Genomic DNA, 57,671 nt, shown 5'->3' on the forward strand with positions numbered 1-57,671 from the left:
CCGCGGGTGGGCGGGTGGCGCTTCGCGCCACCGGCCCACCGGTTTCTTCGTGCCGTCGGGAATCGGCGTTCTTGCAGCTTCTAGAAGGAGCCCAGGTCGTAGGAGTCCTCGAGGCTCACCGCGGGGCCGCCGCCGTAGGCGAAGGCGTTCGCGGTGGTGTCCTCGTACCCGCCCAGCGAGTACACGGCCGCCTTCGCGTCCTCGGTCGGCTCGACCGAGACGTTGCGGTACTTGGCGATACCGGTACCGGCCGGGATCAGCTTGCCGAGGATCACGTTCTCCTTCAGACCGACGAGGCTGTCGGACTTCCCGGAGATCGCCGCCTCGGTCAGCACCCGGGTGGTCTCCTGGAACGAGGCCGCGGACAGCCACGACTCGGTCGCCAGGGACGCCTTGGTGATGCCCATCAGCTGCGGGCGGCCGGAGGCCGGCTCGCCGCCGTCGGCGATGATCTTGCGGTTCTGCTCCTCGAACTCCAGGCGGTCGACCAGGGAGCCCGGCAGGAACTCCGAGGTGCCCGAGTCGATGATCGTGATCCGCTTGAGCATCTGGCGCACGATGATCTCGATGTGCTTGTCGTGGATCATCACGCCCTGCGAGCGGTACACGTCCTGGACCTGCTCCACCAGGTGGCGCTGGACCTTCCGCGGACCGAGCACGCGCAGCAGCTCGTGCGGGTCGATGGTGCCCTCGACGAGCTTCTCGCCGACCTCGACGTGCTCGCCCTCGCCCACGCGCAGGCGCAGACGCCTCGGGACCTTGTCGACCACGATCTCCTCGGACCCGTCGTCCGGGGTGATGATGATCTTCCGGCTCTTCTCGGCGTCCTCGATGCGCACGGTGCCGCTCGCCTCGGCGATCGGCGCCTTGCCCTTCGGGATGCGCGCCTCGAAGACCTCCTGCACACGCGGCAGGCCCTGCGTGATGTCGTCGCCCGCCACACCGCCGGTGTGGAAGGTCCGCATCGTCAGCTGGGTGCCCGGCTCACCGATGGACTGGGCCGCGATGATGCCGACGGCCTCGCCCAGGTCGACCTTCTCGCCCGTGGGCATCGAACGGCCGTAGCAGGCCGCGCACACGCCCTGGCGGGACTCGCAGGTCAGGACCGAGCGGACCTTCACGTTGGTGACGCCCGCGGCGACGAGCTCGGCGATGTGGTCCGAGTTCAGCGCCGTGTTGCGCTCCAGGAGGACCTTGCCGTCGACCTCGACGTCGTCGGCGAGGTTGCGCGCGTCGATCGAGGTCTCGACCAGGTCGGACTCGATGAAGCGGCCGTCGATCTCGACGGCGACCTGGAAGTCCAGGGCGCGGTCGGTCCCGCAGTCGTCCTCGCGGATGATCACGTCCTGCGACACGTCCACCAGGCGGCGGGTCAGGTAACCCGAGTCGGCGGTCCGCAGCGCGGTGTCGGCGAGGCCCTTGCGGGAGCCGTGGGTCGAGATGAAGTACTCCAGCACCGTCAGGCCCTCGCGCAGCGAGGACTTGATCGGACGCGGGATGATCTCGCCCTTCGGGTTCGCCACCAGGCCGCGCATGCCGGCGATCTGGCGCAGCTGGAGCATGTTGCCTCGCGCGCCCGAGTTGATCATCTGCCACAGCGGGTTCTCCGGCTGGAGCGTCTCGTTCAGGTCGTCCAGCACCTCGGCCGTGGCCTTGGTCCAGATCTCCGTCAGCTCGCCGCGCCGCTCCTCCGCGGTCATCAGGCCGCGGACGTACTGCTTGTCGATCTTGGCGGAGTCGCCCTCGTACTTCTCGAGGATCTCGGCCTTGTGCGCCGGCTCCACGACGTCCTCGATGCCGATGGTGACACCGGACCAGCCGGCCCACTTGAAGCCCGCGGACTTCAAGGCGTCCAGGCAGGCGCCCAGCTGCACCTTCGAGTAGTGCTCGGACAGGTCGTGGATGATGCTCGAGAGCTGGCCCTTGCGGACCTCGTAGTTGACGTACTCGAAGTCCGGCGGCAGGCAGTCGTTGAAGAACACCCGGCCCAGGGTCGTCTCGACCAGCAGCGGCTCGCCGGGGGTCCAGCCCTCGGGGGCCGTCCACGGCTCGGCGCCGGGACCGTTGTTGATCGACTCGATGCCGTCCAGGCGGATCCGGATGGTCGCCTGGAGGTCCAGCTCGCCGCGGTCCTTCGCCATCTGCGCCTCGCCGACGTCCGAGAACGCCCGGCCCTCGCCGACGCGCCCTTCCGAGCGGTGCGTCAGGTAGTACAGGCCGATGATCTGGTCCTGCGTGGGCAGGGCCACCGGCTTGCCGTCCGAGGGCTTGAGGATGTTGTTCGACGCCAGCATCAGGATGCGGGCCTCGGCCTGGGCCTCGGCCGACAGCGGCACGTGGACCGCCATCTGGTCGCCGTCGAAGTCGGCGTTGAAGGCGGTGCACACCAGCGGGTGGAGCTGGATGGCCTTGCCCTCGACCAGCTGCGGCTCGAAGGCCTGGATGCCGAGGCGGTGCAGCGTGGGCGCGCGGTTGAGCAGGACGGGGTGCTCGGAGATGACCTCTTCGAGCACGTCCCACACGACCGGGCGCGCGCGCTCGACCATGCGCTTGGCCGACTTGATGTTCTGCGCGTGGTTCAGGTCCACCAGGCGCTTCATCACGAACGGCTTGAACAGCTCCAGCGCCATCTGCTTGGGCAGGCCGCACTGGTGCAGCTTCAGGCGCGGACCGACCACGATGACCGAGCGGCCCGAGTAGTCGACGCGCTTGCCGAGCAGGTTCTGGCGGAACCGGCCCTGCTTGCCCTTGAGCATGTCGGACAGCGACTTGAGCGGGCGGTTGCCGGGGCCCGTGACCGGGCGGCCGCGGCGGCCGTTGTCGAACAGCGCGTCCACCGACTCCTGGAGCATCCGCTTCTCGTTGGCGACGATGATCTCGGGCGCGCCGAGGTCCATCAGCCGCTTGAGGCGGTTGTTGCGGTTGATGACCCGGCGGTACAGGTCGTTGAGGTCGGAGGTCGCGAACCGGCCGCCGTCGAGCTGCACCATCGGGCGCAGCTCCGGCGGGATCACCGGCACGCAGTCGAGGACCATGCCCAGCGGCGAGTTGCCGGTGGCCTGGAACGCGGCCACGACCTTCAGGCGCTTGAGGGCGCGCAGCTTCTTCTGGCCCTTGCCGGTCGCGATGGTCTCGCGCAGGCTGATCGCCTCGGCGTCCAGGTCCAGGTTCTGGAGCAGGTTCTTGATGGACTCCGCGCCCATGCCGCCCGAGTAGTACTCGCCGAAGCGCTGCTGGAGCTCCCGGTAGAGCATCTCGTCGCCGATGAGCTGGCGCACGTCGAGCTTGCGGAAGGTGTCCATGACCTCGTCGAGGCGGTCGATCTCCCGCTGGGCCTTGTCGCGGATCTGGCGCATCTCGCGCTCGCCGCCGTCCTTGACCTTGCGGCGGACGTCGGCGCGGGCGCCCTCGGCCTCCAGCTCGGCCAGGTCGGCCTCGAGCTTCGAGGCGCGCTCCTCGATCGCGGCGTCGCGCTGCTGCTCCAGGTGGCGCTTCTCGGCGACGATCTCGTTCTCCAGGGTCGGCAGGTCGCGCTGGCGCGCCTCCTCGTCGACCGCGGTGACGACGTACGCCGCGAAGTAGATGACCTTCTCCAGGTCCTTCGGCGCCAGGTCCAGCAGGTAGCCCAGGCGCGAGGGCACGCCCTTGAAGTACCAGATGTGCGTGACCGGGGCGGCGAGCTCGATGTGGCCCATCCGCTCGCGGCGGACCTTCGAGCGGGTCACCTCGACGCCGCAGCGCTCACAGATGATGCCCTTGAAGCGGATGCGCTTGTACTTGCCGCAGTAGCACTCCCAGTCCCGGGTCGGGCCGAAGATCTTCTCGCAGAAGAGTCCGTCCTTCTCGGGCTTGAGGGTCCGGTAGTTGATGGTCTCGGGCTTCTTCACCTCGCCGTGAGACCACTGCCGGATGTCCTCCGCGGTGGCGAGGCCGATCTTCAACTTGTCGAAGAAGTTGACGTCGAGCACTGAACTCTTCTTCCCCTTGTGTTTCGTTAAGGATTGGATGAGACGTTGGCGGGGGCGGCGCGGCGGCCCGGCGGGTGCGCGGGCTCCGCCGCGGCCGCCCCCACTCGACGTCAGGCGCTCTCGAAGTCCACGCTCGAGGGCTCTTCGTGGGACAGGTCGATCCCGAGCTCCTCGGCGGCGCGGAAGACCTCGTCGTCGCTCTCGGTCATCTGGATGGCCTGCCCGTCGGCGGACAGCACCTCCACGTTGAGGCAGAGCGACTGGAGCTCTTTGAGCAGCACCTTGAACGATTCCGGAATGCCCGGCTCGGGCACGTTCTCGCCCTTGACGATGGCCTCGTAGACCTTCACGCGGCCCACCACGTCGTCGGACTTGATCGTCAGCAGCTCCTGGAGCGCGTACGCGGCGCCGTAGGCCTGCATGGCCCAGCACTCCATCTCACCGAAGCGCTGGCCGCCGAACTGGGCCTTGCCGCCGAGCGGCTGCTGGGTGATCATCGAGTACGGACCGGTCGAACGGGCGTGGATCTTGTCGTCGACCATGTGGTTCAGCTTCAGGATGTACATGTAGCCGACCGAGATCGGGTCCGGGAACGGCTCGCCCGTGCGCCCGTCGAACAGCTGCGCCTTGCCCGTGGGGGCGACCATGCGCTGGCCGTCGCGGTTGGGCAGCGTGCTCGCCAGGACGCCCTGGACCTCCTCGGGGTGGGCGCCGTCGAACACCGGCGTGCCGACCTTCGAGTCCGCCGGGGCCTCGTCGGCCCCGATGGCCTGGAGGGCCTGCTGCCAGGCCTCGTCGAAGCCCTCGAGCTTCCAGCCGGCCTTCGCCGCCCAGCCCAGGTGGACTTCGAGCACCTGGCCGATGTTCATACGGCCCGGTACGCCCAGCGGGTTGAGCAGGATGTCGATCGGGGTCCCGTCGGGGAGGAACGGCATGTCCTCCTGCGGCACGACCTTCGAGATGACGCCCTTGTTGCCGTGGCGGCCCGCGAGCTTGTCGCCCACGCCGATCTTGCGCTTCTGCGCGATGTAGACGCGGACCAGCTCGTTGACGCCGGGGCTCAGCTCGTCGCCGTCCTCGCGCGCGAACGTGCGGACGCCGATGACCGTGCCGGCCTCGCCGTGCGGGACCTTCAGGGAGGTGTCGCGGACCTCGCGGGCCTTCTCGCCGAAGATCGCGCGCAGCAGGCGCTCCTCCGGGGTCAGCTCGGTCTCGCCCTTGGGCGTGACCTTCCCGACGAGGATGTCGCCGTCCTCGACCTCGGCGCCGATGCGGATGATGCCGCGGTCGTCCAGGTCGGAGAGCATCTCCTCGCCGACGTTCGGGATGTCGCGGGTGATCTCCTCGGGGCCCAGCTTGGTGTCGCGGGCGTCGACCTCGTGCTCGTCGATGTGGATCGAGGTGAGCACGTCCTCTTCGACCAGGCGCGAGGAGAGCACGATGGCGTCCTCGAAGTTCTGGCCCTCCCAGGTCGTGAACGCGACCAGCAGGTTCTTGCCGAGGGCCATCTCGCCCTTGTCGGTCGAGGGGCCGTCGGCGATCGGCTGGCCGGCCTCGACGCGCTCGCCCTCGGTGACGAGGGGCACCTGGTTGATGCACGAGCCCGCGTTGGAGCGGCGGAACTTGTGCAGCAGGTAGGTGCGGCGCATGCCGTTGTCCTGCGCGATGGTGATGTAGTCCGCGCTGGAGTCCTCGACGGTGCCGTCGGCCTCGGCGACGACCACGTCGCCGGCGTCGACCGCCGCGCGGTACTCCATGCCCGTGCCCACCAGCGGCGAGTCGGTCTTGATGAGCGGCACGGCCTGGCGCTGCATGTTCGCGCCCATGAGGGCGCGGTTGGCGTCGTCGTGCTCGAGGAACGGCACCAGCGCGGTCGCGACCGAGGTCATCTGGCGCGGCGAGACGTCCATGAAGTCGATCTCGTCGGCGGTGAGCAGCTCGGCCTCGCCGCCGCGCCCGCGGGCCAGGACCTGCGCGTCGACGAACGAGCCGTCGTCGTTCAGCAGCTGGTTCGCCTGCGCGATGGTGAAGCGGTCCTCTTCATCGGCCGTCAGGTACTGGATGTCGTCGGTGACCTTCGAGTCGACGACCTTGCGGTACGGCGTCTCGATGAAGCCGAACGGGTTGACGCGCGCGAAGGTCGACATGGCGCCGATGAGGCCGATGTTCGGGCCTTCCGGCGTCTCGATCGGGCACATGCGGCCGTAGTGCGACGGGTGCACGTCGCGGACGTCCATGGCGGCGCGGTCGCGGGAGAGACCGCCCGGGCCCAGCGCCGACAGGCGGCGGCGGTGGGTCAGACCCGCGATCGGGTTGACCTGGTCCATGAACTGCGACAGCTGCGAGGTCCCGAAGAACTCCTTGATCGCGGCCACGACGGGGCGGATGTTGATCAGGGTCTGCGGCGTGATCGCCTCGACGTCCTGGGTCGTCATCCGCTCGCGCACGACGCGCTCCATGCGGGAGAGGCCCACCCGGATCTGGTTCTGGATGAGCTCGCCGACGGTGCGCAGGCGGCGGTTGCCGAAGTGGTCGATGTCGTCGGGGCCGTAGCCCGGCTCGGCCGAGTGCAGGCGCAGCATGAACTCGATCGTGGCGGCCAGGTCGTCCTCGGTGAGCACGCCGGTGGAGATCGGCGAGTCGAGGCCGAACTTCTTGTTGACCTTGTACCGGCCGACCTTGGCGAGGTCGTAGCGCTTCTTGTTGAAGAACAGGTTCTCCAGCAGCGACTGCGCGTTGTCCTTCGTGGGCGGCTCGCCCGGGCGGAGCTTGCGGTAGATGTCGAGCAGCGCCTCGTCCTGCGAGTTGATGGTGTCCTTCTCGAGGGTCGCCATCATGAGCTCGGACCAGCCGAAGCGCTCGCGGATGCGGTCGTTGTCCCAGCCGATGGCCTTCAGCAGGACGGTCACGGCCTGGCGGCGCTTGCGGTCGACGCGCACGCCGACGGTCTCGCGCTTGTCGACGTCGAACTCGAGCCAGGCGCCGCGGCCGGGGATGACCTTGGCGCTGGTGAGGTCGCGGTCGGAGGTCTTGTCGGGCTGCTTGTCGAAGTACACGCCGGGCGAGCGGACGAGCTGCGAGACGACGACGCGCTCGGTGCCGTTGATGATGAAGGTGCCCTTCGGGGTCATCATGGGGAAGTCGCCCATGAAGACCGTCTGGCTCTTGATCTCGCCGGTGGTGTGGTTGATGAACTCCGCCGTGACGAACAGCGGGGCGCAGTAGGTGAGGTCCTTCTCGCGGCACTCCTCGATGGGGGCCTTGACCTCGTCGAAGCGAGGGTTGGAGAAGGACAGGCTCATGGTGCCCGAGAAGTCCTCGATCGGGCTGATCTCCTCGAGGATCTCGTCGAGGCCGCTCACCGCGTCGTCGCCCACGCGGCCGCGGTAGGCCTCGTTGCCGACGAGCCAGTCGAACGAGTCGGTCTGGAGCGCCAGAAGGTTCGGGACTTCGAGTTTCTCTTCGATCCTGCCGAACGAGATACGGCGAGGTGCGTGCTTGCTCTTGCTGGAGCTGGTCTTGCCAGTGCGGGAAGCTGCCAAGATTCGTCCTTCCGAGGACCTGATTGTTACGACGGCCGGCGCATGCCACAGTCACCGCACCTATGCGGGATCGACGGGGGCGGCCGGAGACGGGCATCGGACCGGACGTGCAACCCGAGCATGGCGTTGAACGTCGATCGAAAGCCTGGAATCCCCACCGTCCACGACCCTCACCGCGTCAAGAAGGCGTGAAGGAGGCAGCGCAAATTAAGAGCTTAGCGTAGACTCCGGCAGACTGTCAACTTCCCCACGGGGTCGTGGGGTGAGTGGTGACGACAATCTCTCCCGCTGCCGAAGTTCCTCCTCGTACTCACTGCTCCCGGCCCCGGCGTCGCCGGGCCCGTCCTGCCTCGGGCCGCCGGTGGGAGGCCCTGGCGCCGCGTTCCGGAGCGGCGGGGCCGTGCCCGGCGCCTCACGAACGTAGCGCGCGCCACGGAGTGGCGCTTGAGGAACTAGTTTGCAGGATCAAGTCACACTTCGTCAAGTCAGGCGTCTCATTCGCCCGGATGCGCCCCTTCGGCCCGGGCGCCTGATCCGGGGCCCGCGGCGGGGCGGGGCGCGGGCCCGGCGGAAGGCGAGCCGCAGCGCAGCGGGGCTGCGCGAGGGGGCGGAGCGGCGGCGGGAGGGCCGCGCGGGCGCGGCCCGGAGGCGTTCGAACGGACGCCGGCCCGGGCGTGTCGCGGCAGCGGGCGCGGGGCGCCGCCGCGTCGCCCGCGGCGGCGGCCGGAGCCGGCGCCGCAGTGCGGCGCCCCGCCCTCGCTTGCCGGGCGGCCCGGTCCCTCGGGCGAGGGAGGGGCCGCTTCGCATGTACAACGACCGGCGGCCGGGAAGGTGACGGGGGCTCGGGCCGCCGCGGTCCCGCGAGGCGGCGTCCCGCCGAATCGGCGCCGTCCCCGGCGAGGCGCCGTGCCGTCTCACGGTCCCCGGGGCCGGGAGGCGCCTGCGAGCCGCGTCCTCGTCGGCGTCGCCGCGCCGGGGCAGCGCGGCGCCGGACACGGGGCGGCCCGGGCCGCGCCCCATCTGCGCGACCCGGGCCTCTTTCTTCCCCGATCAAGGGTGGCTTGCGATTACTTGTCGAGCAGCTCCTGGGCCTTGGAGACGGCGTCGTTCATCTCCTCCTGCCAGGCGTAGACGTCCTCTTCGACGGCGGAGTAGGCCTCGACGTGGACCTCGTCGTAGGCCTTCTCGGAGGCCGCGGCGTAGTCGGTCTCCTCGCCGCACTCGGCGAAGTCGACGGCCGTCTGGATCTCGTACGCCTTCCAGTCCTCATAGGAGTTTCCGGCGGCCTCGGGGACCGGCGGGACCTCGATGTCGGAGTCGCCGACCATCATGGCGCGCTCCTCCGCATCGGAGTCCTGGTAGTAGAGCTCGGCGAAGAACTCCCAGATCGGCATCGAGTTGTACTCGGTGAACTCCCAGCCCTCGTAGCCGCGGGCGGTGATGCAGTCGAGAAATGCGTACTGCAGGTCCGACATCTGCTCGGCGTACTTCGCCTCGATGTCCTCCCAGAGGGTCTGGTCGGTCCAGGCGGGGTTCTCGGGGCGGTAGGACCAGTAGGTCCAGGTCTCGGTCTCGCCGTCGAACTCCTCGGTCTCCTCGATGAGCTCGGGCTCGCCGTAGAGGGCCTCGATCATCTCGAGCTGGCAGCCGCCGGGCTTGGGCTCGACCCACTCCTCGTCGTCCTCGACGACGATCTCGCCGTCCTCGCCGGCGGCCTCCTCCTCGGCGGCCTCCTCCTCGGCCCACTCGCCCTCGCCGGACATCATGTCGGCGTACTCCTGGGCGGTGCCGTAGTACTCGGTGGCGTACTCCTGGCCCTGGTAGGCGACGTACCAGGCGTACTGGTCCTCGTAGTCGAGGGCGTCCCAGTCGGCGGTGTCGGGCTCCTCCCAGGAGCCCTCGTCCTCGTACTTCTCCTCCTGCGCCGCGAAGTAGTCCTCGTTGTCGGGGTCGTCCATGCCCTCGGGGCCGTTGGCCCACTGGCCGAAGCCCCACTCGGCGGCCTCCTCGGCGGGGAGCAGGAACTCCTCGTGCGGGTACCCGTAGGTGAGGGAGTCCTGCGGCTCCTCCTCGTACGGCATCATCGTCCACGGGTCGTGGACGGTGAAGCCCTGCTCCTCCAGGCAGTTCTGGACGATGCGAAGCTCGGCGGCCATGAGCTCGGCGTCGATGCGGCTGCTCTCGTTGAGCATCTCGACGAGGCGGTCCTCATCGGACTGCTCCTCCTCGCCCCCGATGCCGAGCATCCCGCAGCCGGCGGTCAGTGCGAGCACGGCCCCCGCGCCGATCCCGACCGCGCCTCTCTTTGCGGACATCGTCCATCTCCTCGCATGTTCGGTACGTCTATCCGCAAAGACGTGGCGATGGCTCGTTTTCGTTGCAGCGGGACCGGAATCTTCTGAGAAATCTCCCGGGGACGACAGAACCGGGGCCGCACCGCCGCAGCGGTGCGACCCCGGTCGCAGTACAGGGGCTGGGAGGCCCCGGAAGAGCGGGAGGCTCTTACTTCAGGGAGACGGTGGCGCCGGCGCCCTCGAGGGCCTCCTTGGCCTTGTCGGCGTCTTCCTTCTTCGCGCCTTCGAGGACGGCCTTGGGGGCGCTCTCGACGAGCTCCTTGGCTTCCTTCAGGCCGAGGCCGGTCAGGCCGCGAACTTCCTTGATGACCTTGATCTTGGACTCGCCCGCGGACTCGAGGACGACGTCGAAGGTGTCCTTCTCGACAGCGGCCTCGGCGCCACCGGCGGCGGGGCCGGCGGCGGCGACGGCGACCGGGGCGGCCGCGGTGACGTCGAACTCTTCCTCGAACGCCTTGACGAACTCGGAGACCTCGAGGAGGGTCATCTCCTTGAACGCGTCGAGCAGCTCGGTGGTGGACAGCTTGGCCATGGTGTTTCCTTTCTAAAGTCTCGGGCCGGCGGCGCTACTCGCCACTGGCCGCTTTCTTGTCCTGCAGCGCCGCGCCGAGCCGGGCCACCTGCGAGGCAGGGGCGGCGAGCACGGAGGCGGTCTTCTGCGCGGTGGCCTTCATCGCGCCGGCCAGCTTGGCCAGCAGCACCTCGCGGGACTCGAGGTCGGCGAGCCTGGTGATCTCATCGACGGAGAGGGGCTTGCCCTCCATGTACCCGCCCTTGATGACCAAGGCTTCGTGCGACTTCGCGAAGGCGCGGAGACCCTTCGCGGCCTCCACCGGGTCGCCTTCGATGAAGGTGATCGCGGTGGGACCGGTGAACAGGTCGTCCAGGCCGGTCACGCCGGCCTGGTTGGCGGCGCGCTTGGCGAGGGTGTTCTTGGCGACGCGGTAACGCGTGCCCTCGCCGAGGGAGCGTCGGAGCTCGCGCAGTTCCGCAACCGTGAGGCCGCGGTACTCGGTGAGCACCGTGGCGTTCGCGTTGGAGAACTCTTCCACGAGTTCGACGACGGCGGCCTGCTTGCCCGCCGGGTATTCCCTGTCAGCCATGTTTCCCTCCTTTCTCGGCTGATCAATCCTCAACCGTCGCGGAGGCGACAAAAAAGGCGCCCCTGCGGGACGCCTCATCACTGGGACCTGAGACCGGCGGAACCGGTCAACACCATGGTCGCTTCGAGTAGTCGCCCTGCGTCGGTCCCGGGTGGTTTACAACCGCACGAGGCGGTGACCGAACGGTCTCTGGGTTGTTGTCGCAACGCTAGCACGAGGCGACGACGAAGCCCCAGCGCAGGAGCCTGCACTGGGGCTTCGTCACACTTCGGCGCTACTTGATCTTGACCGCCTGCGGGTCGACGGGGATGCCCGGACCCATGGTGGTCGTGATGGTGGCCTTCTTGATGTACACGCCCTTGGAGCTGGAGGGCTTCAGGCGCTGCACCTCTTCGAGGGCCGCGGCGTAGTTCTCGGCCAGCTGCTCGGAGGAGAAGCTGGTCTTGCCGATCGGCAGGTGCAGGTTGGCGTGCTTGTCGACGCGGAAGGCGATCTTGCCGGCCTTGATCTCCGTGACGGCCTTGGCGACGTCCGGCGTGACGGTGCCGGTCTTCGGGTTCGGCATGAGACCGCGCGGGCCCAGGATGCGCGCGATCCGGCCGATCTTGGCCATCTGGTCGGGGGTCGCGACGGCGGCGTCGAAGTCGAGCCAGCCCTCGGAGATCCGCTTGACGAGCTCGTCGGAGCCGACCTCGTCGGCGCCGGCGGCGACGGCGGCCTCGGCCTTGTCGCCCTCGGCGAAGACGATCACGCGGACGGTCTTACCCGTGCCGTGGGGCAGGGAGACGGTGCCGCGGACCAGCTGGTCGGCCTGGCGCGGGTCGACGCCGAGGCGCAGGGCGACCTCGACGGTGGCGTCGAACGACGTCGGGGAGGTCTCCTTGGCGAGGCCGGTGGCCTCGGCGGGAGCGTAGAGCTGCGTCCTGTCGACCTTCTTGGCGAGGTCGGTGTACTTCTTGCTGCGCTTCATGTTCCATCCTTCGGATGTCGTGGTGAGGGCGGGCGCGCGCCCTGCCACTGGGTTGGTGCCGGACGGGCCGGCGGTGACGGGCCTGAGCCCTACTCGACCGTGATGCCCATGGAGCGGGCGGTGCCGGCGACGATGAGCGACGCGGCGTCGAGGTCGTTGGCGTTGAGGTCGGGGAGCTTCTTCTCCGCGATCTCGCGCACCTGGGCCTGGGTCACCTTGCCGACCTTGACGCGGTGGGGCTCGCCCGAGCCCTTCGCGACACCGGCGGCCTTGAGCAGGAGCTTGGCGGCCGGCGGGGTCTTGAGGACGAACGTGAACGAACGGTCCTCGTACACCGTGATCTCAGCGGGGAGGACCTCGCCGCGCTGGGATTCGGTGGCCGCGTTGTAGGCCTTGCAGAACTCCATGATGTTGACGCCGTGCTGGCCGAGGGCGGGACCCACCGGCGGGGCCGGGGTGGCCTGGCCACCCGCGAGCTCCAGCTTGAACGTCACAACGGCCTTCTTGTTGGGAGCCATCGTGTCCTTCTCTTGATCCTGGGCTTTGCAGGGACATCCCTGCCTTACATGTGTGCGGGGCAGGCCCCGGTCACACTTTCACATGCGCGCGGAGCAGAACCCCGCGCACAACTTCTCCAGGGTACTCGCCCAGGTGGCGGGCCCTCTGGAGGAGGTATGTGAGCTGTAGCTCGTGCTACAGCTTCGAGACCTGGTTGAAGTTCAGCTCCACCGGGGTCTCGCGGCCGAAGATCGAGACGAGGACCTTCAGCTTCTGCTGCTCGGCGTTGATCTCGGCGATCGTGGCCGGCATGGAGGCGAACGCGCCGTCCACGACGGTGACGGACTCGCCCTCGGTGAAGTCGACCTTGATGTCCTCGCCCGGGGCGGCGGCCTCGGCGGCGGCCTCGTCCTTGGGCTTCTGCTCCGGCGGGAGCAGCCACTGGATGACCTCGTCGAGCGGGAGCGGGCTGGGCCGGTCGGTGCGGTCGACCACGCCGACGAACCCGGTCACGCCCGGGGTGTTGCGCACGACCGAGTAGGACTCGGGGGTCATCTCCATGCGGACGAGCACGTAGGAGGGGAAGACCTTGGCCTCCACCTTGGAGCGCTTGCCGTTCTTGATCTCCACCTCGGTGTGGGTGGGGACCTCGATCTGGTAGATGTAGTCCTCCATGTCGAAGGACTGGATCCGGTTCTCCAGGTTCGAGCGCACGCGGTTCTCGAAGCCGGCGTAGGAGTGCAGCACGTACCACTCGCCCGGGGCGAAGCGGAGCTTGGCGCGCAGCGCCTCGGCCGGGTCGACGTCGGGCTCGCCGCTCTCGGCGAGTTCCTCCTCATCGATCTCCGGTTCCGCGTCGACGTCTGCGACCTGCGCCGCGGCCTGCGCCTCGGCGTCGTTCTTCAGGGCCTCGTCGAACTCAGACACGCTCAACTCTCATTCCGGCTAAGCCCCGCGACAACGGGGCGCTGCGACTGAACTTTCTGGGCGGCGGTGCTCTCCCGACCGCAGCGGTCTCCCGCGTGCGGCGATCCCCGCCTGTGAAGTCGCGCGCCGGCGGAACCGGCGCGCGTCATACCCTCTAGGGTAGCCGCTCCGGAGGGCGGCGCGCCTCAGGCACCGGCGAACCGGCGCAGGTCACGCAATCCGCCCGGCCGCGCAGCGGGCGGGGCGAACCGCCGCGGCCGCTAGGAGTCGGCGCCGAAGGCCCGGCGGATGAGGTCGCCGAAGAGCAGGTCGAGGCCGCCGATGTAGGCCATCATGATGCCGACGAAGACGAGGACCACGATGGAGTAGGTGATGAGCTGGCGCCGGGTCGGGTAGACGACCTTGCGGAGCTGCTCCACGACCTCGCGCAGGAAGCGGCCGAGCTTCTTGAAGGGGTTGCGCTCGGCGGTCTTGTCACCGCGCTTGCGGGTGGGACGGCCCTTGTCGGCGGTCGCATCGGAGCGGCTGGTGTCGTCGGCCACGTCGGCTTCCTCCAGGGTTCGTCTTCTGATCGGGGCGGTCAGGATTGCAGCATACCGGACTAGCGGGACGCGTCACTATCGCGGCGGCGGGCTTCGTACGCGGCCGCGATTTCGGCGCGGCGGGCGTTCCAGCGGTCGCGCATGGCCGCCATCTCCGACTTCGTGAACTCCATGAACGCGGCGGTCTGGATGAGGCGGTCGCGGCCGGGCCCCTCGGGGAGGGTCTCGACGCCGGCGATCGCGGTCTCCCGGTAGCGGTCGAGGAAGCCGGTGCGGTCGAGCATGATCGAGCCCCAGATGTCGTCGTCGTTGAGGCGGTAGACGTCGGCGCGGGTGGAGGCGCGTCGGCCCTTGATGAGGAGGCCGGCGGCGATGAGCTCGCGGACGGCCCCGGAGACGGCGGCGAGGCTGATGCTCAGGCCCTCGGCGATGTCGGCGGCCGTGTAGGTGTCGGCGTCGTCGACGAGGATGTAGGTGAACACCCGCGCCGACATGCGCTGCATCCCGCTGGCGGTCAGGATCGCGGCGAACTGCTCCACGTACTCCAGCAGTGCCCTGCGCTCTGCGCTGTGCTCTTCCATCGTTCCCTTTCGACGCCTCCGACGGGTCTTGATGATATCTTGACGCGATACATGTTTCACAAATTCATGAAAAGCATGATAACTTGAGCGCATGAACGCAGTGATCCGCACTGAACACCTCGTCAAACGCTTCGGCCGCGTGACCGCGCTCGACCGCCTCGATCTGGAAGTGGCCCGAGGGGAGACCCACGGGTTCCTGGGGCCGAACGGCGCCGGGAAGTCGACCGCCATCCGCGTCCTGCTCGGCATGCTCCGCTCCGACGAGGGCCGCGCCGAGCTCTTCGGCGCCGACCCCTGGAAGGACGCCGCCGAACTCCACCGGCGCCTCGCCTACGTCCCCGGCGACGTCGCCCTGTGGCCGGGCCTCACCGGCGGGGAGACCATCGACCTCCTCGGGCGCCTGCGGGGCGGCGTCGACAAGCGCAGGCGCGACGAGCTGCTGGAGCGGTTCGACCTCGACCCGCGCAAGAAGGGCCGCTCGTACTCCAAGGGCAACCGGCAGAAGGTGGCCCTCGTGGCCGCGTTCGCCGCCGACGTGGAGCTGCTCCTGCTCGACGAGCCGACCTCGGGCCTGGACCCGCTCATGGGCGCGGTCTTCAACGAGTGCGTGAAGGAGGCCGCGGCCGCCGGGCGCACCGTGCTCCTGTCGAGCCACATCATGAGCGAGGTCGAGGCCCTGTGCGACCGGGTGAGCATCATCCGCAAGGGCGCCATCGTCGAGACCGGGACGCTCGCCGAGATGCGCCACCTCTCGCGCTCGCGCGTGCGGGCGACGCTCAAGACCCCGGCGCGGGGGCTGGAGGACCACGAGGGCGTCCACGACCTCCGCGTGGACGGGCTCGACGTCGAGTGCAACGTGGACGCCGGGGCGCTGGACGACGTGCTGGCGCGCCTGGCCGCCGCCGGAGTGGCCGGGCTCGTCTGCGAGCCGGCGTCGCTCGAGCAGATCTTCATGCGCTTCTACGGGGACGAGCTGGCCGCCAAGGGCGTGCAAGAGGGGAACGGGTCATGAGCACCGCCGCAGCGGAGATCGAGGACGGCCTGGGCACCCTCGCCGGGACCGGCAAGCTCCTGCGGTTCCAGGCGCGGCGCTCGCGGGTGTACCTCGCGGGCTGGATCGCCGGGCTCGCCGGCGGCACCTGGTCCGTCGCCGCGGCGTTCCCGGGGCTGTACCCGGACGCGGCGGGCCGGGCGTCCTACGCCGTCACCGTGAACACCCCCGCGATGCGGTCGATGACCGGGCCCGAGACCTACATCGCGGCGTACCCCGGCAGCACCGGCGCGATGTTCTCGCACCAGATGATCCTGTGGACCGGGGCGCTCACCGCCGTCATGTTCATCCTCCTGATGACCCGGCTGACCCGCGCCGACGAGGAGACCTCCCGCTCGGAGGTGCTGCGCTCCAACCCGATCGGCCGCCGTGCCGACCTGGCCGCGGCGCTCCTGCTCTCCGGGGCCGCGGCGGTCGCCCTCGGCGCGGCCATGGCGCTGGCGGCGGCGGGGCTCCCCGGCGGCCAGGGCGGCAGCGCGGTCCTGTTCGGACTGGCGCACACCGCGATCGGGCTGTCCTTCGCGGGCGTCGCGGCCGTGGCCGCGCAGGTCGCGGGGTACGCCTCGACGGCGAACGGACTCGGCTTCGCGGTGCTCGGCTGGGCGGCGCTGACCGCGGGAGTCGGGAACGCGCAGGGGAACTGGGCGGTCTGGCTCTCCCCGATCGGCTGGTCGCAGCTGACGTACGTCTACACGCCCGAGCAGCGGTGGTGGCCCCTCGCGTGCGCCGGGGCGCTCGCGGTCTGCGCCGTCGCGGCGGCGTTCGCACTGGTGACCCGGCGCGACTTCGGCCAGGGCATGGTCGCCGGGCGGCTGGGCCGCCCCGAGGCCAAGCCGGGCCTGCGCAGCGCGACCGCGCTGACGTTCCGGCTCACCAAGGGCGTGGTCTGGGCCGGGGTGATCGCGATGCTGCTGCTGGGGGCCGCGTTCGGTTCCGTGCTCGGCAGCGCGGACGAGATGATCGAGGGCCTGTCGGAGGCCGAGCGGGCGCTGCTCCAGCAGGGCGGGGCGTCCATCGAGGAGAACGTGGCGGCGACGTTCACCGCGATCGACGCGATCTTCGCGACCCTGTTCGGACTGCTGGTGGTCGGCCGCGCCCGCAAGGAGGAGACGCAGGGGCGGGGGGAGCTCATCGCGTCCGCGGCGGTGCGCCGCGCCGGGTGGCCCGGCTCGTACCTGCCCGCCGCGCTGTGGGCCGCGACCGCGGCGACCGCCGCCGCGGCGGTCTTCGTGGCGCTCGCCGGGGCGGGCTCGACCGGGGACGGGTCGTTCTTCGGGACGCTCGTCTACGGGTCGCTGCTCCAGCTCCCTGCGGTGTGGACGGTCACGGCGTTCGCGTTCGCGGCCTACACGTGGCTGCCGCGGCTGGGATGGCTGCGGTGGCTCGCGTGGGTGTGGGTGTTCGTCGTCGCCTACTTCGGGAACCTGCTCGACCTGCCGGGCTGGGCGAAGGCGATCTCGCCGTTCGACCACCTCGCGGCGTACCCGGCAGAGGAGGTCGACTGGGCGGCGGCCGGTCTCGTGACCCTCGTCGCCGCGGCCCTGTCGGTCCTCGGATACCTCGGGGCGAGGCGCCGGGACCTGCACTTCAGTTGACGGGCAACGAAGCCTTACGCAAAGGAAACCGGGCGCCGCCGGTCTCGGAGTCGGGACCGGCGGCGCCGTTCGCGGTGCGGTCCGAGAGGGGCCGGCCGCCGAATGGGAGGCCTTCCCAGCAGGAGTCGGGGGCGGCGAATTCGATTTCGGTCATGAGCCGGCCGGTGGTCGCCGAGTGTGTCGGTCGGCCGTGATTCCATAGACCGCGTGTTGGACCTCCGGTACGAGTTGACCGAGCCGCCCGCCGAGGCGCCGGGGTGCGAGCTCGATCCCATGCAGCAGAAGGTCGTCGAGCACGCCGCCGGACCGCTCCTGGTGCGGGGCGGGCCCGCCACGGGCAAGACCGAGGCGATCGTCCACGCGGCCGCGGCGAAGGTCGCCGCCGGGGCCGACCCCGCCTCGATCCTCGTGTTCGGGTTGCGCCGCAAGGACGCCGCGCATCTGCGGTCGCGCCTCAACGCCCTGACGGCGCCGTACTCGGCGGCCGAGGTCGGCGTGTACAACTTCGCGGCGTTCGCGTTCGCGATCCTGCGGGCCGCCGCCGTCGCCGACGGCAGGGACGAGCCGCGCCTGCTCACCGGGCCCGAGGCCGACGCGATGATCCGGTCCATGCTGGAGGGCGAGGACTTCGGGTGGCCCGAGGGGTTCGAGGAGGCCGTCAAGACCTACGCGTTCGCGCAGCAGCTGCGGGACCTGGTCCTGCGCTGCGGCGAGCGCGGCCTCGGCGCGCCGGACCTGGCGCGCCTCGGCCTCGCCCACGACCGTCCCGAATGGGTGTCGGCCTCGCGGTTCTACGACCGGTACGTCACCGCGCTCGCCCTCCAGTCCATGGCCAGCGGCCTGTACGACGCGGCCGAGATCGTGCGCGCCGCCGCCGCGGCGCTCCGCGCCCGGCCCGGCCTGGTCCCGCGGCCCGCGTGGGTGTTCGTCGACGACCTCCAGGACGCCAACCCCGCGCACCTCATGCTCCTCGAGCTCGTCGCCGGGTCCGGCGCGAACCTCGTCGCGGCCGGTTCGCCCGACACGGCCGTCTTCGGCTACCAGGGCGGCGATCCCGAGTCGGTGCGCGACTTCCCGTACCGGTTCACCCGGTCCGACGGCGCCGAGGCCCCGGTGGTGCAGCTGGCCGACACGCACACGACGGCGCTCGCGCCGCTCGCGGCGACCACCGCGCTGTCGGGGCGGCTGCGCGGCGCGGGCCGCGACCGGCGGCGCGGCACGGCCTCGGAGGAGCCCGGCCGCGTCGACGTGGTGCACCTGCCGTCGCCGACCCGCGAGGCGGTGTACATCGCCGACGTCGCGCGGCGCGCGCACCTGCTCGACGGGGTCGCCTACGGCGACATGGCCGTGCTCGTCAAGTCGGCCGCGGACATTCCGCACCTGCGCCGGGCCATGCAGCACGCCGGGGTGCCGACCCGGCAGGCCTCCGACGACGTGCCGCTCCCCGCGCACCCCACGGTGCGGGACCTGCTGCGGGTCATCCTCATCGGACGGCGCCCCGAACGGCTCGACGAGACCGCCGCCGCCGGGCTCCTGCACTCCCCGTTCGGCGGCGCCGACCCGTTCGCCGAGCGGCGGCTGCGCCAGGAGCTGCGGCGCCTCGCCGTCGCGGCCGACGACTTCTCCCCCGGCTCGGACCTGCTCGTCGAGGCGCTCGCCGACCCGGACCGGATCGCGGCGCTGCCCGATGAGGACTGGGCCGAGCCCGCCCGGCGGCTCGACGCGCTGTTCACCGCCGCCCGCGACGGCGGCGGCATCACCGCGACGCTGTGGGCGGTGTGGGAGGCCTCGGGCCTGGGCGAGCGGCTGCGGCGGCGGGCCCTGTCCTCGGACCGGCGGGCCCAGCGCGCCGACGCCGAGCTGGACGCCGTGGGCGCCCTGTTCGACCTCGCCGCCGGGTACGAGCAGCGCCAGCCCGGCGCCCGCGTGGACGTGTTCTGCGAGCACGTGCTCCACCAGCAGCTCCCGGGCGCGTACCGCGCTCCGCGGGCCGAGGTCGGCGACGCCGTCACGCTGGCGACCGCGCACGCCGCGCACGGGTACCAGTGGGACTTCGTCACCGTCGCGGGAGCCCAGGAGGGGATCTGGCCGAACCTGCGCCCGAGGGGTTCGCTCCTGGGCGCCGAGGCCCTGGTGGACGTCCTCGACGGCCGCGCCGATGTGGACCAGGTGTCCCAGCTGCTGGACGAGGAGCGGCGGCTGTTCTACAACGCGTGCACCCGCGCCCGCGTCAGGCTGCTGGTCACCGCCGTCGACTCGGACGACGCGCAGCCCAGCCGGTTCTGCGGCGAGCTCGGCGTCGAGCCGGCCGCCGCGCCCCGGCGCGGCAGGCCGCTGAGCCTGGCGTCCCTCACCGCGCGCCTGCGCGAGGCGGTGGTCGACTCGGGGCACCGCGAGCGCGACGCGGCCGCCGAGTCCCTGCGGCGGCTCGCCGCGGCCGGGGTGCCCGGGGCCGACCCGGCCCGCTGGTGGGGGCTGGCCGAGATCTCCGACGAGCGGGCGCTGGCGCTCGCGGGCGAGACGGTCAAGATCTCGCCGTCCCAAGTGGAGACGACCCAGCAGTGCGGCCTGCGGTGGGTCCTGGAGTCCAACGGCGCCGACTCGGGCGACCTGCTCCCCCGCCACCTGGGGACCCTCCTGCACGCGGCCGCCGAGGCGGTCACGGTCGACCCCGCCGCCGACCCGGCCCAGGTGATGGAGCGCGTCGTCGGCGAGCACTTCGACCGGCTCCCGTTCGAGGCGCCGTGGCACGCCGAGCAGCAGCGCCGCCGCGTCGCGGGCGCCGTGGAGCGCTTCGCGCGGTGGCTCGCGGCCAACCGCCGGGAGCTCATCGGCGCCGAGCGGTCCTTCCGCGTCAAGCTCGAGGTCGGCCCGCCCGGCGTGGAGGTCGTCATGTCGGGGCAGATCGACCGCCTCGAGCGCGACGCCGAGGGCCGGCTCTACGTGGTCGACCTCAAGACCGGGAAGCACGCCCCCACGAAGGGCGAGGTCCAGTCGCATCCGCAGCTGGGGGCCTACCAGCTGGCCGTGGCCGAGGGGGCGTTCCCCGAGGGCGCCGAGCCCGGCGGGGCCGAACTCGTCTACCCCAATGTGGACAACAAGACGTCCACGCGGTCGGTCGCGCAGGGGCCCCTCGGGGAGTCCGAGAACCCGGACTGGGCCAGGGCGCTCGTGGCCGACACCGCGAACCGCATGGCCGGGCCGGTGTTCGAGGCCCGCAGCACCAGCAAGTGCGAGACCTGCGCGGTCAAGCACTGCTGCCCCATCGCCGACGAAGGGCGGCAGGTCACCGACGAGTAGCCGCGGACGGCGGCGGCGGAGCACAGCAGGATACTGGTCAGCGGGCGCGGACGCCGCCGACGAAAGAGGGCCGGCCGCCGACGGGCGGCCGCGAGCACTGCCGACGAAAGGCGCGAGGTCAACGATGAACAGCCGCAAGCACTTCAGCGCCATCGGCCTGGCCAACCGGCTCGGCCAGCCCGCCCCCACCGAAGAGCAGCGCGACGTCGTCGAGTCCGAGCCGGCCCCCATGCTCGTCGTCGCGGGCGCCGGGTCGGGCAAGACCACCACCATGGCCGACCGCGTCGTCTGGCTCATCGCCAACCGCGTCGCCCGCCCCGAGCACATCCTCGGCCTCACCTTCACGCGCAAGGCCGCCGCCGAACTCGCCGCCCGCGTCCGCGAAAAGCTGCGGCGGCTCACCGAGTCCCTGCCCGACCTGTCCGAGCTCCACGGCGAGCCGACGGTCTCGACGTACAACGCGTACGCGGGGAGCCTGGTGAGCGAGCACGGCCTGCGCATCGGCATCGAGCCGGGCACCCGCGTCATCACCGACACCGGGCGGTGGCAGCTCGCCCGGGACCTGGTGTGCGCCTGGGACGGGGAGATGAGCGAGTTCGACGTCAGCGTCGACCGCGTCACCGAGCTCGTGCTCCAACTCGCCGAGCAGCTCGCCGAGCACCTGCGGGACGGGGCCGAGCTGCGCCGCTTCGACCGCGACCTCCACGAGCTCCTCGAGGAGCGTCGATCGGCGAAGCTGAACGACGAGTTCCGCGCCCTCATGTCGCTGCGGCGCAGGCGCGAGCAGCTGCTGCCGCTGGTCGAGGCGTGGGACCGGCGCAAGCGCGAACTGGGCGTCATGGACTTCCCCGACCAGCTCTCGCTCGCCGCGCAGCTCGTCGCGGGCTCCCCCGAGATCATCGCCGCCGAGCGCGACCGGTGGCGGATCGTGCTCCTCGACGAGTACCAGGACACGTCGTTCTCGCAGGTGTCGCTGCTTCGGGACCTGTTCGGCGGCGGGCATCCCGTCACGGCCGTCGGCGACCCGAACCAGTCGATCTACTCCTGGCGGGGCGCCTCGGCGGGCACGCTCCAGCGCTTCCCGACCGACTTCCCCGACGCGGACGGCCGGCCGGCCGCGGTCGCGTACCTGACGCGGTCATGGCGGAACCGGGAGGCGGTGCTGGCGGTGGCGAACGCCGTCTCCGAGCCGCTGCGCGCCGGGACCGTCCCGCCGCTCACCGCCGGGGCGGTCTTCGACGACGAGCACGGCCCCGGCATGGTCGAGGCGGCCATGCACCTGACCGCCGCCGACGAGGCCGCATGGATCACCGCGCGGCTGGCGGAGGTGTGGCGCCCCGAGGCCGACGAGACCGCCGCGGTGCTCATCCGCAAGCGGCGCCAGATCCCGGCCCTGCACCGGGAGCTGACCGCGAAGGGGCTGCCGGTCGAGGTCGTCGGCTCGCTCGGGCTGCTGTACTACCCCGAGGTGGCCGAGACCGTGGCGATGCTGCGCGCCGCCGCCGACCCGACCAGCGGGCCCTCGCTCATGCGGCTGCTGGCCGGGAACCGGTGGCGCATCGGGCCCCGGGACATCGCCGCGCTGTGGGCGCGGGCCCGCGAGCTGGCCCCCGACTCGCGCGGGTTCGAACCGGACGCGGGGCGGGAGGCCGAGGCGTCGCTGGCGGACGCGCTGGCCGACCCCGGTGCGGCCGAGCATTACTCGACGCTCGGATACCTGCGGTTCGCGCAGCTCCACGAGGAGCTCGGCTGGATCAGGAGCCGCCTGGGCCAGAGCCTGCCGGACGTGGTGGGCGACGTGATCGCGCACAGCGGCCTGGACGTCGAGGTGATGCTGCACCACGGCGACCTGTCGCACCTGGACGAGTTCACCGACGTGGCCGCCGCATACGAGAACGACACGAGCGGGGCGAGCGTCTCGGGGTTCCTGTCCTACCTGGAATCGGCGGCCAAGCGCGAGCGCGGCCTGGTGGTCGAGGGCGCGAACCCGGCCGGCGGGGTGGTGCAGCTGATGACGGTGCACGCCGCGAAGGGCCTGGAGTGGGACGTGGTGGCGGTGCCGGGGCTGTGCGCGGGCATCCTGCCGACGTCGGTGAAGCGCGACTCGACGTGGGTGAGCGACGCGGCGCGCCTCCCCTACGGACTGCGCGGCGACGCCGAGAACCTCCCGGTGCTGTACCTGGACGAGGCCCACACGCCCGCCGACGTCAAGAAGGCCGTGGGCGACTTCAAGACCGACGACCGCGAGGCCCGCCTGGACGAGGAGCGCCGCCTCGCGTACGTCGCGCTGACGCGGGCGCGGCGGGCGCTGCTGGCCAGCGGCTACTGGTGGGACGCCGAGGCGAGGACCTCCCGCAAGCCCGCGCCGTACCTGGAGGAGGCGCGGGCCGCGGATGCGGGCGTCCCGGTCTGGGCCGACCCGGGGCCGTCGAACCCGCTCGAGGACCAGGCGCGCACGGCGTCGTGGCCGAGCAAGGCGCCCTTGGGTTCGCGCCAGGCCGCGTTCGCCGAGGCGGCGGACCTGGTGCTGGCGGCGGCCGAGCCCGCCGGAGAGGGCCCGCAGGCCCGCCAGTGGGCGGAGGAGGCCGAGCTGCTGCTGACCGAGCGGGACGAGCGCGAGTCGGGCGTGGTGCGGCTGCCGAGGCCGACGCGCCTGTCGACCTCGCAGCTGATGGCGATGCGGGCGGACGAGCAGGGCTTCGCGGCCTCGCTGCGGCGCCCGATGCCGCAGCCGCCGCGGCAGGCGACGCGGCGCGGCACCGAGTTCCACGCCTGGGTGGAGGAGTTCTTCGGCGGCGGGGCCCTGTTCGACCCGGCCGACCTGCCCGGCGCGGCCGACGAGGTCGCGGCCCAGGGCGACCTGGAGCGGCTCAAGGAGCGGTTCAGGAACTCGGCGTGGGCGGGCCGCAGGATCGCGGCCCAGGAGGTGCCGTTCGTGATCGAGTACGAGGGCATCGTGGTCAGGGGCCGCATCGACGCGGTGTTCCACAGGGACGACGGCGGGTACGACGTCGTCGACTGGAAGACCGGTCGCCCTCCGGAGGGCGAGGCGGCCGTTCACGCGGCCTTGCAGCTGAAGGTGTACCGGAAGGCCTGGGCGCGGCTGAAGTCGATGGACGAGGCCGAGGTCCGCGCGGCCTTCCACTACGTGGAGTCGGACCGCACCTGGTGGCCGGACCTCGATTAGCGTGACCGCCCCGCGGCGTTCGGCGCCGTGTCGCCGCCGGTTTGCGCGGCGGCGCTACCGTGGTGACCGCCCGGTGGAAACCGGGCCCGTCCCACCCGCGGCCCGGCCACCCACCGGGCCGACACCCGATCCCATTGATTGGAACTCATGAACAGCAACGTCAAGCTCCGCCGCGCCACCGCTCTCACCGGCGGGGCCTTCGCGCTCGCACTCGCCCTCGCAGCCTGCGGCGGCGGCAACGACACTCCCGAAGGCGCCGTGGAGAACTTCATGGACGGCGGCGCCGAAGACCTCTTCACCGCCATCGTCGACGGCGACGCCGACAAGGCCTCCGAGACCGCCGAAGAGCACTTCTGCGCGGACGACGTGGCCAGCGTCGAAGAGGCGGCCGCCGCGTTCGAAGGCATGTCCGAGGAGGAGAAGGCGACGGCCGGCGAGGAGTTCGACATGTTCAACGACATGTCCTACGAGATCGGCGAGGTCAACGAGGAGGGCGACACCGCCACGGTGGCCCTCTCGATCACCGCCGACGGCGAGACCACCGACGAGACCTTCGACCTGGCCAAGGAAGACGACGCCTGGAAGCTCTGCGGCATGTTCTGAGCGCCGCTGCGACGGGGCCCGGCGAGCAGTGCTCGCCGGGCCCCGTCTCGCCTCAGGCCCGCGACGGCCGCGGAGAGCGCGAGGGGCTCGGGCGCCGATCGGCGCCCGAGCCCCTCGGCGGCGTCTACCGCTTCTCGACCGCGGCCTTGACCGTGGCGTCCCCGGCCTCGCCACTGGTGGCGCCTTCGGGCAGAACGCCGAAGGCCAGGTCCAGGGCGAGGGTCTCGGCCTGGACGAAGCCGCGGTGGGCCTCGACCGCGGCGCGGACGTCCCCGTCCGCGTCGAGGGTCACCGACACGCGGTCGGTGACGTCCAGGTCGGCGTCCTTGCGGGCCTGCTGGACCACGCGGACCACGTCCCGGGCCAGGCCCTCGGCGGCGAGCTCGGGCGTGACGTCAGTGTCGAGCACCAGCACGCCGCCCCCGTCCGGGAGGGACTCGGTGTGCTCGGCGTCGACCGCGACCATCGTCAGCTCGTACTCGCCGTCGTCCAGGACCACGCCCCCGGCGGTGACCTTGCCGTCCTCGGCGGTCCAGTCGCCGGCCTTGACGGCCTTGATGACCCGCTGCACGTCCTTGCCCAGGCGCGGGCCGAGGGCGCGCGGGACCAGCTTGAGGTCCGCCCGGCTGTAGGCCCCGACGTTCGAGTCGAACTCGACCGCCTTGACGTTCAGCTCGTCCTTGAGCAGGTCCGCGAACGGCGCCAGGCGCTCGGCGTGCGCGGTCGCCACGGTGACCTTCGCCAGCGGCAGGCGCACTCGCAGCTTGCGGGCCTTGCGCATGAACAGGCCGACCGAGGCGATGTCGCGGACGGCGTCCATGGCCTCGACCAGGGCGTGGTCGGCGGGCAGGTCCTCGGCGGAGGGCCAGTCGGCGAGGTGCACCGAGCGGCCGCCGGTCAGTCCCTTCCAGATGTCCTCGGCGACCATCGGCAGCAGCGGCGCGGCGACCTCGGCGGCGGTCTTCAGGGCCGTCGCGAGCGTCGCGAACCCGGCCTCGTCGCCCTCCCAGAACCGGTCGCGCGAGCGGCGCACGTACCAGTTGGTGAGGGACTCGAGGTAGGAGCGGAACGCGGCGGTCGCGGCCACCAGGTCGTACTCGTCCATCGCGGCGGTCATGGTCTCGACCAGCTCGCGGGTCTTCGCGAGCAGGTAGCGGTCGAGCCGGTGCTCCGAGGCGAGCGCGGCGGCGCGGGCCTCGGCCGGGGACACCTCGTAGCCGGCCGCCCCCGCGTAGAGCGTGTAGAAGTACCACACGTTCCACAGCGGGAGCACGATCTGGCGGACGGCGTCGCGGAAGCCGGTCTCGGTGACGGGCATGTCGCCGCCGCGCAGGACCGGGGAGGACACGAGGAACCAGCGGACCGCGTCGGAGCCGTACTGCTCGAAGGACTCCCGCACGTCCGGGTAGTTCTGGAGCGACTTCGACATCTTCTGCCCGTCGGCGCCCAGGAGCGTGCCGTGGACGACGGCGGTGCGGAACGCGGGCCGGTCGAACAGGGCGGTCGCCAGGACGTGCAGCAGGTAGAACCAGCCGCGGGTCTGCGCCGTGTACTCGACGATGAAGTCGCCCGGGTAGTGGTGCTCGAACCAGTCGGCGTTCTCGAACGGGTAGTGGACCTGCGCGAACGGCATGGACCCGGACTCGAACCAGCAGTCGAGGACCTCGGGGACGCGGCGCATCGTGGACTTGCCCGTCGGGTCGTCCGGGTTGGGCCGCACGAGCGCGTCGATGCCCGGCCGGTGCAGGTCGGTGACGGCCACCCCGAAGTCGCGCTCGAGTTCGGCGAGCGAGCCGTAGACGTCGACGCGCGGGTAGGCCGGGTCGTCGCTCGTCCACACGGGGATGGGCGAGCCCCAGAACCGGTTGCGGCTGATGTTCCAGTCGCGGGCGTTGGCGAGCCACTTCCCGAACTGGCCGTCCTTGACGTGGCCGGGGGTCCAGTCGATCTCCTGGTTGAGCTCGACCATGCGGTCGCGGAACTTCGTGACCGCGACGAACCAGGCCGACAGGGCCCGCTGGATCAGCGGGGACCCGCAGCGCCAGCAGTGCGGGTAGTTGTGGTTGTAGGTGTCGTGGCGCAGGAGCCGCTGGGTGGCCTTGAGGTCGCCGATGATGAGCTTGTTCGCCTCGAAGACGTGGACGCCCGCGTACGGGGGGACCTCGTCGGTGAACTTGCCGGAGCTGTCGACGGGCACGACCGGTTCGATGTCGGCCGCGTCGGTGACGACCTTGTCCTCTTCACCGAAGGCGGGCGCGATGTGGACGACGCCGGTGCCGTCCTCGGTGGTGACGTAGTCGGCGGCGAGGACCTGGTGGGCGTTCTCGCGGCCCGCGAAGAAGTCGAACGGCGGGTTGTAGCGCAGCCCGACCAGGTCGGCGCCCTTGTGGCGGGACAGGACCGGGGGGTCCTCGCCGAGCTCGCGGGCGTAGGCGGGGAGGCGGGCCTCGGCGAGCAGGTAGCGGCTGTCCTCGGACTCGACCACGACGTAGTCGACGCCGGGGTGGACGGCGGCGGCCAGGTTCGACGGCAGGGTCCAGGGCGTGGTGGTCCACACCAGGAGCTTGACGCCGTTCAGGTCGCCCTCGGAGGTGACGTCGAGGCCGACGGTGACGGCCGGGTCCTGGCGGTCCCGGTAGGTGTCGTCCATCTTCGTCTCGGTGGCGGCCAAGGGGGTCTCGCAGCGCCAGCAGTACCACAGGACGCGGTAGCCCTCGTAGATCAGGCCCTTGTCGTGCAGGGTCTTGAAGGCCCACATGACGCTCTCCATGTAGGTGAGGTCGAGGGTCTTGTAGTCGTTCTCGAAGTCGACCCAGCGGGCCTGGCGGGTCACGTAGTCGACCCACTCGTCGGTGAACTGGAGGACCGAGGCCTTCGCGGCGGCGTTGAAGCGGTCCACGCCGTAGGCCTCGATGTCGGCCTTGGACTTGAGGCCGAGCTCCTTCTCGGTGGTGACCTCGGCGGGCATCCCGTGGGTGTCCCAGCCGAAGCGGCGCTCGACGCGGCGCCCGCGCATGGTCTGGTACCGGGGGACGATGTCCTTGACGTACCCGGTGAGGAGGTGCCCGTAGTGGGGCAGGCCGTTGGCGAAGGGCGGGCCGTCGTAGAAGACGAACTCGTTGGCGCCGTTCTTCCCCGCGTCGCGGGCCTCGATGGAGGCGGCGAAGGTGTCGTCCTTGTCCCAGAAGTCGAGCACGCGGCGCTCGACTTCGGGCAGGTTCGGGCTCGCCGGTACGCCCCGGTCGGGGTCGTCGAGTGGATAGGCCATGGGCTCGGTGTCTCCTCGTCACACACCTTGCTTCGGTGTGCGAGGACGAGCCGCGCCCCCCGGTTTTGGGGGCGACCCGCGGTACCACCTCGCTTGGCGCACCGGGTGCGCCCGCTCGATTCGGCGGCGGTGACGGGCCGCGCCCGTCCGGTTCTACTGGGGCCCGGGGGCCCGTTCTTCCGGAAGCTCGCCGGTGATGGCCGGGTCGACGCTGTTGCCCTCCAGTGTAGCGCCGGCGCCCGGGAGGGTCGCGAGCGAATTGCGCCGGGGGTTCCCACATGATGGCGGCGCGCTGTGCGCAGGCCACCGCTCCGGGGCCGGGCCATGTACTATTCGGCCTGTGAGAATCCACGCACGCAACTGGTGGTGGCGTCGCTGAGGCGGCGTCCTGCTTTTGCGTGCGAGCGAAGCGAGCGACCGTCTGGATGGCGGTCGCTTCGTCGTATCCGGGGTCGGCCGCCTCGCGGACGGGACTTGACACCCAGTGAGGAATGAGGCCCCATGACCAGTTTCACAGGCGGCATCGCGCTGACCCCGGCGGGCGTGTCGGTGGCGCGCACCGTCGCCGAACTCGACTCGCCCGACCTGACGGCCGTGGTGTCGCAGGTCGAGACGCGCCGCGGCGGCGTGCTCTCCAGCGGCATGGAGTACCCCGGGCGCTACTCGCGCTACCACCTCGCGTACGTCGACCCGTCCCTGGAGGTCGTCGCGCGCGGCCGCTCGGTGACCGTGCGGCGGCTCAACGCCCGCGGCTACCTGCTGGTCGACGTCCTCGCGGACGCGCTGGCCGCGGCCGGGGTGGGGACGGTGACGCGCCACGACGGCGAGGTGCGCGTCGAGGTGCCCCCGCCCGCCGCGCGGGTGCCCGAGGAGCTGCGGTCGAAGCAGCCGACGGCGTTCTCGGCCCTGCGCGTGGTGCTCGACGCGCTGCGCTGCGACGACCCGTACCTGGGCCTGTGGGGGGCGTTCGGGTACGACCTGGCCTACCAGTTCGAGCCGATCCCGTTCGCGAAGGAGCGGCCCGACGACGCCCGCGACCTGGTGCTGCACCTGGCCGACGAGATCTACGTGGTCGACCGCAAGCGCGAGACGGCGCAGGTGCGCCGCTACGAGTTCACGTTCGGGGACCGGACCACGAAGGGCCTGCCGCGCGAGACCGAGTCGCTCGACTACCGCCCGGCCGCGTCGGTGCCCGAGGGGCCGGTGCCGGGCGTGTACGCCGACACGGTGCGCCGCGCGAAGACCGAGTTCAAGGCCGGGAACCTGTTCGAGGTCGTGCCGGGGCACGAGATGTACGCCGCGTGCGACTCGCCGACGGCGTTCTACGAGCGGCTGCGGACCGCCAACCCCGCGCCGTACGAGTTCCTGTTCAACCTGGGCGAGCGCGAGTACCTCGTGGGCGCCTCCCCGGAGATGTTCGTGCGGGTCACGGGCGACCGGGTGGAGACCTGCCCGATCTCGGGGACGATCGCGCGCGGGAGCGACCCGCTGCACGACGCCGCGCAGATCGCCGAGCTCATCGGCTCCGCGAAGGAGGAGTCGGAGCTGACGATGTGCACCGACGTAGACCGCAACGACAAGGCCCGCGTGTGCGTGCCCGGCTCGGTGAAGGTGCTGGGCCGCAGGCAGATCGAGATGTACTCGCGGCTGATCCACACGGTGGACCACATCGAGGGGCGGCTGCGCGAGGGCATGGACGCGCTGGACGCGTTCCTGACGCACACCTGGGCGGTGACGGTGACCGGCGCGCCCAAGACGTGGGCGATGCGGTTCATCGAGGAGCAGGAGACGACGCCGCGGCGCTGGTACGGCGGCGCGGTGGGCTTCGTCGGCTTCGACGGGTCGATGAACACCGGGCTGACGCTGCGGACCGCGCAGATCAGGGACGGGGTCGCGTGCGTGCGCGCGGGCGCGACGCTGCTGTACGACTCGGACCCGGACGCCGAGGAGGCCGAGACCCACCTGAAGGCCCGGGCGCTGCTGGAGACCGCGGCGGGCGGGATCGGGGCCGCGGCGGCGGTGCCCGAGCCGATCGAGGTCGCGGGCGGCCCGGCGGGGGCGGGGCGGAAGGTGCTCCTGGTCGACCACGAGGACTCGTTCGTGAACACCCTCGGCGACTACTTCCGGCAGCACGGCTGCGAGGTGACGACGCTGCGGTTCGGGTTCGACGCGGCCGCGGTCCTGGAGGAGCTGGCGCCCGACCTGGTGGTGCTCTCCCCCGGGCCGGGGCGGCCGGCGGACTTCGGCACGGCGGCGCTGCTCGACGCGATCGCCGAGCGGGGCCTGCCCGCGTTCGGGGTGTGCCTGGGGCTCCAGGCGATGGTCGAGCACGCGGGCGGGGCGCTGTCGCTGCTGGAGGAGCCGAGCCACGGCAAGCCCGGGAACGTGAAGGTGACCGGTGGGGGCCTGTTCGACGGCCTGCCCGACGAGGTGACCGCCGCGCGCTACCACTCGCTGTACGCCACGGCCGACCAGGTCAAGGGCGGTTTCACGCCGACGGCGGCGATCGACGAGGTGGTCATGGCGATCGAGGCGCCCGCGAAGCGCTGGTTCGGGGTGCAGTTCCACCCCGAGTCGATCCTGACCGCGGCCGGGGCCCACGGGCACCGGATCATCGGGAACGCGCTGCGGCTGACCGCGCGCTGAGCCGGGCCGCGTCCGGTGGACCGAGCGAGGCCGGGAGGCGCCGCGGCGCCTCCCGGCCTCTCGCATGTGCGGGCCGGGAGGCGCTGCGGCACTCGCCTCTTTCGCAGGTGCGGGCCGCGAGGCGCCGGCCTTTCGGTAAAGAGGTGAACTCCCAGTCCTTCACGCAGCCCCAGGCGCCGTGGCCCCAGTTGCCGTTCCAGTAGACCTCCAGCCAGTAGCCGCTGGCGACGCCGCACGCGTCGTACTCGCCGCCGGCGACCCGGTCGCAGGAGGCCTGCACCCAGGTGTCGGCGGGGATCGCCCCGATGATCTGGGAACCGGTCTCGGCCCGCAGCCGGTGGTTGACGCTTTCGCCGAAGCGGGCCCGGCAGGTGCGCGGCTCGGCCGCGGCGTCCGGGGCGCCGGTGTTCTCCACCCGGGACTTCGCGGGCGCCGGCGCTTCGGCGGGCGCCGCCGCGACCGCGGTGGCGGCGGTCAGCGCCAGCGCGATCGCGGCCGCCGTGACGCCGATGGCGGTGAAGAGCTGCCTCAATACCATGATCACCTCTGTGGTGCATTCGGTCAGGTCGCGCCTTGTGACGCGTTCTCACCGTAATGACGCACTGAGGTTTTTCACTGACAAAACGGGCAATGTCGGGAAGCCGACACCAAGGTGTTCCGGATCCGGGGTCGCGGGAGGCGACGAGGTCTTTCGAACAGCGGGGGCGCGGGAAGGGGCCGCGGAATGTCGGTGGCCCGTGATTGGCTGGCGGGATGGCCAAAACCGTGTACAACACCGCAACCAGTATCGACGGGTTCCTCGCGGACCCCGGCAACTCGCTGGAATGGCTGTTCGCCGTTCCGGGCGGCCAGCCCGAGGAGGACGGGGACGCCGAGTCGCCCTTGGACGAGTTCGGCGAGTTCCTCGCCGGGGTCGGGGCGATCTGCATGGGCTCGACGACCTACGAGTGGATCGTCGAGCACGAGCAGGTGGTCGAGCACCCGGAGAAATGGGCGTACGAGCAGCCCGTCTGGGTCTTCACGAGCCGGGACCTCCCGGCGGTGCCCGGGGCCGACATCCGCTTCGTCTCCGGCGACGTCGCCTCGGTGCACGCCGAGATGGCGGCCGTCGCAGGGGACCGGAACCGGTGGATCGTCGGCGGCGGTGACCTGGTCGGCCAGTTCTTCGACGCGGGGCTCCTCGACGAGGTGGTGCTGTCGCTGGCGCCGGTCCTCCTCGGCGCGGGGGCGCCGCTGCTCCCCCGGCGCATCCTCGCCGACCGACTCGAACTCACCGAGACCAAGTCGGTCGGCCAGTTCGCGTGCCTCACCTACCGCGTCAAGTGACGTCCCGCCGATCCGGTCGAGCCCTCCACCGGCGCGCTCGTCCCGAGCCGCGGTGAGGCGCTGACACGCCGGTCCGCGCCGGCCCGCCCCGGTGGGCCGGCGCGGACCGGCCGCCTGATCCGCTCCGTCTGGTTATGCTTCGTCGAGCACCACCGTCGACAAGGGATGCCGGGCGATGACGAGGCGAATGCGGTACCTGGCCGGTCAGGCCGCGGCGCGGGCGGCCGAGCTCGCGCTGGTGCTGCTCGGGCTCCAAGTGGTCTTCGCCGAGTTCGACGCGGCGGGCGAAGCGCTCCTGCTGCTCGGCTGGGACCTCCTCGCCGCGGTCTACCTGGCGGTGGGGGCGCTGCTGGTGCGCCGGTCCCGGCACCGCGAGCCCGAACCCGCCGCCGGCGGGCGGGGCCTGCTCATGTCGCGGTACCGGTTCGCGTTCACGCTCGCCGCGAGCCTCACCGGCGTCGGCGCGGCCGTCGACCTGCTCACGGCGGACGGCCGGGACGCGGTCGAGGCGGTGGTGCAGGTCGCGGCCATCGTCGCCACCGGGCTGGCCTGGCTGCTCCTGCACTCGGGGTACGCCCGGTTCTACGCCGCCCGGTACGCGGCCGCCGGCGAGGGGTTCGCGTTCCCCGGGACGGCCGAACCGGGCCCGGTCGACATGGCGTACTTCGCGTTCGCGGTCGGCACCTCGTTCGCCACGTCCGACGTGGTGGTCACCTCGCGCGTGATGCGCTGGCACGTGACCGTCCACAGCATCGCGTCCTTCGCGTACAACACCGCGGTCATCGCGCTCGCGGTGAGCGTGGTGACGCGGATGCGGTGACCTCAGGTGGTCCCTGCGGCCGCGGTCAGCGGCGCGCCGGGTCACCTCGGCGGGCGTCCGCCACGGCCTCGCGCAAGGGCTGCGCGTCCTCCACGGCGAGATCACCGGGCACGCGCGCTTCGACCAGGTCGAGCTGCGCGCGCTGGACCCGGGCCGCGGTCTCGCGCTGCGGACCGGCCGGGACCCGGCGCCGCGCGCGGGCGCGGGAGCGGCGCCGCGAGAGGGCCGCGGCCTCGTCGGCGCCCATGGTCCCGGCGGCGACCTCCTCGTCGGCGACGGCCTGCCAGCGGGCGCGGAAGCGGCGGCGCACCGACAGGTAGACGACGAGGGCGATCAGGAAGTTCAGCAGCGGCTTGCCCACCGGATCGAGGAACCCATCGAGGACGGGCGCGTCGAACGCCCAGTGCATCCCCATCGCCAGCAGCAGGCAGCCGATGAAGGCCGCGATGCGGCCCGCGGGCGGGCGCCCGACGGCCCCCGCGAGGTAGCCGATGCCCGCGCCCGCGACGGCGGTCATCGCCCAGTGCGAACCGATGCCGGTGAGCAGGAACCGGACCATCGCCGCCTGCTGGGTGGCCGCCAGGGGGTCGACGCCGCCGAACGCCAGGATCTGAAGGAACCCGTAGCTGAGGTTCTCGGACACCTGGAAGCCCAGGCCCACGAGCGCGCCGAGGACGAAGCCGTCGGCGGCGCCGCGCACGAGACTCGCCGAGACGGCCGTCAGCATCACCACGCCGGCCGCCTTCGCGAGCTCCTCGTTGATCGGGGCCGTCAGCGCGGGCGCCCAGGAGGCGGCGGTCTCGAGGTCGAGGGCGCGGGACCAGGCCGAGAGGAGCACGCCGTTGAGCAGCTGCGCGATGCCGCAGGCGGCGAGGCCGCCCCACATGACCGCGAGCCAGGTGCCCGGCCGGGGCGGGGCCTGGACCGGGCGCAGCAGCCGCCGCACGAGCCACAGGCCGAGGGCGAGGCTGAAGGCGAGGAAGACGACGCCGAACAGCGCGCTCGGCCCGAACACCCGCGCCCAGGGCAGCAGGTCCTTCAGCAGCAGCCACAGTCCGGCCGCCGACAGCGCGACCATGGTCCAGAACGCGACGGTGCGCGTGTCGACGGTCTTGGCGCGCAGGAGCGGAGCGGTGGTGGTCACGCGGCCTCCCCGGTGAAGGCGATCGAGTCGACGAGTGCGGCGGCCGCGGTCCGGTCTTCGGCCGATGCGTCAGCGGTACTGAGCACGCGGACGTTCACCGCGTGCCCGTGATCGGCCGAGGGCAGCACGTACAAGGCGCCGGTCTGGTCGTCGAGGCGGAGGTCCCCTCGGAGCCCGTCCTCGATGTTCGGTGTGGCGAACGCGGCGGGCGGGCCCAGTTCGAGCATCGAACCCGAGTACTCGGCGGTCTCGAGGAGCCGGCTCACGCCCTCCCACATCCGCTGCGGGTCGGTGCCGTCCGGGTCGGGGAACTGCACCGCGTCGAGCACGACCGTGGTGCCGTCGCGGGCGAGGACCACTCGCAGGTCGAGTTTGGTCTGGGCCCGGTCGACCTCCCAGGCCTCGTCCAGCTCGACCTCGGCGGCGCGTTCGGGGCCGAAGGCGACGACCGTGCCGGGTTCGAGTGCCTCGCGGGCGGGCAGCGACCGGTTCGCCAGCACTTCGACGGCGGCCACCATCAGGAGGACGCCGACGGCGACGAGCGGCACCCAGATCCGGGCCCGGCCCCGGACCGCGTTCCCGCCGATGACGCGCTGTTCAGCCATCGGGTCAACATAACCAAGAAGCAGGGCCCAGACCTGCGAAAACGCAAAAACTCGACAGGCCTGCAATTTGGCGAGGTCGATGCCTGCGCAGGGAGCAGAACCGGCCTGGAGCCCGAACGGTCGATCGCCCGCGCCAAGGCGCCTCGACCCCACCGGCGCCCCGATGCGACCGGGCCCTCCCGCCGCAGCGCGAACGGCCAAGAAGGCGACCCGCCGATCCGGTCGGCGCGGCCCGAACTCGAACCGCGCTCCGCGAGCGCGCATCCCACGGCTGAAGGCCCGAACAGCCCAAGCCTCAGCTCGGCGCGATCGAGCACCCGGCTTCAGCACGAACGGCCCGAGAGACGAACCGCCGGTTCACCCAACACGGACCGCACTCCCGCTGGCGTGAACCCCGCAGCCGAAAAGCCCGAGCCGCGGCCCGATGCGATCGAGCACTCCCGCCGCAGCGCGAACGGATCGGAAGGCAACCCGCCGCTTCGCTCAGCGCGGCCCGGAATCGAATCGCGCTCCAGCAGGCGTGAAGCCCGCGACCGAGAAGCGCGAGCGGTCCGAGCCACCGCCCGATGCGATCGAGCACCCGGCTTCAGCACGAACGGCCCGAGAAACCAGCCACCGGTTCGCTCGGCACGGACCGCGCTCTCGCTGGCGTGAAGCCCGCGGCCGAGAGAGGCGCGATCGCCTCGCCGACCGTGCGCCGACGAGCGCGCGGCCGGGCCCGTAGCCGGGTCTGTAGCCTGCGGGTCGGCCCAGCGTCGCGCCCTGCCGGCAGGGGAAGCCTCTTGTTGCCGAATCACGTTGCAGCGCAACGACTTCCCCAGAAGGCTTCTCGGCTTGCCGGTACGGTTCAGGGGGTGTCGACGAGCCCCTGGCGGCCGCTATCCAACCCGCACTCCCGTCGGCCCGCCCCCACCGGACCGGCCGCCGCGCAGCGGCGACCGGCCGATGGCCCGCATCGCCGCGTCGTCGGCGCTCCAGACACCACACCGGTACCTGGAGCGCCTTCCGCCTTGCGACCGAACCAGCGGCCTCAGGCACCGGCTCGCCGGAGTTCGTAAACGTCCCCTAGTCGTCGTCACCGTCCTCGTCGTCATCGTCGTAGCGGTCGTCGTCCACATCGTCCGCGTCGTCGTCATCGTCATCGTCGTACTTGTCGTCGGCGTCGTTCGGGTCGTCGTCCGCGAAGACGTCGGCGATGGTGCCGTCGAAGGCGTCGACCACGACGTCCCACTCGGCGTTGTCGGCGTCGACCACCTCGACGATCCACACCGGGGCGTCGGCGGTGCCCTCCAGGTCGATGTCGTGGACCTCGCCCGCGACTTCGGCCAGGGCCGCCTCGACGGCCGCGTCCTCGCCGATGGCCTCGGCCGGGAGCGCGAAGTCGTCGTCCCCGTCGTACACGTCGTCCGCGTCAGTGCCGTCCGTGCCGTAGGCGGCGCCGTCCGTGCCGTAGGCGGCGCCGTTCTGCCCGCGGCTGTCATCGGTGCCGGTGACGTCGCCGCGGGTCTCGTCCGCGTCGTCGAGGTCGGCCGCGAAGGCCGCGGCGGCGCCGCCGCCGAGGAGCAGGGCGCCCGCGGCGCCCGCGATGACGAGGGTGCGGTGGCGGCCGGTGAAGCGGCGGGCCTTCGGGGCCTCGGGCTGCTGGGTGTCGGTCGGAGCGTTCATGTCGGGTCCTTTCGTCTGGCTGATCGGATGTCCGCAACCTTGCGCCCCCGAACCTGAAGCCAAGCTGAAGCGACCTGAAGACGGCTTAAGGTTCGGGGCCGGGCGGCGCCGTCGCCAAGCGTCCGGCCTGGTCGCGGCCGGTCGCGGACCCGCCGGGGCGACTTCAGGTTGGCTTCAGGTTCGCTGTGTCAAGCTTCGGAACATGCGTTTGCTGATGGTGGAAGACGAGCAGCGGCTGGCCGAGATGGTCGCCGCCGGGCTGACGGCCGAGGGGTACGCCGTCGACCTCGCCCACGACGGCCGCACGGGCCTGTCGATGGCCCGCACCGGCGGCTACGACGCGATCATCCTGGACATCATGCTGCCGGGCATGAACGGCTACCAGGTGTGCGCGACCCTGCGCCGGGAGGGGATCGCCGCGCCGATCCTCATGCTCACCGCCAAGGACGGCGAGTACGACGAGGCCGAGGGCCTGGACACCGGCGCCGACGACTACCTGACCAAGCCCTTCTCGTTCGTGGTCCTCCAGGCGCGCATCCGGGCGATGATGCGCCGGGGCAGGTCCGCGGCGCCCGCGGTGTGGCGGTTCGGCGACCTCACGGTCGACCCGGCCACGCGCTCCTGCCGCCGCGCCGGCGCCCCGGTCGACCTCACCTCCAAGGAGTTCTCGGTGCTGGAGTACCTGGCGAGCCGCGCGGGCGAGGTCGTGTCCAAGTCGGAGATCCTCCACCACGTGTGGGACTTCGCCTACGACGGCGACGTGAACATCGTGGAGGTCTACATCTCCAATCTGCGCCGCAAGATCGACGCGCCCTACGGGAAGACCTCCATCGCCACCGTGCGCGGCGCGGGCTACCGGTTGGCGGCAGACGGTGGATAAGGCGCGGCGCAGGGCGATGCGCGAATCGCTGAGGCGGTCCCGGGGGAAGCGGCTGCTGTGGCGGCCGGAGTCGGTGCGGGCGCGCACCACGGTGGGCGCCACGGCCGTCGTCGCCGTCGCGCTGGTCGCGGCCGGGTTCCTGGTCGTGACCCTGCTGCGCGACAACCTGTACGGCCGCGCCGAGCTCACCGCCGAGGTCAGCGCCCGCTCCATCGCCGGGCAGCTCGCCTCCGGGACCGCGCCGACGGCGCTGGAGCTGCCCGACGACGACGAGCTCGCGCAGATCGTGGACGCGAACGGCGACGTCGTCGCCGCCAGCGAGGACCTGGTGGGTCTCGGCGCGCTCGGGGACTTCGCCCCGCAGCCCGAGGCCGCGACGAGCGGGCCGGACGACGACCAGGACGACGACGATGACGATGACGAGTCCGGGGACGACGATGACGACGACGCCGACGAGGTGACCGCGGGGGGCGGCTCGGTCGGGTCGGACCTGGACTACCGCACGCTGGACGTCCCCGAGGAGGACGCGCCCTACCGGTTCGCGGCCATCACCGCCACGGCCCCCGACGGCCGGGTCTACTCGGTCTACTCGGGATCCTCGCTGGAGACCCAGGAGGAGGCGGTCGACAGCGTCGCGGCGGCGATGCTGTGGTCGCTGGCGCCGCTGCTCGCGGTCGTCGCGGTCGTGACCTGGCTGGTGACCCGTCGCGCGCTGCGCCCGGTGGCGGCAATCCAGAGGGAGCTCGTCGAGATCACCGGCGGCGACCTGTCGCGGCGGGTGCCGGTGCCCGCGAGCCGGGACGAGATCCACACCCTCGCGACCACGACCAACATGACGTTGGCGGCGCTGGACGCGGCGGTGTCGCAGCAGCGCCGGTTCGTCGCCGACGCCTCGCATGAGCTGCGCAACCCGCTCGCGATCCTGCGGACGCAGTTCGAGATCGCCCGGGAGCACCCCGAGCTGCTGGACCTGGACGCGACGCTGGGAGACGTGATCCGCCTCCAGGACCTCGCCGCGGACCTGCTGCTCCTGGCGCGGTTGGACGCCGGGGAGCGGCCGCGGCACGTCGCGGTGCCCTTCACCGAGCTGGTGCGCGAGGAGGTGGCGCGCCGGGCCGCCTCGGACCGCGTGCCGGTGCGGCTCGAGGTGGAGGAGGACCTGTCGGTCATGGGCGTGCAGGGGCACCTGGCGCGGGCGGTGGGGAACCTGCTGGCGAACGCGCAGCGGCACGCCGTCGAGGGGGTGTCGGTGCGGTTGAAGGCCGAGGACGAGGAGTGGCTGCGGCTCGACGTCGCCGACGACGGCAACGGGGTGCCGCACGGGGAGCGGCGCCGGATCTTCGACCGGTTCGTGCGGCTCGACGAGTCCCGCAGCCGGGACGAGGGCGGCGCGGGGCTCGGCCTGGCGATCGTGCAGGACGTGGCGCTGGAGCACAAGGGCATGGTGTGGGTGCTCGATGCGCCCGAGGGCGGTGCGCTGTTCCGGATGGCGCTGCGCCGCATCTGAGGAGGGTCGGCGGGGACGGCCGCCGGGGAGGGAGGTGGATGCTCGACCCCGTCGACGGCACCGCCGATCGGCGGGAGCGGCCGCCGGGGAGGGAGTGGTCGCGGCGGTGCGGTGCAGTGGGTCGGCGAGGGGCGGCTGTCGGCGCGAGGGCAGGCGCTGAGGCGGAGGCGGTTGTGGCGGTGCGACAGGACAGTGCGACAGTGCGGACGCGAGGTCGGGGGCGAGTGCGCTGGGGCGGTCGCGCGGCGCGGCAGCGTGGGCGCGGGGCGGGTGCTTCGAGCGGAGGTGGTCGCGTCGGCGCGGGCGCGTGGCCGATGCACGCCCGTTCGGCCGATGCCGGAGCGGCGAGCGGCGAGCGGCGAGCGGCGAGCGGCGAGCGGCGAGCGGCGAGCGGCGAGCGGCGAGAACAGTGTGATCCGTTCACATCCGCTGGTCGGCGTGGAACTCCGGCAACACGGGCCTCATACGATGGCCTGATGAAAATCTGGATCGCTCACGAAGCGGGCCGGGCGCTGCTCGGCCCGGTGCCCGACGGCGTCGAGATCGAGGTCTACGAAGGCGGGGAGTACCCCTCCGATCCCGCCGGCGTCGACCTCTGGGTGCCGCCGTTCCTGGGACCGGACCCGGCGCGGACGTTCAAGGACATGCCCGGCCTCAAGGCGGTGCAGCTGCTCAGCGCGGGCGTCGAGCAGTGGATTCCGCACGTCCCGCACGGCGTGGCCCTGTGCGGGAACCGCGGCGCCCACACCGAGGCGACCGCCGAGTGGGTGCTGACCGCGACGCTGGCCTCGGTCCGCGGGTTCGACCGGTACGCGCGCGAGCAGACCGCGCGGGAGTGGACGCCGAGGCGGTCGGGGACGATCTCGGGCGCGACCGCGCTCATCGTGGGCGCCGGGTCGATCGGCGAGGCGGTCGCGCGCCGGTTCGAGGCCTCGGGCACGACGGTCCGCAAGATCGCGCGCACGGCCAGGCCGGGCGTGGGCACGCTCGCGGACCTGCCCGAGCTCCTGCCGGAGGCGGACGTGGTGGTCCTGATCGTGCCGCTCACGCCGGAGACCGAGGGCCTGGCGGACGCGGCGTTCCTGGCGCGCATGAAGGACGGCGCACTGCTGGTGAACGCCGCGCGCGGAAAGGTCGCGGACACGGACGCGCTGACCGCCGAGGTCGCCTCGGGGCGGCTGCGCTGCGCGCTCGACGTGACCGAGCCGGAGCCGCTCCCGGCCGACCACGAGCTGTGGGGCCTGGAGGGCGCGCTCATCACGCCGCACGTGGGCGGCGCGGTCGAGGGCTTCGCGGAGCGGTGCTACCCGCAGGTGGGCGAGCAGATCCGCCGCCTCGCGGCGGGCGAGCCGCTCGCGAACGTGGCCGTCAACGGCTACTGACCTCGGCGCGGCGCCAGCAATGTGAACGGAGGTTCCCGGTCAAACCGGACACCCGGGGACCCCCCTTTTCAAATCTACGCGCCGGGTGCGACGGGGATTCGGGGCCGCCGTTCGAACGGCGGCCCGTCCGCTGCGCGCCGGTCAGGCGATGCGGGCGCCGATCGGGGCGTCCGCGTCGGGGGCCAGGAGGATCACCTCACCGGTGCCCTCGACAGGGACGCCCAGGACCAGGACCTCGGACATGAAGTCGGCGATCTGGCGCGGCGGGAAGTTCGTCACCGCCACGACCGTGCGCCCCACCAGCTCCTCGGGGGTGTAGCGGGCGGTGATCTGGGCGCTGGAGCGCTTCACCCCGTGCTCGCCGAAGTCGATCCAGAGCTTGTAGGCGGGGTTGCGGGCCTTGGGGAAGGCCTCCGCGCGCTCGATGCGGCCGGTGCGGATCTCGGTGCGGAAGAAGTCCTCGGCGGAGCTCTGCTCCGTATTCGTCGTCGGTTCGGACATGCCGGGAGGGTACCGCTGCGGCGCGGCGGACCGCTCGCGCGTTTCCACCGGCGCCGCAGAGGGCGCCGCATCCGCGAAAGCAGCGGGCGCTTCATTTCACTGCTGTTACATGCCGGAGGATCGTCCGGACCCAGAGCCGCGGCGGCGCTATGGTGTCGTTACTCACCGTGTCCCGACCCGCTCATGAAGCCCGGACCCCTGGGAGCCCTCATGCGACCGCATCCACTGCCGGAGACGCCCGGCCCCGGCTCGACGCCGGGCGGGCGCCGCGTCGAGCAGGGCCCTGTGGAGCGGTACCCCGACCGGTGCGGTCCCCTCGACCGGATGGACCTCGCGCCCATGGCCGGCCCCGGCTGAGGCGGCCGGCCCTGCGCGCGCCGACACCCGCCACGGGGGCGGGGTCATCGAAGGGGGAACACATGAAGAACACCGCGGGGCTCGTGCTCGCCGCGGGCGCCGGAAGGCGCTTCGGGGAGCCGAAGGCCCTGGTCGAATACGAGGGGCGGAGCCTGCTGGACCGCGCCGTCGCCACACTGCGGGACGGCGGCTGCCGCCAGGTCCTCGCCGTGCTCGGCGCCGGGGCCGAGCGGACGCTGTCGGCGGCGGCCGAGGCGTTCACGCCGGTGCTCAACCGGCGCTGGGGGCAGGGCCTGTCCACCTCGCTGAAGGCCGGGCTGGCGGCCGTGCCGGAGCGGTACGACGGGGTCGTGGTGACCCTGGTCGACCAGCCGCGCGTCGAGGCCGAGGCGGTGCGGCGGCTCATCGCCGCCGCGGCGGAGGGCACGGCGATCGCGGTCGCCGTCTACGACGGCGGGCGCGGGCACCCGATGTACTTCGCCCGCGAGCACCTGGGCGCCATCGCCGACGGCGCCGCCGGGAACCGGGGGGCGCGCGACTACCTCGCCGAGAACCCGGGGCTGGTCCGCGAGGTCCCCTGCCCGGGCGATCCGCTGGGCGTCGACGCCCCGGCCGGCCTCGCCGCGCTCGGAAGCCCGGCGGGGACGCCGCGGCCGGCGGGGCTCGCCTGAGCCCGCGCAGGGGCGCCTGAGCGCCCCCTAGGGCCGGGCCGCACTGCTGCCAGCGTCGTCAGCGGTGCGCCCCAAGCGGTTCAGGAGGCGAACCAGAGGTCGATCTCGCGCTTGGCCGACTCCTCGGAGTCGGAGGCGTGGATGAGGTTCTGCTGGTTCGACACCGAGAAGTCGCCGCGGATCGTCCCGGGCTCGGCCTTGCGGCCGTCGGTGGCGCCGGCGAGCTTGCGCACCACCGGGATCGCCTCGTCGCCGGAGGCCACCAGGCTCACCAGGGGGCCCGAGGTCATGAAGGCCTTCAGGCCCTCGTAGTACTCGCGGCCCACGTGCTCGGCGTAGTGGGCGTCCGAGAGCGCGGCGTCCATCGTCCGCAGGCGCAGCTGGTCGATGCGCAGCCCCTTGCGTTCCAGGCGGGCCAGGACCTCGCCGACGAGCCCGCGCCGGACGGCGTCGGGTTTGATCAGCACGAGCGTGCGCTGCTGGGCCACGGAGAACTCCTCGAAAGCGACTGTCGGATAAGTGGCTGTCATCCTAAGCGATGTTGTGCCCGTTGCCTCACCCACGTACGATTCACGTTGAAACCCGGTTTCCCAGTTGTGGATGAGGTGTCCCAGATGCCCCCCAGGCAACCACCGCGGCCCGCCCCACGGCCTTCCAAGGCGCCCAGCAGAGGCGGCGCGAAAGGCGGGGCCGCCCGAGGCGGGGCGAAAGGCGCCGCCAAGGGCGGTGCGAAGGGCGGCGCCAAGGCGGGCGGCGTCCGCAAGGCCGCGCCCGCGAAGGCGGCGCCCCGGGGCGCGCGCCAGCCCGCGGGCCGGGGGGCCACCGCCGAGCAGCTGCGCCAGCAGCGGCTCATGATGGACCAGCAGCGGCGCCAGCGCGAGGCCCGGTGGTGGGCGATCAACCAGCACGCCATGAAGGACCTGCACTCGCGGCAGCACCACGCGGCCGGGGGCGAGGCGATCGGGACGATCCTCAACGCCGACCGGCGGATGCGCTGGCGGACCTCGCGCGCGATCGGCGCGATCACTTTACTGATCCTGGCGTTCTTCTTCACCTCGATGTCCATCGGCGCGCAGAACCTGGGCATCGCCGTGCTCGCGTTCCTGTGCCTGGCCGGGTGCATCGCGTTCTTCACCGTGGAGCACTCGGCGCGGCGCTTCCCGCAGCCGGTCCCGGCGCCGCCGATCATCGGGCAGCACCGGCTCGAGGACCTCATCGTCGAGGACGACCCGCCGCGGCCCCCGGCCGCGAAGGACCGGGCGCCGGGCACGATCGACGCGCTCGACGACATGTTCGAGGCTCCGCCGCGGCCGGAGGCGGGACCCGCGGCGAGGCCCGCGGCCGCGCCTGTGCCTGCGCCGGAACCGGAGACGGCGCCGAAGGCCGCTGAGCCCCCCGCCCCGCCCGGGCCCGCCGCGCAGGCGGCCGAACCGGCGGGTCCGACGCCCGAACCGGCGGCGGGCGAGCCCGTCGAGCCGTCGCCCCCCGAGGCGCCGCGGGCGGCCGCCGCGGCGATGCCCGCGCCCGTGATCGTCACCGAACCGGTGCGGCCCCTCGCCGAGCCGGCCGATCCCCCGCCCGCAGCGTTCACGCTGCCGACCGAGCAGGTCGGCGGTGCGGAGGCGCCCCCGGCCGGGGACGCGCCCGCCAAGGGGCCCATCGCCGAAGCCGTCACCCGGCTCAAGGCGCCCTCGCCGCCGCGCCAGCGCGACTCGTCCGAGGGCCGGGGCACCGCCGCCGACCTCGCGGCGATGCTCCTGTCGGAGGAGCGGCTCGGGGGCACCGACGTCACCGACGTCGCGGCCACGCTCATCGTCGCCGACCTCCAGCGGTCCGTCGAGTTCTACACGGACGCCCTGGGCCTCCAGGTCGCCGACCGGACCGAGGAGGCCGCCGTGCTCGACGCCGGGTTCGGGAAGATCCTGCTGTGGGAGCGGCCCGACGCGCCCCCGGGCGAGACCGGCGTCATGCATCTGACCTTCGAGGTCGGCGACATCGACGCGACGTTCGCGGAGATGAACGAGGCCGGCGTCGAGTTCCTGCACCTGCCGCGCACCGCGCTGCTGGGGAAGAACTACCAGATGCGGGCCGCGGCCTTCCGCGACCCGGACGGGCACGGCCTGGCCATCACCGAGCACCGGGAGCGCGAGTAGCGGACGCCGTTCCCGCCGAAGGAGAGTGACGCCCGATGCTGATCGTCGGCGAGATCCACACGGGGCTGCTGCCGCACTCGCGCCCGCTCACGCCCGAGGAGGCCCGCGCGGCCCTGTCGCTCGCGGTGGGCGAGACCGTCGTGCAGTGGGCCAGGCCCGTCCCGCACACCGCGTCGCCGACGCTCCTGCACGGCGTCGACTGCCGGCTCCCGCTGGGGCCCAAGCCGGGGAACCGGCACGCCGTCGAGCAGGCCGGCGGGGCGGTGCGGGCCGTGGGCACCGTGTGCTCGCGGGCGGTGCTCACCGGCGGCCACCTGCTCCAGGGCTCGTCGTGGACGGCGGTGTCGCCGCCGCGGCAGCCGCGCCGGATGCCCTGGTCGTACTACCTGGCGCACCCCGGGACGCTGGAGACGATCGGGAGTTTCGACGCCCGGCGCCTCGCCGAGGGGTACCTGGTGGCCGAGCACCGGCGCGACCGGTCGGGGCTGCTGGACGCGGCCGCGATCGCGCGGCACTCGATCACCGACGTCCTCTCCCGTTCCGTGCTCGACCAGCGGCCCCCGATCAAGACGGGGTCGACCCGGCTGCGGTGGGCCGCGATCGCCGATCCCGGTGCGGGCAAGGCGGTCGCGTTCCGGCTGGTCGGGACCGACCGGCGGCGCATGAGCATGGTGACCGGGGCGATCGAGCCCGAGCACGTGGCGGCCGCGGCCGAGGACCTGGCCGTCCACGACTGGCTGCTCAGCGCGGTGGCGGCCCGGATCGCCCTGGCGAAGATCGGCGAGGACCCGCGGCACACGCTGCGGACCCTGCGGCCCGTCGTCGACCACCTGCTGCACCTGTGGGCGGCGGGGGCGCGCACCGCGCGGGACCTGGAGTTCATGTGGGACTCGCTGGAGCGGCGGCCGGGCCTGACCGGGCAGTGGCGCAGCATGACCGAGCGGGTCCGCTCGCAGATCGACTACGGCGCGGCCGACATCGCCGCGCAGATGCTCGACATGATGGAGCGGCGCCAGCGGCAGGCCGGCGGCACCGGCGACCCGTACTACCGCTAAAGGGGCCCTTGGAAGATGTAGGTGAGCCGGTCGACGAGCTCGTCCGGGAGGGCCGCGCCCTCGCGGGCGGCGGACTTGCGGATCGACTCGACCGCCCCCGCGTCGGGGCGGACGGCCCCGCAGATGACGCGGACGGCGTGCTCGACCTCGAGGAAGTCCACCGACAGGACCGAGACGGTCCGGTAGGCCGGGAACGGGAACGCGTCGGCCTTCAGCTGGAGGATCGGCGGCATGGCCGCCCACGTCTCGGGGAAGCGGGCCGAGCGCGCCCGGTCGGGGTCGTGGCCGTGCTCGACGGGCACGACCGCGTCGACCGGTTCGGGCACCCCGATGCGGCGGCCCTGGTCGCGCAGGACGCCCAGGCGCAGCAGCTGCCAGACCGAGGCGAGCATCGGGCAGGACCAGCGCCGGCCCTGCTCGGTGTCGTTCCACAGTTCGACGTCGAGGAACACCGAGTGCTCGCGGCGGGCGTTCTGGCTCGGCGGGACCCACTGGTCGGCGGCGCCCATGGCGACGCGCTTGGGCTTGGGGCTGGGGACGCCGTTGCACAGCCAGCCCGAGCGCGCCACGGGCGGGCGGGAGCCGTTGGTCCCCGGGGGCGGTTCGAACACGATCCGGTCGGCGACCAGGCCGGCCAGGTCGAGGCCGCCCATCCGGGCGCACGCGGACTCGCGGGCGAGGTAGTCGATGCGCAGCCCCGCGTCGGCGGCGGCCTCGGTGACCACGGCGATGAGCTTCTCGGGCGAGGGCAGGTCCTGGTGGAAGTAGTCGTCGACGAGGTAGCAGGTGCTGACGCGGGGCGTGCGGCCGCCGAGGCGCCGGGTCAGGGCCTCGGTGGTGCCGTGGACCCAGGCCGCGGCCGAGGCCATCTCCTCCTTGAGGGCGTCGGGCCGGGCCAGGTCGTCGGCGTAGAGGTGCCCCACCTCGATCGACAGGTGGGACATGCCGAAGCGTTCGGTGCGCTGCTTGGCGCTGGTCTCCTCGTACGTCATTCGATCCCCCGGGCGAGGGCCTCCAGGCCCGGCGCGAACAGCTCCTCGGCGGAGCGCGCGGCCAGTTCCGAGAAGGCCTTGACGGTCTCGTGGTTGGCGATGTCGAGGGTGACGGTGTCGGCGTCGGTGAGGATCTGCTCGCGCCACTGGAGCACGGGGTCGAGGGGGACCGAGCCGAGCAGGTTCATGCGCCCGAGCTTGAGGCGCGCGGCCATCTGGTGCAGGTCGGCGTCGATCTTGCGCAGCCAGCGGACCTGGGTGGGCTTGAGGCCGGAGAGGTCGGCGCCGTCGGGGTCGACGACCGCGGTGCGCACGTAGCGGATCGAGGCCAGGAGCTTGCGCTGGTACTCGTCGCCGAGGCCCTTGCTGGTCTCGACCAGGCCGCGTTCGCCGTAGACGAGCGAGTGGGCGGCGAGCACGTGCTGCTTGGTCCAGCGGTGGTAGACGATCCAGCGCCACGGCAGGTTCGCCAGCTCGGGGCGGGCGGTGGCGGCCATGACCATCTCGGTGGCGTGGGAGCGGCCCGCGCTGAGGTCGACGATGACGAGGTCGAACTCGCGCGAGAGCTCCTGGAGGAGGTCGACGCAGCGGTCGACGGTGGTGTCGTCGCCGGGGAACTCCGAGCCGTCGGCGTCCCCGGGGCACAGGACGAGCTCGCCCGCGCCGTCGGGCCGCGCCTGGAGCTCGGTGCGGTCGCTCTCGGCCCACACCGAGTGGCGCTCGGGCTCGGAGGCGAGGTCCTGGAGGTACTCGTGGATGCCGTTGCCGTGGGTGCCGTGGGCGAGGTCGTCGATGGCGAAGATCGCGCCGGCCGTGGGCGAACCGAAGTCGAAGTCCACATAGCACACGTTGTGGCCCTGGAGGGCGCGGCGGAAGGCCAGGTTGCACGAGGAGACCGAGCGGCCCGTGCCCCCCTTGTCCGAGGTCGCGAACAGCAGCATCGTCACACTCCGGTCTCGGCGTCGCGGCCGGCCGCGATGAGCCGGTCCAGGTCGATGAGGGCCTTGACGCCGAGCGCGAAGGCGGTGCCGGGGCGCTCGTCGACGACGTCCTTGGCGTGGCGGATGGTCAGGCCGACCGAGCGGATCTCCTGCGCCAGGGCGGGGCCGGCGTTCGCCGAGCCGCGCAGCAGCTCCTGGTCGTAGACGTGCTCGGCCTCGACGAGGAGTTCGTGCGCGAGGTCCTCCAGGGGCCGCGAGCGGGCCGGTTCGGAGGTCGCGAACTGGGCGGCGAGCACCATCGCCTCGACCACGCGGATGGTGAAGTGCCAGGAGGGGGCGTCGAACCGGTTGGGGAGCTCGGTGAAGACCTGCTGCGGCTGGTCCCACAGGCGCGCGGCCCGCCCCTCGCGCAGGCGCCGGCGCGCCAGGTGGTCCCACACTTGGTCGGCCACTTCGAGCAGTTCGGCGCGGGCCTCGATGGTGACCAGGAGGCCGGCGGCGTGGTAGAGGCGCTTGAGCAGCAGCGGCGCGAAGTCGACCATGTTCCAGATCATGGCCGGGCCGTCGAGCTTCTCGATGCCGGCCAGTTCGGCCCTGACGCCCGGGAAGTGCATCTCGATGGCGCGGTCGCGCCTGAGGGGGCGGCGGGTGATGCGGCCGCGGTTGGCGAGCTCGGTGAGGACCTCGCCGAGGCGGATGAGGTCGTCGTCGCCGCCGCGGGAGGCGCCGAACGTGTCGGTGGCGACGGCGCAGACCAGCAGCGAGTAGTAGTCGTACTCCAGGCCGTCGGTGGTGCGCCAGGGGACGTCCTCGAGGGGCCATTTGGAGCCGCCGCCGAAGGAGGCGACCATGGCCCAGTAGCGGCGGGTGACGTCCATGCGCAGCTGGAGGGATTGCGCGAGGCGCTGCTCCTCCTCGGTGAGGAGGTTGCGGCGCATGACCCGCGGCGAGAAGAGGGTGGCGATGGCCTCCAGGGCGACCACGGTGAAGTACAGGTAGGGGGCGTCCTCGGCGCGGCCGGTGCGCTGGGTGGAGGTGTCGGAGACGTCGAGGATGTCCGGGGCGTCCTCGACGACGGACCAGGACCAGCCGATCTCGAACAGCTTCGTGGGGGCCGCGACGCCCGCGTGGCCTCCCGAGCCGACGGTGATGTTGCGCAGGGACGCGATGATCTCCTCGGAGGCGTCGCGGAAGCGGCGCACGATCTTGCGGTCGGGCTGGCCGTCGACGTTGATGAGGGCGATGAGCTGGCGCCCGAAGTCGTCGTCGGCGTCGAAGGTGGACACCGCGAAGGACCGCAGCAGGCCGGTGATCGCGCCCAGGAGGCGGCGGTGGACGGCCTTCTCGACCTTCGTGAACTCGTCGGCGAGGTCGTCGCGGGACATGCGGTCGACGGTGGGGGCGAAGTCGGACAGGAAGGTGAGGGACGCGAGGCACAGCGGGATCGCGAGCGCGAAGCCCTCGGTGACGTCGATGGCGCGCTGCTCGGGGTTGGCCTGCCGGGTGCGGTCGACCCGGTGCATGTTGGAGCCGCCGGAGTAGACGGGCACGCCCGCGTCGTCGACGTGGCGCTCCATGTACTCCTTGACGAAGCGCATGATGCGGATGGGGATCTCGACGGCGTCGCCGAGGCCGCCGAGGGCGTCGAGCACGGGGTCGCTGGTGGCGTCGGGGTCGGCGTAGTTGAGCTCGACGAGCTCCTGGGCCGGGTAGAGCAGGCACAGCAGCTGCTGGGCGTCGCCGACGGCGTCGGAGTCGTTGCGCCCGCCCCAGTGCCACTCCTTGTGCCTGCCGCCGTCCTCGGCGGGCCGCCAGCTGTAGGCGACCTGCGCCTTCCAGATGTCGAGGAGCTGTTGCCGAGGCTGCATCTTCACAGGGGACCACCGCCGAGGGCTCGCAGGACCGAATCGGACCACTTCACTATGGCATGTCGATGCGACGCAAACGGACTCGCAGAACGCGTGTTGTCGGCTACCCGACAGGAGACGGGGGTACGCGAGGGGGTCTCGCGGCGTCCTATGAGCAGGGACGGCAAACCGGGCGAACCGGTCCCCTTGAAGGCGCGAGGAGTCGGCATGGTCGAGATGGTACTGGCGGGCGTGATCATCGGCGCCGTGTCGGCCGCCGCCGCGGTCTCCGGCCTCCAGGACCGGCGCCGCCGCAGGGCGGAGCGGCGCGGGACCGAGGCCCCGGTCTTCGGCGAGCCGATCCCGAGCGGATGGGCGCACACGGCCCGCGGCGACGGGCGCGGCCGCGCCGAAGGCGGACGCTAGGCCTTCAGTTCATAGACGCTGCACGGGACCCCGACGCCCGGCACCACGGTCTCCCGCTCCAGGGACATGCCGAGCTTCTCGGCCACGCGGATCGAGGCGGCGTTCTCGGCGTGGATGCACGAGACCACGCGGTCGAGCCCGAGGTCCCCGAAGGCGAAGCCGGCCACGGCCCGCGCCGCCTCGGGCGCGTAGCCGCGGCCCCACCGGTCGCGCCTGACGCGCCAACCGAGCTCGGTGGCGGGCAGGATCTCCGGCAGGAAGGACGGGACCGCCAGCGCGGCCCAGCCCACGAAGGCGCCCGTCGCCGACTCGACGGCGGCGAAGACGCCCCAGCCGTGCTCGTCCCAGTGCGCCGCGGCCTTCGCCGTGCGCGCCTCGGTCTCCTCGGGGGTCAGCGGGCGGCCGTTCCCGATGTAGCGCATGACCTCCGGGTCGGCGTTGATCGCGGCGAGCGCCTCGGCGTCGGCGACCGCCAAGGGGCGCAGCAGGAGCCGCTCGGTCCGCAGTTCCACGCTCATCGCCTCGGCGGCTTCCCGAGCTGGATCTTCACGGACCAGCAGTAGGCCCACACCAGCGCGAACACGATCCCGGCCACGCCCAGGGCCCAGTGGATCGGCCAGCACGCGATCAGCGCGGCCTGGAGCACCGCGCCCGCGGGCCACACCCAGGGGCGCCGCGACATCCCGGCGAGCAGGACGCACGCGGCCGTCAGGACCAGGATCGCCACGGTCGCGAACCCGCTGTCCTCCAGCAGGATCCGCATCGGGACGATCCCCAGCAGCAGTGCCAGCGCCTCGAAGCTCAGCGCCATCGCCGCGAGGCCGCGGGCGGCGCGGGCCGGGTCGCGCAGGCCCGAGCGGGCCGGGTCCGGCTCGGTCCAGGGCGCCTCGGCCTCTTCGGGCTCCTCGGGGTGCTCGTGCTCAGCCACGGCGACGGCCCACCAGGACCTTGCGGGCGTCGGCGACGGTGAAGACCGAGCCGGTGACCAGGACGCCGCCGCCGGACTCGTACACGTCGTCGGCCTCCTCGGCCAGCTCGATGCCGCGGGCGATCGCGTCGGCCAGGTGCGGGATGACGACGACGCGCTCCTCGCCGAAGACCTCCCGGGCGAGCTTCGCGAGCGTCGCCGCGGGCATCGCCCGGTCCGAGGAGGACTTCGTGACGACGACCTCGTCGAGCAGCGGCTCGAGGAGCTCGAGCATGTGCTCGGTCTCCTTGTCCGCGAGCATCCCGACGACGCCGACGAGCTTGCGGAAGTTGAACTCCTCCTCGACGGCCTTGGCCATGGCCTCCATGCCCGCGGGGTTGTGGGCGGCGTCGAGGATGACCGCGGGGGCCGTGCGCACCACCTCGAGGCGGCCCGGGGACGTGAAGTCCGCGAACGCCTCCCCCACGACCTCGGCGTCGAGGGCCTTCGGCTCGCCGGCGCCGAGCAGGACCTCGACGGCGGCCAGCGCCAGGGCCGCGTTGTGCGCCTGGTACTCGCCGTGCAGCGGCAGGAACAGGTCCTGGTAGCGGGCGGCGCGGGTCTCGACCGTGATGAGCTGGCCGCCGACGGCGACCTCGCGGGCGGTGACCTCGAAGCCGCGGCCCTCGGGGACGAGCTTCGCGCCGACGGCGTTGGCGCGGCGCAGCAGCGGCTCCATCGCCGAGCGCTCCTGCACCGAGGTGACCAGCGTCGACCCCTCGTGGACGATCCCGGCCTTCATCGTCGCGATCTCGGCGAGGGTCTCGCCGAGCCACTTGGTGTGGTCGATGCCGATGGGCGTGATGACCGCGACCTCGGCGCCCAGGACGTTGGTCGAGTCGGTCTCGCCGCCGAGGCCGACCTCCACGACGCCGACGTCGATCGGGGTGTCGGCGAAGGCCCCCATGGCGAGCGCGACGGTCATCTCGAAGTAGGTGAGCGGCTCGGCGGCCTCGCGGTCGACGAGCTCGGCGAGCGGCGCGATCTCGTAATACTGCTGGGCGAGCCCCTCGGGGCTGATCGGCTCGCCGTCGATGCAGACGCGCTCGGTGACGTCGTTGAGGTGCGGCGAGGTGAACATGCCGGTGCGCAGGCCGTGCCCGCGCAGCAGCCGCTCGATCATGCGCGTGGTCGAGGTCTTGCCGTTCGTGCCGGTGACGTGCACGGCGCGGAAGGACCGCTGCGGGTCGCCCATCATGTCCAGCAGCTGCTTGATGCGGTCGAGCGTGAAGTCCCAGCGGGAGAACCCGCGGGACTCGAGAGCCGCTTCGACTTGCGCCAGTTCGGCGTTCACTGTGGTTGTCCCCCATGGTCATCGACGAGACTTGCGGGTCGGTCGCTGATGGTGCGGCGGCCGGGGCCGGCGGGCGGCCCCGGCCCCCGTCACGCGAGCCGTTCGAGCTGCGCGGTGATGCGCGCGATGTCGGCCTCGGCGGTCGCCTTGCGCGCCTTGATCTTCTCGACCACGGCGTCCGGCGCCTTCGCGAGGAACGCCTCGTTGCCGAGCTTCCCGGTCGTCCCGGCCAGCTCCTTCTCGGCGACCTTCAGGGCCTTCTCGAGCCGGGCCCGCTCGGCCGCGACGTCGATGGTCCCGGAGGTGTCCAAGGCGACCGTGACCTGGTCCGAGACGGCCAGCTCGGCGGTCGCCGCGAAGCCCTCGCCCTCGTGCTCGAGCTTCGCGAAGGCGCGGATGAGGCCCTCGATGCCGCCCAGGCCCGCCGCGTCCAGGCCCGTGATGCGCGCGGCCACGGACTGGCCGGGCTTGACGCCCTGGTCCGAGCGGAAGCGCCGCACCTCGGTCACGAGGCGCTGGAGGGCGCCCACGAGCCGCTCGGCCTCGGCGTCCGAGCCGGCGGCCACGGGCCAAGCGGCCACGGTGAGCGAGCCGCCCTGCGCCTCGGTGCCGGTGAGCGTGAGCCACAGCTCCTCGGTCACGAACGGGATCACCGGGTGCAGCAGGCGCAGCAGCTGGTCGAAGACGTGGCCGATGACCCGGCGGGTGTCCTCGGCCCGCCGCCCGCCCTCGGCGAGCACCGGCTTGGTCAGCTCCAGGTACCAGTCGAACACGTCGTCCCACGCGAAGTGGTACAGCGTGTCCATGGCCTTCGCGAACTCGTACTGCTCCAGTCGGGCGTCGACGGCCTCGACGGTGTGCGAGAGCCGAGAGAGGATCCACCGGTCGATCAGCGACGGGTCGGCGGGCAGGTCGCCCTCCACGGTCGCGCCGGACATGAGCGCGAACCGGGTGCCGTTCCACAGCTTGTTGCAGAAGTTCCGGGCGACCTCGGCCAGCTCGATCGAGGCGATGCCGTCCGCGCCCGGGTTCGCGTCGCGCGCGAGCATGAACCGCAGCGCGTCCGCCCCGTACTGGTCGACCACCTCGAGCGGGTCGATGCCGTTCCCCAGGGACTTCGACATCTTCACGCCGTTCTTGTCCCGGAGGAGCCCGTGGAGGACCACCTCCCCGAAGGGCGCCTTGCCCATCGCGTAGGTGCCGAACATCATCATCCGCACCACCCAGAAGAAGATGATGTCCCAGCCGGTGATGAGCGCGGCCGTCGGATAGAACTTCTCCAGCGCCGGCGTCTCCTCCGGCCAGCCGAACGTCGAGAACGGCCACAGGCCCGAGGAGAACCACGTGTCGAGCACGTCGGGGTCCTGCACGTACCCCTCGGGCGCGGTCTCACCCGGGCCCACGCACACCTCTTCGCCGTTCGGGCCGTACCAGATCGGGATGCGGTGGCCCCACCACAGCTGGCGCGAGATGCACCAGTCCAGGAGGTTGTCCACCCACGAGAAGTAGCGCTTCTCCATCTCCGGCGGGTAGATCTTCGTCTCGCCGCTCCGGACGGCGTCCCCGGCCAGCTTCGCGAGGCGCTCGACCTTCACGAACCACTGGAGCGACAGGCGCGGCTCCACCGTGGTGTCGCAGCGCTCGCAGTGGCCCACGGCGTGCGTGTACGGGCGCTTCTCGGCCACGATCCGGCCCTCGGCCCTCAAGGCGGCGGCGATCGCCGAGCGCGCCTCGAACCGGTCGAGGCCCTGGAACGGGCCGTGCGCGGTGATCGCGCCGCGCTCGTCCATGATGAGGATCGACTCCAGGCCGTGCCGCTGGCCGATCGCGAAGTCGTTCGGGTCGTGCGCCGGGGTCACCTTCACCGCGCCGGTCCCGAACGCGGGGTCGACGTGGGCGTCGGCCACGATCGGGATGCGCCGTCCGGTGAACGGCACCTCCACCGTGGTCCCGACCAGGTGCGCGTAGCGCGGGTCGTCGGGGTGGACGGCCACGGCGGTGTCGCCGAGCATCGTCTCCAGGCGGGTCGTGGCCACCACGATCGAGTCCTCGCCGTCGCCGTACCGCATCGACACGAGCTCGCCCGCGTCGTCCTGGTGCTCCACCTCCGCGTCGGAGAGCGCGGTCATGCAGCGCGGGCACCAGTTGATGATGCGCTCGGCGCGGTAGATCATGCCGTCGTCGTACATGCGCTTGAACATCGTCTGCACGGCGTTGGAGAGCCCGTCGTCGAGCGTGAACCGCTCGCGGTCCCAGTCGACGCCGTCGCCGATCTTCTTCATCTGCGAGGAGATGCGCTCGTGGTAGACGTGCTTCCACTCCCACGCCTTCTCCACGAACGCCTCGCGGCCGAGGTCGTGGCGGGACAGGCCCTCCTTGTCGGCGAGCTGGCGCTCCACCACGTTCTGCGTGGAGATGCCGGCGTGGTCGGTGCCGGGCAGGAACAGGGCCTCCTTGCCCCTCATGCGCTCGCGGCGCACCATCCAGTCGATGAGGGTGTGGTTGAGCGCGTGCCCCAGGTGGAGCTGCCCCGTCACGTTGGGCGGGGGGATCACGACCGCGTAGGGCTCGCGGTCGGAGTCGTCGGCAGCCTTGAACCGGCCGTCGGCTACCCACTTCGCGTAGCGTCGCGCCTCTACGTCTACGGGCGCGTACGTCTTCGGAAGCTGGGTCTCCGGGGCCGGCGTCTTCTTCGCTGCGTCTGTCACCGCTCCAGTCTACGAAGCCGCGCGGTGGGAAGGCGACGAGGTTTGGCCGGTGTCGCCGAGGACGCTCCGGGCCGCCGAGGCGACGTCGGTCTCGCCGTCGGCGACGGCCTCGGCGAGCGCCTCGGGGACCTTGTAGCGCTCGCGCAGGGCCGCGTCGACGCGGGCGCGGATCTCCGCGGCGGCCCGCTGCCGGCGCTTGAGGGCGAGGCGGTCGCCCTCGGCGAGCCAGTCGCGGTGCTTGCCGATGGCGGCGACGAGGTCGTCGATGCCCTTGGACTCGGCGGCGACCGTGGTGCAGACGGGCTGGCGCCACTCGCCGGGCTCGCGCCGGACCAGGCTCATCATGGCCTTGAGGTCGCGCACGGCGCCGTCGGCGCCGGGCCGGTCGGCCTTGTTGACGACGTAGACGTCGGCGATCTCCACGACCCCGGCCTTGACGGCCTGGATGCCGTCGCCCATGCCGGGGGCGAGCAGCAGGAGCGTCGTGTCGGCGAGGCTCGCGATCTCCACTTCGGCCTGGCCGACGCCGACGGTCTCGACGACGACCACGTCGAAGCCGAGGCCCTCGAGGAGGCGCACGCCCGCGCCGGTGGTCGCGGCGAGGCCGCCGAGGTGCCCGCGGGTGGCGACCGAGCGGATGTAGACGCCGTCGTCGAGGGCGTGGTCGGCCATGCGGACGCGGTCGCCGAGGATCGCCCCGCCCGAGAACGGGCTCGACGGGTCCACGGCCAGGACGCCCACCCGCAGGCCCGCCTCGCGCCAGGCGGCGATGAGCGCGGACACGAGGGTGGACTTGCCGACGCCGGGCGAGCCGGTGAGGCCGACGATGAGCGCGTCCCCGCCGGTGACCAGGCGGGCGACCTCGGAGGCGTCGATGCCGTTCTCGCCATTGGTCTGGTTCTCGACGGCGGTGAGGAGGCGGGCGGTGGCCCGGCGGTCGCCCGCCCGGGCCGCCGCCACGATGTCGGGCAGCCCCATCAGGCTCCCTTGAGGACGATCGCGTCGCCCTGGCCGCCGCCGCCGCACAGCCCGGCCGCGCCGAGCTGCCCCGGGGCGAGCTGGCGGGCGAGGGTCTGGGCGAGGCGGGCCCCGGAGGCGCCGATCGGGTGGCCGAGGGCGATCGCGCCGCCGTCGGGGTTGACGCGGTCGAGGTCGACGCCGAGGGTCTCGGCCGAGGCGAGGACGACCGCGGCGAAGGCCTCGTTCATCTCCACCACGTCGAGGTCGGACGCGGCCAGACCGGCGAGGCCCAGGGCCTTGGCGATGGCGTTCGCGGGCTGGTCGAGCAGGGAGTTGTCGGGCCCGGCGACGGTGGCGTACGCGAGGATCTCGGCGGTCCAGGCCCAGCCGTTGGCCTCGGCGACGGACTTGCGGGCCAGGACGAGCGCGGAGGCGCCGTCGGAGATCTGGGACGCGCTCGCGGCGGTGATGGTGCCGTTCTCGGTGAAGGCCGGGCGCAGCTGGCCGAGCTTCTCGGGCGTCGAGTCGGGGCGCACGCCCTCGTCGGCGTCGACCAGGCCCTTGCGGGTCTCGACGGGGGTGATCTCCTCGGCGAGGCGGTCGAGCGCCTTGGCGGCCCGGCGGTGCGACTCGGCGGCGAAGACGTCCTGCTGCTCGCGGGTGAGCGAGCGGCCCTTGAGGTGGCGCTCGGTGGACTCGCCCATCGAGATGCCGTCGTAGGCGTCGGTGAGCCCGTCGTGGGCGAGGTGGTCGATGAGGACGGCCTCGCCGTACTTGAAGCCGCGGCGGGAGCCGGGCAGCAGGTGCGGGGCGCGGCTCATGGACTCCATGCCGCCCGCGACGAGCACGTCGGCGGCGCCGCCGCGGATGAGCTGGTCGGCCAGGCCGACCGCGGTGAGCCCGGAGAGGCAGACCTTGTTGACCGACAGCGCGGGGACGCGCATCGGTAGCCCGGCGGCCACGGCGGCCTGGCGGGCGGGGTTCTGGCCGCATCCGGCGGGCAGGACCTGGCCGAGGAGGACCTGCTCCACGAGTTCGGGGCCGATGCCGGCCCGTTCGATCGCGGCTCGGATCGCGGTCCCGGCCAGGTCGGTGGCGGGGATCTCGGCGAGTGCGCCGTTGAAGCGCCCGATGGGTGTCCGGGCGGCGGCGAGGATAACGGTGCTGTCGTTCATGGCGAACCTCCGTTGGTCGATACGCTCGATGTTATGACGTTCACTGAGGGCATCGGATTGCGGCGCATCGATCACGTGGGAATCGCGGTCCCGGACCTGGACGCGGCCCTGGTGTGGTACGAGGGCGCGCTCGGCGGCACGGCGGTGCACCGGGAGGTCAACGAGGCGCAGGGCGTGGTCGAGGTGATGGTCGCGTGGCCGGAGGGCGGGGCGCAGGTGCAGCTGCTCGCGCCGCTCGGCGAGGACTCGCCGATCGCGCGGTTCCTGGGGAAGCAGGGCCCGGGGCTCCAGCAGCTCGCGTTCACCGTCGCGGACGTCGAGGCGGCCGCCGCGGCGCTGCGGGAGCGGGGCGCGCGACTGCTCTACGACGAGGCGCGCCGGGGCACCGCGGGGTCCAAGATCAACTTCGTGCACCCCCGGGACGCGGGGGGCGTCCTGGTCGAACTGGTCGAACCCGCTTAGCGCCCTTGCGGTCGGGGGGCCGCCGGGCGGGCCGGGTGTCGGATACGCGACGCCGTTCGGGTGACGCTCGCACGGAGCGGAAACGGCACTCGAATCGAGATCCGTGTCGTTCCAAGGTTTTCGCCCGATTTGCGGCTAGTGTTACCGGTGGTTTCAGCCCCCACAAACCCCTGACCTTGCTGTCGACATATCCGGTTGCGTCTGCAAGTATTGGTCCATGTCGCAGCAGCCCTCCAGCAGTACCTTTTTCGACAACGACCAATCGGTGCCGGAATTCCCCGTGCAGTTGCGGGGTTACGACCGGCACCAGGTGGATGAATTCATCCAGAAGAACCTCGCCAAGCTGACCCAGACCGAGAGCCAGCGCACCGAGGCCGAGCAGCGGATGACCGACGCCCAGCGTCGTCTGCGCCAGGCCGAGCAGCGGGTCCAGGGCCTCGAGCAGCGCCTCGGGGAGCAGCAGAAGCAGCTCGAGGAGAACTCCCGCCCGACGCTCTCCGGGCTCGGCACCCGGGTCGAGCAGATCCTGCGGCTGGCCGAGGAGCAGGCGAACGAGCACCGCGCGGAGGCCAAGCGCGAGACCGAGGGGATCCTCTCGGCCGCCCGCCTGGAGTCGCGCGAGATCACCGACGCCGCCCGCGGCGAGGCCGGCAACCTGAAGCAGAACGCCGAGCGCGAGGCGAACACGCTGCGCACGCAGGTCGAGCGCGAGGTGGCGGAGCTGCGCACCAACGCCCGCCGCGAGTGCGAGACCCTGCGCGCCGACGCGGAGCGCGAGACCAAGCAGCTGCGCACCGCCACCGGCCACGAGGTCGCCGAGCTCAAGGCGTCCGTCGAGCGCGAGGTCGCGACCCTGCGCGCCACCGCCGACCGCGAGATCACCCAGCTGCGCGCGAAGGCCGCCCGCGAGGCCGAGGAGAAGCGCGCCGAGGCCGCGAAGCTCTTCGCCGAGGCGAAAGAGAAGCGCGACAAGGACCTCCAGGCCCTCGACCTCGAACTCGCCGAGCGCAAGGAGAAGTCCGAGCGCGAGGAGTCCGAGCGCCACACCCGCGCCGTCGCCGAGACCCAGAAGCTCGTCTCCGACGCCGAGAACCGCGCCCGCGACGCCGAGGAGCGCGCCAAGTCCGCCGAGACGCGCGCCGAGGAGAAGCGCTCCGAGGCCGACACCTACGCCGAGGAGACCACGGGCAAGGCCAAGCGGGACGCGCAGAAGCTCGTCTCCGACGCCAAGGCCGAGGCCCAGCGCCTGCTCGCCGACGCGAACTCGGACGCCGAGCGGGTCACGAAGGAGGCCGAGTCCAAGGTGGCCGACCTCACCGCCAAGCGCGACCAGGTCCAGGAGACCCTGCGCAACCTCAGCGGCCTGGTCAGCGGCGCTCTCGGCGGCGCTCTCGGGCAGCAGTCCGACGAGAAGTAGAAAAACCTGACAGACGAGTAAACCTGGCGAATCCGCGTTACCGTCGAAGCCTACGACTAGTGAAGAATGATCGTAGGCGTAGGTCGACGGTGGAGGAACCACAGCTTCGGCCGCGTCCCGTCACATCCGGTCCCTAACCGGCGGTGGCGGGACGCGGCTTACGTGAGGATGAGGGTATGGCGCGTGAAGACAGACTCGATGACTCGGAACTGCTGACCGGCTTCAACGAGGGCGGTCCGATCGAGTATGAGTTCGAGACCGCTCTGCGCGGGTACGACAAG

The 57,671-nt window shown here is 72.2% G+C and carries 45 protein-coding genes (1 of these 45 running past the window's edge); 19 read left to right on the forward strand and 26 right to left on the reverse strand.

Annotated elements, in window-relative coordinates; genetic code table 11:
• Window positions 1-80 precede the first annotated feature (80 nt).
• From LO763_RS21300 to LO763_RS21345, 10 genes are all read right to left on the reverse strand, one after another.
• Window positions 81-3,968 (reverse strand): DNA-directed RNA polymerase subunit beta', encoded by a 3,888-nt coding sequence (locus LO763_RS21300; protein ID WP_230788570.1) that lies wholly within the window; start codon window positions 3,966-3,968, stop codon window positions 81-83.
• A 110-nt stretch (window positions 3,969-4,078) separates the two neighbouring features.
• Window positions 4,079-7,510, reverse strand: a complete 3,432-nt coding sequence (gene rpoB, locus LO763_RS21305; protein WP_230788574.1) for a DNA-directed RNA polymerase subunit beta — start codon at window positions 7,508-7,510, stop codon at window positions 4,079-4,081.
• Between the two features lie 1,067 nt (window positions 7,511-8,577).
• Window positions 8,578-9,825 (reverse strand): hypothetical protein, encoded by a 1,248-nt coding sequence (locus LO763_RS21310; protein ID WP_230788577.1) that lies wholly within the window; start codon window positions 9,823-9,825, stop codon window positions 8,578-8,580.
• 187 nt (window positions 9,826-10,012) lie between these two features.
• Window positions 10,013-10,396 (reverse strand): 50S ribosomal protein L7/L12, encoded by a 384-nt coding sequence (gene rplL / locus LO763_RS21315; protein WP_230788579.1) that lies wholly within the window; start codon window positions 10,394-10,396, stop codon window positions 10,013-10,015.
• Window positions 10,397-10,430: 34 nt separating this feature from the next.
• The gene (rplJ, locus tag LO763_RS21320; protein ID WP_230788582.1) at window positions 10,431-10,967 is read right to left on the reverse strand and encodes a 50S ribosomal protein L10; all 537 of its coding nucleotides are present in this window, start codon (window positions 10,965-10,967) and stop codon (window positions 10,431-10,433) included.
• A 274-nt stretch (window positions 10,968-11,241) separates the two neighbouring features.
• Window positions 11,242-11,937 (reverse strand): 50S ribosomal protein L1, encoded by a 696-nt coding sequence (gene rplA, locus LO763_RS21325; RefSeq protein ID WP_230788585.1) that lies wholly within the window; start codon window positions 11,935-11,937, stop codon window positions 11,242-11,244.
• A gap of 89 nt (window positions 11,938-12,026) precedes the next feature.
• Entirely contained in the window at window positions 12,027-12,455 is a 429-nt protein-coding gene (gene rplK / locus LO763_RS21330) for a 50S ribosomal protein L11 (RefSeq protein ID WP_136528430.1), read from the reverse strand.
• A gap of 175 nt (window positions 12,456-12,630) precedes the next feature.
• Complete coding sequence (nusG, locus tag LO763_RS21335; protein WP_230788595.1) at window positions 12,631-13,362, reverse strand: transcription termination/antitermination protein NusG; 732 nt, start codon at window positions 13,360-13,362, stop codon at window positions 12,631-12,633.
• A gap of 260 nt (window positions 13,363-13,622) precedes the next feature.
• Window positions 13,623-13,904 (reverse strand): preprotein translocase subunit SecE, encoded by a 282-nt coding sequence (secE, locus tag LO763_RS30040; RefSeq protein ID WP_230788598.1) that lies wholly within the window; start codon window positions 13,902-13,904, stop codon window positions 13,623-13,625.
• Between the two features lie 59 nt (window positions 13,905-13,963).
• Complete coding sequence (locus LO763_RS21345; RefSeq protein WP_230788601.1) at window positions 13,964-14,485, reverse strand: GbsR/MarR family transcriptional regulator; 522 nt, start codon at window positions 14,483-14,485, stop codon at window positions 13,964-13,966.
• 91 nt (window positions 14,486-14,576) lie between these two features.
• On the opposite strand from LO763_RS21345, the gene LO763_RS21350 reads away from it, so the two are divergent.
• The 5 genes from LO763_RS21350 to LO763_RS21370 all read left to right on the forward strand — a co-directional run bounded on the left by LO763_RS21350 (window position 14,577) and on the right by LO763_RS21370 (window position 24,221).
• Window positions 14,577-15,497, forward strand: coding sequence for an ABC transporter ATP-binding protein (locus LO763_RS21350; protein ID WP_230788605.1), 921 nt, complete (start codon window positions 14,577-14,579; stop codon window positions 15,495-15,497).
• Window positions 15,494-17,131, forward strand: a complete 1,638-nt coding sequence (locus LO763_RS21355) for an ABC transporter permease (protein WP_230788608.1) — start codon at window positions 15,494-15,496, stop codon at window positions 17,129-17,131. The genes LO763_RS21350 and LO763_RS21355 overlap by 4 nt, the downstream gene beginning before the upstream one ends.
• Window positions 17,132-17,338: 207 nt before the next feature.
• Window positions 17,339-20,431, forward strand: a complete 3,093-nt coding sequence (locus tag LO763_RS21360; RefSeq protein ID WP_230788610.1) for a PD-(D/E)XK nuclease family protein — start codon at window positions 17,339-17,341, stop codon at window positions 20,429-20,431.
• Window positions 20,432-20,555: 124 nt separating this feature from the next.
• Entirely contained in the window at window positions 20,556-23,618 is a 3,063-nt protein-coding gene (locus LO763_RS21365) for an ATP-dependent helicase (protein ID WP_230788612.1), read from the forward strand.
• Window positions 23,619-23,765: 147 nt separating this feature from the next.
• Window positions 23,766-24,221, forward strand: coding sequence for a DUF4878 domain-containing protein (locus LO763_RS21370; protein ID WP_230788614.1), 456 nt, complete (start codon window positions 23,766-23,768; stop codon window positions 24,219-24,221).
• A 124-nt stretch (window positions 24,222-24,345) separates the two neighbouring features.
• Here LO763_RS21370 and ileS read toward each other — a convergent pair whose 3' ends face one another.
• Window positions 24,346-27,489: an isoleucine--tRNA ligase gene (gene ileS / locus LO763_RS21375; RefSeq protein WP_230788635.1), complete on the reverse strand. Its 3,144-nt coding sequence runs from the start codon at window positions 27,487-27,489 to the stop codon at window positions 24,346-24,348.
• Between the two features lie 501 nt (window positions 27,490-27,990).
• Here ileS and LO763_RS21380 point away from each other — a divergent pair.
• A complete protein-coding gene (locus tag LO763_RS21380) occupies window positions 27,991-30,135 on the forward strand; it encodes an anthranilate synthase component I (RefSeq protein WP_230788637.1) in 2,145 nt (714 codons plus the stop codon).
• Here the strand turns inward: LO763_RS21380 and LO763_RS21385 are convergent.
• Entirely contained in the window at window positions 30,101-30,673 is a 573-nt protein-coding gene (locus LO763_RS21385; RefSeq protein WP_230788847.1) for a hypothetical protein, read from the reverse strand. The genes LO763_RS21380 and LO763_RS21385 overlap by 35 nt on opposite strands.
• Before the next feature lie 215 nt (window positions 30,674-30,888).
• Here LO763_RS21385 and LO763_RS21390 point away from each other — a divergent pair, with 215 nt between their 5' ends.
• Together LO763_RS21390 and LO763_RS21395 are read left to right on the forward strand one after the other, a co-directional pair.
• Window positions 30,889-31,461 (forward strand): dihydrofolate reductase family protein, encoded by a 573-nt coding sequence (locus LO763_RS21390; protein WP_230788639.1) that lies wholly within the window; start codon window positions 30,889-30,891, stop codon window positions 31,459-31,461.
• Between the two features lie 175 nt (window positions 31,462-31,636).
• Window positions 31,637-32,281 (forward strand): DUF1345 domain-containing protein, encoded by a 645-nt coding sequence (locus tag LO763_RS21395; protein WP_230788642.1) that lies wholly within the window; start codon window positions 31,637-31,639, stop codon window positions 32,279-32,281.
• A gap of 25 nt (window positions 32,282-32,306) precedes the next feature.
• Here LO763_RS21395 and LO763_RS21400 read toward each other — a convergent pair whose 3' ends face one another.
• The 3 genes from LO763_RS21400 to LO763_RS21410 form a co-directional block, all read right to left on the reverse strand.
• Complete coding sequence (locus tag LO763_RS21400; protein ID WP_230788645.1) at window positions 32,307-33,425, reverse strand: PrsW family intramembrane metalloprotease; 1,119 nt, start codon at window positions 33,423-33,425, stop codon at window positions 32,307-32,309.
• Window positions 33,422-34,030: a hypothetical protein gene (locus LO763_RS21405; RefSeq protein ID WP_230788647.1), complete on the reverse strand. Its 609-nt coding sequence runs from the start codon at window positions 34,028-34,030 to the stop codon at window positions 33,422-33,424. Before LO763_RS21405 ends, LO763_RS21400 begins: the two co-directional genes overlap by 4 nt.
• A 1,065-nt stretch (window positions 34,031-35,095) precedes the next feature.
• On the reverse strand, window positions 35,096-35,695 hold the full coding sequence (locus LO763_RS21410) for a PepSY domain-containing protein (protein WP_230788649.1): 600 nt from the start codon (window positions 35,693-35,695) through the stop codon (window positions 35,096-35,098).
• Between the two features lie 202 nt (window positions 35,696-35,897).
• Between LO763_RS21410 and LO763_RS21415 the strand changes: the two genes are divergently transcribed.
• The 3 genes from LO763_RS21415 (at window position 35,898) to LO763_RS21430 (ending at window position 39,464) form a co-directional block, all read left to right on the forward strand.
• A complete protein-coding gene (locus LO763_RS21415; protein ID WP_230788653.1) occupies window positions 35,898-36,575 on the forward strand; it encodes a response regulator transcription factor in 678 nt (225 codons plus the stop codon).
• A 16-nt stretch (window positions 36,576-36,591) separates the two neighbouring features.
• Window positions 36,592-38,082, forward strand: a complete 1,491-nt coding sequence (locus LO763_RS29450) for a sensor histidine kinase (RefSeq protein WP_304608862.1) — start codon at window positions 36,592-36,594, stop codon at window positions 38,080-38,082.
• Window positions 38,083-38,558: 476 nt separating this feature from the next.
• Window positions 38,559-39,464 carry a 2-hydroxyacid dehydrogenase gene (locus tag LO763_RS21430; protein WP_230788656.1) on the forward strand — a complete coding sequence of 302 codons (906 nt, stop codon included), beginning with the start codon at window positions 38,559-38,561 and terminating at the stop codon, window positions 39,462-39,464.
• Between the two features lie 141 nt (window positions 39,465-39,605).
• On the opposite strand, the gene LO763_RS21435 is transcribed toward LO763_RS21430, so the two are convergent.
• The gene (locus tag LO763_RS21435) at window positions 39,606-39,965 is read right to left on the reverse strand and encodes a tRNA-binding protein (protein WP_230788659.1); all 360 of its coding nucleotides are present in this window, start codon (window positions 39,963-39,965) and stop codon (window positions 39,606-39,608) included.
• Window positions 39,966-40,175: 210 nt separating this feature from the next.
• Here LO763_RS21435 and LO763_RS21440 point away from each other — a divergent pair, with 210 nt between their 5' ends.
• Together LO763_RS21440 and LO763_RS21445 are read left to right on the forward strand one after the other, a co-directional pair.
• The gene (locus tag LO763_RS21440) at window positions 40,176-40,322 is read left to right on the forward strand and encodes a hypothetical protein (RefSeq protein WP_230788661.1); all 147 of its coding nucleotides are present in this window, start codon (window positions 40,176-40,178) and stop codon (window positions 40,320-40,322) included.
• A gap of 62 nt (window positions 40,323-40,384) precedes the next feature.
• The gene (locus tag LO763_RS21445; protein WP_230788663.1) at window positions 40,385-40,993 is read left to right on the forward strand and encodes a nucleotidyltransferase family protein; all 609 of its coding nucleotides are present in this window, start codon (window positions 40,385-40,387) and stop codon (window positions 40,991-40,993) included.
• 80 nt (window positions 40,994-41,073) lie between these two features.
• Here the strand turns inward: LO763_RS21445 and ndk are convergent, their stop codons facing one another.
• On the reverse strand, window positions 41,074-41,523 hold the full coding sequence (ndk, locus tag LO763_RS21450) for a nucleoside-diphosphate kinase (RefSeq protein WP_439650314.1): 450 nt from the start codon (window positions 41,521-41,523) through the stop codon (window positions 41,074-41,076).
• A gap of 84 nt (window positions 41,524-41,607) precedes the next feature.
• On the opposite strand from ndk, the gene LO763_RS21455 reads away from it, so the two are divergent.
• The gene (locus LO763_RS21455) at window positions 41,608-43,146 is read left to right on the forward strand and encodes a VOC family protein (RefSeq protein ID WP_230788667.1); all 1,539 of its coding nucleotides are present in this window, start codon (window positions 41,608-41,610) and stop codon (window positions 43,144-43,146) included.
• A gap of 35 nt (window positions 43,147-43,181) precedes the next feature.
• On the forward strand, window positions 43,182-44,201 hold the full coding sequence (locus LO763_RS21460) for an SCO2521 family protein (RefSeq protein WP_230788669.1): 1,020 nt from the start codon (window positions 43,182-43,184) through the stop codon (window positions 44,199-44,201).
• Here the strand turns inward: LO763_RS21460 and LO763_RS21465 are convergent.
• From LO763_RS21465 to LO763_RS21475, 3 genes are read right to left on the reverse strand one after another with little or no spacing between them, the layout of a single operon-like run.
• Window positions 44,198-45,193 carry an SCO2522 family protein gene (locus LO763_RS21465; protein WP_230788670.1) on the reverse strand — a complete coding sequence of 332 codons (996 nt, stop codon included), beginning with the start codon at window positions 45,191-45,193 and terminating at the stop codon, window positions 44,198-44,200. The two genes, LO763_RS21460 and LO763_RS21465, sit on opposite strands and share 4 nt — an antisense overlap.
• On the reverse strand, window positions 45,190-46,134 hold the full coding sequence (locus LO763_RS21470) for an SCO2523 family variant P-loop protein (RefSeq protein WP_230788672.1): 945 nt from the start codon (window positions 46,132-46,134) through the stop codon (window positions 45,190-45,192). Before LO763_RS21470 ends, LO763_RS21465 begins: the two co-directional genes overlap by 4 nt.
• 2 nt (window positions 46,135-46,136) lie before the next feature.
• Window positions 46,137-48,002 (reverse strand): SCO2524 family protein, encoded by a 1,866-nt coding sequence (locus LO763_RS21475; protein ID WP_230788675.1) that lies wholly within the window; start codon window positions 48,000-48,002, stop codon window positions 46,137-46,139.
• A 207-nt stretch (window positions 48,003-48,209) separates the two neighbouring features.
• Between LO763_RS21475 and LO763_RS21480 the strand changes: the two genes are divergently transcribed.
• Window positions 48,210-48,407, forward strand: a complete 198-nt coding sequence (locus tag LO763_RS21480) for a hypothetical protein (protein ID WP_230788678.1) — start codon at window positions 48,210-48,212, stop codon at window positions 48,405-48,407.
• Here the strand turns inward: LO763_RS21480 and LO763_RS21485 are convergent.
• The 6 genes from LO763_RS21485 to LO763_RS21510 form a co-directional block, all read right to left on the reverse strand.
• Complete coding sequence (locus LO763_RS21485) at window positions 48,404-48,919, reverse strand: GNAT family N-acetyltransferase (protein ID WP_230788681.1); 516 nt, start codon at window positions 48,917-48,919, stop codon at window positions 48,404-48,406. The genes LO763_RS21480 and LO763_RS21485 overlap by 4 nt on opposite strands.
• A gap of 2 nt (window positions 48,920-48,921) precedes the next feature.
• Window positions 48,922-49,335, reverse strand: coding sequence for a DUF4233 domain-containing protein (locus LO763_RS21490; RefSeq protein WP_230788684.1), 414 nt, complete (start codon window positions 49,333-49,335; stop codon window positions 48,922-48,924).
• Window positions 49,328-50,668, reverse strand: a complete 1,341-nt coding sequence (locus LO763_RS21495) for a bifunctional folylpolyglutamate synthase/dihydrofolate synthase (RefSeq protein ID WP_230788687.1) — start codon at window positions 50,666-50,668, stop codon at window positions 49,328-49,330. The genes LO763_RS21490 and LO763_RS21495 overlap by 8 nt, the downstream gene beginning before the upstream one ends.
• A gap of 89 nt (window positions 50,669-50,757) precedes the next feature.
• On the reverse strand, window positions 50,758-53,376 hold the full coding sequence (locus tag LO763_RS21500) for a valine--tRNA ligase (RefSeq protein WP_230788692.1): 2,619 nt from the start codon (window positions 53,374-53,376) through the stop codon (window positions 50,758-50,760).
• Between the two features lie 9 nt (window positions 53,377-53,385).
• A complete protein-coding gene (gene meaB / locus LO763_RS21505) occupies window positions 53,386-54,354 on the reverse strand; it encodes a methylmalonyl Co-A mutase-associated GTPase MeaB (protein ID WP_230788697.1) in 969 nt (322 codons plus the stop codon).
• Window positions 54,354-55,511 (reverse strand): acetyl-CoA C-acyltransferase, encoded by a 1,158-nt coding sequence (locus LO763_RS21510; RefSeq protein ID WP_230788699.1) that lies wholly within the window; start codon window positions 55,509-55,511, stop codon window positions 54,354-54,356. The genes meaB and LO763_RS21510 overlap by 1 nt, the downstream gene beginning before the upstream one ends.
• Before the next feature lie 33 nt (window positions 55,512-55,544).
• Between LO763_RS21510 and mce the strand changes: the two genes are divergently transcribed.
• From mce to LO763_RS21525, 3 genes are all read left to right on the forward strand, one after another.
• On the forward strand, window positions 55,545-55,973 hold the full coding sequence (gene mce / locus LO763_RS21515; protein WP_230788702.1) for a methylmalonyl-CoA epimerase: 429 nt from the start codon (window positions 55,545-55,547) through the stop codon (window positions 55,971-55,973).
• Between the two features lie 217 nt (window positions 55,974-56,190).
• A complete protein-coding gene (locus tag LO763_RS21520) occupies window positions 56,191-57,390 on the forward strand; it encodes a coiled-coil domain-containing protein (RefSeq protein WP_255672891.1) in 1,200 nt (399 codons plus the stop codon).
• A gap of 176 nt (window positions 57,391-57,566) precedes the next feature.
• Window positions 57,567-57,671 carry the 5' end (the start) of a DivIVA domain-containing protein gene (locus LO763_RS21525; RefSeq protein ID WP_230788708.1) on the forward strand. It continues 1,692 nt past the right edge of the window, so 105 of the gene's 1,797 nt are visible here — the first part of the coding sequence; it begins with the start codon at window positions 57,567-57,569; the stop codon falls past the right edge of the window.

Origin of the sequence: Glycomyces amatae, assembly GCF_020991375.1 — a bacterium.
Classification (GTDB): Bacteria; Actinomycetota; Actinomycetes; order Mycobacteriales; family Micromonosporaceae; genus Glycomyces; species Glycomyces amatae.

Excerpts from the sequence above, each read along its gene's own strand:
- LO763_RS21310 (WP_230788577.1), bottom strand. The coding sequence starts at position 9,825 with ATGTCCGCAAAGAGAGGCGCGGTCGGGATCGGCGCGGGGGCCGTGCTC.
- rplL (WP_230788579.1), bottom strand. The coding sequence starts at position 10,396 with ATGGCCAAGCTGTCCACCACCGAGCTGCTCGACGCGTTCAAGGAGATG.
- rplJ (WP_230788582.1), bottom strand. The coding sequence starts at position 10,967 with ATGGCTGACAGGGAATACCCGGCGGGCAAGCAGGCCGCCGTCGTCGAA.
- rplA (WP_230788585.1), bottom strand. The coding sequence starts at position 11,937 with ATGAAGCGCAGCAAGAAGTACACCGACCTCGCCAAGAAGGTCGACAGG.
- rplK (WP_136528430.1), bottom strand. The coding sequence starts at position 12,455 with ATGGCTCCCAACAAGAAGGCCGTTGTGACGTTCAAGCTGGAGCTCGCG.
- LO763_RS21345 (WP_230788601.1), bottom strand. The coding sequence starts at position 14,485 with ATGGAAGAGCACAGCGCAGAGCGCAGGGCACTGCTGGAGTACGTGGAG.
- LO763_RS21350 (WP_230788605.1), top strand. The coding sequence starts at position 14,577 with ATGAACGCAGTGATCCGCACTGAACACCTCGTCAAACGCTTCGGCCGC.
- LO763_RS21355 (WP_230788608.1), top strand. The coding sequence starts at position 15,494 with ATGAGCACCGCCGCAGCGGAGATCGAGGACGGCCTGGGCACCCTCGCC.
- LO763_RS21365 (WP_230788612.1), top strand. The coding sequence starts at position 20,556 with ATGAACAGCCGCAAGCACTTCAGCGCCATCGGCCTGGCCAACCGGCTC.
- LO763_RS21370 (WP_230788614.1), top strand. The coding sequence starts at position 23,766 with ATGAACAGCAACGTCAAGCTCCGCCGCGCCACCGCTCTCACCGGCGGG.
- ileS (WP_230788635.1), bottom strand. The coding sequence starts at position 27,489 with ATGGCCTATCCACTCGACGACCCCGACCGGGGCGTACCGGCGAGCCCG.
- LO763_RS21380 (WP_230788637.1), top strand. The coding sequence starts at position 27,991 with ATGACCAGTTTCACAGGCGGCATCGCGCTGACCCCGGCGGGCGTGTCG.
- LO763_RS21385 (WP_230788847.1), bottom strand. The coding sequence starts at position 30,673 with ATGGTATTGAGGCAGCTCTTCACCGCCATCGGCGTCACGGCGGCCGCG.
- LO763_RS21390 (WP_230788639.1), top strand. The coding sequence starts at position 30,889 with ATGGCCAAAACCGTGTACAACACCGCAACCAGTATCGACGGGTTCCTC.
- LO763_RS21395 (WP_230788642.1), top strand. The coding sequence starts at position 31,637 with ATGACGAGGCGAATGCGGTACCTGGCCGGTCAGGCCGCGGCGCGGGCG.
- LO763_RS21405 (WP_230788647.1), bottom strand. The coding sequence starts at position 34,030 with ATGGCTGAACAGCGCGTCATCGGCGGGAACGCGGTCCGGGGCCGGGCC.
- LO763_RS21410 (WP_230788649.1), bottom strand. The coding sequence starts at position 35,695 with ATGAACGCTCCGACCGACACCCAGCAGCCCGAGGCCCCGAAGGCCCGC.
- LO763_RS21415 (WP_230788653.1), top strand. The coding sequence starts at position 35,898 with ATGCGTTTGCTGATGGTGGAAGACGAGCAGCGGCTGGCCGAGATGGTC.
- LO763_RS29450 (WP_304608862.1), top strand. The coding sequence starts at position 36,592 with ATGCGCGAATCGCTGAGGCGGTCCCGGGGGAAGCGGCTGCTGTGGCGG.
- LO763_RS21430 (WP_230788656.1), top strand. The coding sequence starts at position 38,559 with ATGAAAATCTGGATCGCTCACGAAGCGGGCCGGGCGCTGCTCGGCCCG.
- LO763_RS21435 (WP_230788659.1), bottom strand. The coding sequence starts at position 39,965 with ATGTCCGAACCGACGACGAATACGGAGCAGAGCTCCGCCGAGGACTTC.
- LO763_RS21440 (WP_230788661.1), top strand. The coding sequence starts at position 40,176 with ATGCGACCGCATCCACTGCCGGAGACGCCCGGCCCCGGCTCGACGCCG.
- LO763_RS21445 (WP_230788663.1), top strand. The coding sequence starts at position 40,385 with ATGAAGAACACCGCGGGGCTCGTGCTCGCCGCGGGCGCCGGAAGGCGC.
- ndk (WP_439650314.1), bottom strand. The coding sequence starts at position 41,523 with ATGACAGCCACTTATCCGACAGTCGCTTTCGAGGAGTTCTCCGTGGCC.
- LO763_RS21455 (WP_230788667.1), top strand. The coding sequence starts at position 41,608 with ATGCCCCCCAGGCAACCACCGCGGCCCGCCCCACGGCCTTCCAAGGCG.
- LO763_RS21460 (WP_230788669.1), top strand. The coding sequence starts at position 43,182 with ATGCTGATCGTCGGCGAGATCCACACGGGGCTGCTGCCGCACTCGCGC.
- LO763_RS21465 (WP_230788670.1), bottom strand. The coding sequence starts at position 45,193 with ATGACGTACGAGGAGACCAGCGCCAAGCAGCGCACCGAACGCTTCGGC.
- LO763_RS21470 (WP_230788672.1), bottom strand. The coding sequence starts at position 46,134 with ATGCTGCTGTTCGCGACCTCGGACAAGGGGGGCACGGGCCGCTCGGTC.
- LO763_RS21475 (WP_230788675.1), bottom strand. The coding sequence starts at position 48,002 with ATGCAGCCTCGGCAACAGCTCCTCGACATCTGGAAGGCGCAGGTCGCC.
- LO763_RS21480 (WP_230788678.1), top strand. The coding sequence starts at position 48,210 with ATGGTCGAGATGGTACTGGCGGGCGTGATCATCGGCGCCGTGTCGGCC.
- meaB (WP_230788697.1), bottom strand. The coding sequence starts at position 54,354 with ATGGGGCTGCCCGACATCGTGGCGGCGGCCCGGGCGGGCGACCGCCGG.
- LO763_RS21510 (WP_230788699.1), bottom strand. The coding sequence starts at position 55,511 with ATGAACGACAGCACCGTTATCCTCGCCGCCGCCCGGACACCCATCGGG.
- mce (WP_230788702.1), top strand. The coding sequence starts at position 55,545 with ATGACGTTCACTGAGGGCATCGGATTGCGGCGCATCGATCACGTGGGA.
- LO763_RS21520 (WP_255672891.1), top strand. The coding sequence starts at position 56,191 with ATGTCGCAGCAGCCCTCCAGCAGTACCTTTTTCGACAACGACCAATCG.